This window comes from Nocardia shimofusensis NBRC 100134, assembly GCF_001613125.1.
Taxonomy (GTDB): domain Bacteria; phylum Actinomycetota; class Actinomycetes; order Mycobacteriales; family Mycobacteriaceae; genus Nocardia; species Nocardia shimofusensis.
Map to the genome: position 1 here is coordinate 1 of NZ_BDBT01000027.1, position 56,528 is coordinate 56,528.

Consider the following 56,528-nt stretch of genomic DNA (forward strand, 5'->3'; position numbering starts at 1 on the left):
TTCGTCATGTTGCGATGAACCAGTGAAAGGGAAGCCGATGACCGACGATGCGGCGTTGAACTTGTTGTGGCGGTATGAAAGCGCGTTCAACGCCAACGATGCCGACGCCATGAACGCGCTGTTCTGGGAGGACAGCACCTTCGTCAACTTCAGCGGCGGTCTGGTGACCGGCCGGGATGAACTACTCGCCAAACAGCGGTTCGTGTTCGCTCCGGGCGGCCCCCTTCACGAGGTCGGCGTCCGGTACGAGCACGAGGCGTCGATCGAGCTGGCCCCCACGATTGTGCAGGTGGTGGCTCGGCAGCGCACCCGAGACGGCGTCGACCCGGCTGACGATCCGATGCACGGCCTGATCATCCTGACCGCTGAGTCCCGCGGCGACGAATGGCGGATCCGCACGGGGCAGAACACACCCGTGAGCACCAGATAGTCGACCTATGGGCCCTGGGGGCCGTCCGAGAGGAAGACGTACGTAGCGTCCCAGATGTGCCAGGCGTGCCGGTCCGACTCACCGTGTCATAGCGCTGTTGTCGGCCTCTTGCCAGTTCGCGACAATCGGCGGTCGCGCGCCCTCACTCGTATTCGATGCCGACCTCGGGGGTGCACGCCAGCGACTGGCAGGTGAGTACGTACCCGTCGGCCAGATCCTCGTCGGTGAGCGCGTCGTTGACTCGCATGTGGACCCGACCGCCGGTCAGCAGCGCCATGCAGGTGCCACAGTTACCCGCTTCGCACGACGACGGCGGGACGAGTCCGGCACGGCGGGCGGCCTCGAGGACGGTCTCGTCGGGCCGGATATCGGCGGTGACGGTCCTGCCGTCGAGGGAGATCGTGACCGAGGCGGTCTCGGTCATCGGTTCCGGGCGCACTGCGGATTCGGTCATGTCGCTCTCCTCGAAAAGGGCAGTCGTGGCCGTCAGCGGCCGGTCCAGCGTGGGGCGCGTTTGGCGGCGAAGGCACGTGGGCCTTCCTGGGCGTCGTCGCTCTCGTAGCAGTGGGTCGAGGCGTGGCGGGCCGCTTGCAGCGCCGCCGAGCGCCCCATCTCGGTGGCGAGCATGACGGTCTGACGTGCCGCCGCTACCGAAAGTGGCGCGCCGGCAATGATTCTGCCCGCCAGCTCCAGCGCTGTCGACAGCAGCTGCTCCGGTTCGGCGAGACGGTTCACCAGACCTATCTCGTAGGCGCGTTGTGCGTCGATGGGGTCGCCGGTGAGCAGGATCTCCATCATGACGCGCTGCGGGATCATGTGGATCAGCGGTGCGGCCCACGGGGAACTGCGGCCGACCTTCACCTCGGTGACGGCGAATGTCGCGGTGGTGGAGGCGACGCACAGGTCGCAAGCCTGGGCGATCATCCAGCCACCGGCGAATGCCGCGCCATTCACCGCGGCGATGGTCGGCTTGGTGAGTTCGACGGTATCGTACGGCAGGGGGAACATGTCCCGCGGCGGGACCGTCATCCCGGTGCCGACCATCTCCTGCAAATCGCCGCCCGCGCAGAACGCCTTGCCCGCGCCCGTCAGGACCGCGACGCGCAGGGCGGGGTCGCGCTCGAATCGTTCCCAGGCGGCGAACAGCCCCGCACGCACCTCCTTGTCCAGGCAGTTGCGCCGTTGCGGCCGATTCAAGGTGATGACTGCGATGGCGTCCGAGCGCGCGTCGAAAAGCACTGCGTCCCCGTCCGACTGCGCCGCGTGGTAGCTCATCAGAATCCCCTCTTCTCGATCATGTCTGCTGCGCGCTCCAGTTCCTCGCGGAAGTCCGGGTGGGCGATGGCGACCAGGCGGCGCGCCCGTTCGGCCAGACTGCGGCCGGCGAGTTCGGCGGCGCCGTATTCGGTGACGATCACGTCGACGTCGCTGCGAGCGGTGGTCACCGGGCCCGACAGCGCGGCGGTGATCCGGCTGACCGTGCCGCCCTTGGCGGTGGCGGGCAGCGCGATGACCGCGTGCCCGCCAGGCGAACGCGCCCCGGCACGAACGAAGTCCACCTGCCCGCCGGTGCCGCCGACGTAGGCGGATCCGCTCTGCTCGGCGTTCACCTGGCCGGTGAGATCGACCTCCATGGCGGAGTTGATCGTCACGAGGCGGTCCAGCCGGGCGAGGACGGCCGGGGCGTGGGTGTAGGCGGTGGTGCGCATGGATACGAGCGGATTGCGTTCGGCGAAGCGGTAGAGACGGTCGGTGCCGATGAGCGCGCCGGTGACCGAGACGCCTCGGTCGATCGGCTTGCGCGCGTTGGTGATCACGCCCGCCTCGACCAGGTCGACCAGGCCGTCGCCGATCATGCCGGAGTGGACGCCGAGGTCGGCGCGGTCGTGCAGCAGGCGCAGCACCGCGTCGGGCACGGCGCCGACACCGGTCTGCAGTACCGCGCCGTCGTCGATGTAGGCCGCGACATGGCGGGCGATCGCCTCGTCGAGCGGTCCGATCGACGCGGGCGGCACCTGAACGGGCGGGCGCGAAACGGCCACGGCCACATCGATCTCCGAGGAGTGCACGCGCTCGCCACAGGTGCGCGGCACCTGGTCGTTGACCTCCGCCACCACTACCCGCGCCGCCGCGATCGCCGCCCGCACGTGGTCGCTGATCAGGCCGAGACTGTGGGTACCGTCGGGGTCTGCCGGAGCGACCTGGACGAAGGCGACGTCACAGCCCAGGATTCCCTCCTCGATCATCGGCCCGACCCGGCTGACGTGACAGGGAACCACTCGCAGCCGGTGCTCGCGGGTCAGCGCCCGTAGCGATCCGATCGCCCCCATGCTCACCGGTGTGAAAGCGTCGGCGGCCGAGGGGGTCAGCAGTCCGGAGAAGCTTGTCGCGATGAACAGCGACAGACCGTCGATCTCGGTGCCCTGCGCGATGAGCGCCTCGATCAGGGTCGTCGGCTCGCCGCACGCCTGTCCGGCGACGATGCGATCACCCGGCCGCAGAATCGCGCGCAGATCGACATCGGGAAGGGGAAGCGCCGCGGTCATCGGGTCCGCCCGTTCGTCCCGGCCGAGCGAGCCCCCGAGCGTTCATCGGCGTCGGCCGCGGGGGCCTCGTTCTCCGCTGCCGGCACACTTCTCGACGGCAGTGGGCCTTCGTCTCCAGCGCGGGCTCCGGATTGCGTGGACACGCGCAGCCCGCTCAGCACCTCCTCGGTGTCGGCGCCGAGACGGGGCGCGGGTCCGCCCACCCGGCCCGGTGTCCGGGAGAACCAGGTCGGCGGGCCGGGGAACCGCACCGGCCCGTTCGGCGAATCGACGGTCTGGAAGAACCCGGTGGCATTCAGGTGCGGGTTGTCGAACAGCTCGTCCAGCGAGCGCACCGGCGCAGCCGGGATCTCCAGGGCGCGCAGCAGTTCCAGCCACTCGCCGGTGGTGCGCTGCAGGAAGGTGTCGGCGAGGTGGGCGTAGACGGTGTCGATGCGGGCGGCGCGCTGGGCGAGGGTGGCGAATTCCGGTCCGGCCCACGGCGGGCGCAGGGCCTCGACGAAGGTGTTCCAGTGCTTGTCGTTGTAGACCAGCGCGGCGAGGTGGCCGTCGGCGGTGCGGTAGGGCTTGCGGTTCGGGGTGATCGCGCGCGGATACCCGGCGGGACCGAGCGGCGGATCGAACAGCGCGCCGTTGGCGTGTTCGACGAGCATGAACGCGGCCATCGTCTCGAACATGGCGACTTCGACCTCCTGACCTTCGCCGGTGCGTTCCCGATGGAACAGCGCCATCGTGGTCGCGTACAGCGCGGTCATCCCGGCGACCTTGTCGGCGATGATGGTTCCGGCGAAACCCGGTGAGCCGGTGAGCCGCTCCTGCACGAACGGGATGCCGCACTCGGCCTGCACGGTGTCGTCGTAGGCCGGGAGATCGGCGTCGGGGCCGGTGCGGCCGTAGCCGTAGCAGTTGGTGTAGACGATCGATGGATTGAGCGCGGCGACGGCGTCGTAACCGAAGCCGAGGCGCTCGATGGCGGCGGCTCGCATGGAGTGCACGAACACGTCCGCGTCGGCGACGAGCGTGCGGAGCGCGGCGGCGCCTTCCTCGGTGCGCAGGTCCAGTACCACGCTGCGCTTACCCCGGTTGACATTGACGAACACGCCGCTCATCCCCGGTTCGGGGCCGACCGAGATGTAGCGGGTGTCGTCGCCGCGGGGAGGCTCGATCTTGATCACCTCCGCCCCCATGTCGGCCATGATCTGCGTGCAGTAGGGGCCCATGACCATCGCCGTGAGATCGATGACCCGGATTCCGGAAAGCGGTCCTGCCGTAGTCGGCGCGTTGTCGTTCATCGCGTCCCTCATTTCTCAGCAGTCGCGACGCTATCTGATGAATCTTTACAAGGATAGGGCCGACAGTGTTATCTAGGAACGGTGGACAGATTCACCGGCATTCGCCCGATCGCCCATGTGCTGCGCGGCGCGCGGCCGGATTCCCCCGCGCTGATCGCCGCCTCCGGCACGTGGACCTACGCCGAACTCGACGAGCAGGCCGACCGCGCCGCGGGCGCGTTGTGGTCGCTGGGGGTGCGGCCGGGCGACCGGGTCGCCGCCTGCCTGCACAACGATCTGGCCATCGTCGCCGCCTTCCACGGCGCACAGCGGATCGGCGCGATCTGGGCCGGGATCGGGGAAGCACTCGCCCCGGCCGAACAGCAACGCCTGCACGATCTGTGCGCGCCCGCCGTTCTGCTCGCCGGCCACCGGTGGCGCGCGGACCCGGCGAGCAGCGTCGGCTCCGATCGCTGGGCGGCCCTGCTCGCCACGGCCGAGCCCGCACCCGATGTGGAACACGACATCGACGCACCCGCCGCAATCGCCTTCACCAGCGGCACTTCCGGGAATCCGAAGGCCGTCGTGCACAGCCAGCGCAACATGCTCCTCCCCGGCGCCGCGCTCGTCGCGACCCGCGGCTGGGACACGGCATTGCGCAAGGGCGACAGCTTCCCGCTGACGATCCTGAACCTGATGATCCTGTCCACCCTGACCACCGCCCAGGCAGGCGGAACCGCCGTCATCATGGACCGCCGCGATGTCGACGGCGTGGCCGAGTGGATCGCCGAGCATCGCGTCACGGTCTGGAACGGCGCTCCGGCGCAGGTGTACGACCTGGCCCGACGGCCGGACGCCGACCTCACCTCGCTGCGCGAAGTCTGGAGCGGCGGCAGCGACACCCCCGACGCGGTGCGCGAAGCCTTCGCCGCCACGCACGGATCGGTCCCGCGCGCCACCTACGGACTCACCGAAGCCCCCACCGTCGTCGCGATCGACCCACCCGGCGACGAATGGTCACCCGGCGGCAGCGGCCGGGTACTCCCCCAGTTCGACGTGGCCGCCTACGACGACGAGGGCAGGCGACTACCGCCGGGCGCCCTCGGCGAACTGCGGCTCGCCGCCGCGCAGGAAGGCCCATGGGCCCGACTGTGGCGACCGGCCCTCGGCTACTGGTCCGATGGAGCGATCGTCCCGCCCGAGCCCGGCCCTTTCGCGACCGGCGATATCGGCACCGTCGACGAACAGGGCCGATTGTCGGTGCTCGACCGCAAGAAGATGGTCATCATCAGGGGTGGCGCGAACGTCTATCCCCTGGAGGTGGAAAGAGTGCTGGCAACTCATCCTGACGTGACCGAGGTGGCGGTCTGCCCGGTTCCCGACGACCGGCTCGGCCAGCGGGTCGCCGCGCTCGTCGTGAGCGGCCGTCCCACGGTCGATTTCGACGCACTGGCGCAATGGTGCCGCCGGGAGCTGGCGAGCTACAAGGTGCCGGAGATCTGGGCCGAGGTGAACGCCCTGCCGACGAACGCCATGGGCAAGGTGGAGCGCGCTCGACTGCCCGACCTAGTCACCGAGCGGGAGAGCGGCCGATGAGCGCCGAGCACGCCGACGCCCGGCGAAGGCCCGATGCGAGCGGCGGACGCACGAACGCCCTACGCCTGTTCGACCTGACCGACCGGATCGCCGTCGTCACCGGCGCCTCCTCCGGCCTGGGCGCGGCCGTCGCGGAAGCACTGGCCGGCCTCGGCGCGCGAGTGGCCCTGATCGCCCGCCGCGCCGACCGCCTCGAAGAACTGGCGAAAGGTCTGGACGGATTGGCTGTGGTCCGCGACCTCGGCGATCCCGGCCAAGCGGCCTCCGGCATCGAGGAAGTCGCCGAGCACCTCGGCCCACCGGAGATTCTGATCAATGCGGCGGGCAACCGGTTCACCACCGAACGCGCCGAATCCGAGCCGCTGGAAGCCGTCCAGAACACCCTCGCCCTGAACCTCATGGCGCCGATCCTGTTGTCCCAGGCCGTGTTCCCGCACATGGTTGCCGCCGGACGCGGGTCGATCGTGAACGTCTCCTCGATCAGCGGCCGCGTCGGCGTGCCGGGTATTCCGCAGGCCTCCTATGCCGCGAGCAAGGCCGGACTCTCGGGACTCACGACGGAGCTGGCCGTGCAGTGGGCCCGGCATTCGATCCGGGTGAACACCGTCGCCCCCGGCTTCTTCCGCAGCGAGATCACCGACGATCTCTACGACAGCGAGCGCGGCGCCGCCTACCTGCGCCGCAATATCCCCCTGCCCGTCGAGGGCACCGCCGAGGACATGGTCGGCGCGATCGCCTGGCTCGCCGGGGATGCCGCCCGCTACGTGACCGGCCAGACCGTCGTCGTGGACGGCGGCTGGACCGCGCGCTGAACGGGGCGGCCCGCGCCCCGTTGACAGCACCCACCAGTAATGAAAGCATTATTTCAATTTCGGAGAATTACATTCTCAAACACGGAACACTGACTTGCGGACCGTGGCGAGACCCCGGACCGTGGTCCGGCTCCGAGCTGAGGTTCCGGCACCGCCGGAGGAAGGACTATCCCCGATGTTCTCGGCACTACTGCTCGACAAGAGCGATTCCGGCCTCGAGGTCGCGGTGACCGGTCTCGACGACAGCGCGCTGCCCGAAGGCGATGTCACCGTCGACGTGCGTTACTCGACGCTCAACTACAAGGACGCGCTGGCGATCACCGGGAAGTCACCGGTGGTCAGGAAGTTCCCGATGGTCCCCGGCATCGACTTCGCCGGTGTGGTCGCCGAGAGCTCGCACCCGAACTGGTCGGCGGGCGATCACGTGGTGCTCAACGGCTGGGGCGTCGGCGAGACCCATTGGGGCGGCTTGTCCCAGCGCGCCCGCGTCGACGGCGACTGGCTGATCCCACTGCCGTCCGCGTTCACCGAACGCCAGGCGATGGCCATCGGCACCGCCGGCTACACCGCGAGCCTGTGTGTGGAGGCGCTGACCGGTCACGGCCTGGTCCCCGATCAGGGCGAGATCCTGGTGACCGGCGCGACCGGCGGCGTGGGCAGCGTGGCGATCGCACTGCTCGCGACCGCCGGATTCACCGTCGCGGCGGCCACCGGCAAGACCGCCGAGGGCGACTACCTGCGCGAGCTGGGCGCGAGCACGATCATCGACCGCGCGGAGCTGGCCGAACGCGGCAAGCCGTTGCAGAAGGAGCAATTCGCCGGCGTCGTCGACACCGCGGGCAGCCACACCCTGGTCAATGCCGCTGCCCGCACCCGTTACGGGGGCGCGGTCGCGGCGTGCGGTCTCGCGCAGGGCATGGACCTGCCCGGCACCGTCGCCCCGTTCATCCTGCGCGGCGTCACCCTCTACGGCATCGACAGCGTCATGGCGCCGGTGCCCCGGCGGCTGGCGGCCTGGGACCGGCTGGCCCGCGACCTCGATCCGCACGCGCTCGAGGCCATCGCCGAGGAGATTCCGCTCGCCGAGGCCGTCGCGGCGGCGGACCGGTTCATCGAGGGCACGGTGCGTGGACGCATCGTCGTCGACGTCAATCGCTGAGCAGGAGCGCATCATGGCTACGAGAAAGAAGACACCCACCCCCGAGCCCGAACTCGATCTCAGCGATGTCGAGCACCGGGTCGGCAAGCCGGTGGGCGGCGGCCAGCTGTGGGATCCGTGCAGCACCTCCGACATCCGGCGCTGGGTGATGGCGATGGACTACCCGAATCCGCTGCACTGGGATCAGGAGTTCGCCCGCGAATCCCGCTACGGCGGTCTGATCGCGCCGCAGTCGATCGCGGTAGCGCTGGACTACGGGCACGGCGCCCAGCCTGCCTGCGTCGGGCACATCCCGGGCAGCCATCTGATCTTCGGCGGCGAGGAGTGGTGGTTCTACGGCACTCCGGTCCGGCCCGGCGACACGCTGTTCCAGGAACGGCGCTTCCACGACTACAAGGTCGTGCAGACGAAGTTCGCCGGGCCGACCATGTTCTCCCGCGGCGACACCACCCACCGCAATCAACACGGCGCGTTGGTGGCCCGCGAGCGATCCACGGCCATCCGGTATCTCGCCGCCGAGGCGACCAAGCGCGGCATGTACGACAACCAGCTCGGCGAGATCCGCACCTGGAGCAACGACGAACTGCTCGAGATCGAGCAGTTGCGCCACGAGTGGCTGCTGTCGAACCGGCTGGGCGTCTCACCGCATTTCGACGAGGTGAAGGTCGGCGACAAGCTGCCGCGCCGGGTGCTCGGCCCGCACTCCATCGCCACCTTCACCACCGAGTACCGCGCCTTCCTGTTCAACATCTGGGGCACCTTTCACTGGACTGCGCCGGAAGGACTCGACGATCCCTGGATCAACCAGGACCCCGGCTGGACCGAAGGATTCGAGTTCGACGAGGAAGGCGCGCGCATCGACCCGCGCAAGCGCGACGGCCTCTACGTCGGGCCGTCCCGTGGGCACATCGACGCGGGCAAGGCCGGGGAGGTCGGCATGGCCCGCGCCTACGGCTACGGCGCGACCATGGGCGCCTGGTGCACCGACTATCTCGCCTTCTGGGCGGGCAACGACGGCATGGTGCGCCACACCAAGGCCGACTTCCGCGGCCCGGCCTTCGAAGGCGATGTCACCTACTTCGACGCCGAGATCATCGGCAAGGAACCGGATTCGACGTGGGGCGTGCCGCTGGTGCAGGTCCACCTGCGACTGACCAACCAGGATTCGACGGTGCTGGTCGACTGCACCGCCGAACTCGAACTGCCGCACTGAGGCGGGCAAGGAAGAGGATCGACCATGGCCACCCCCACCGATCTCGCCGGGGCGCCGGCGATCGCCTCCGGACCACCGCTGGCGGAGGAACCCGGCCTGGGCGCGCTCACCCTGCCCGGCTTCCTGCGCGAGGTGACCGACGCCTTCGGCGAGCGCACCGCGCTGCTCGCCCACGAGGAATCCGGCACGGTCTCGTGGACCTATCGGGACCTGTGGGACCGCTCGCTCGAGGTGGCTCGCGCGCTGCGCGCCGCCGGGGTGGGCAAGGATTCCCGTGTCGGGGTGCTGATGACGAACCGGCCGGAGTGGCTGTCGGCGGTGTTCGGCACCGCGCTGGCCGGGGGCGTCGCCGTCACGCTGAGCACGTTCTCCACCCGCGCCGAACTCCACGATCTGCTGACGATTTCGGGCGTCTCGGTATTGCTGTTCGAACGTCACGTGGCGCGAACAGATTTCGCCGAAACACTGCTCGAGCTCGAACCCACGATCGGCACCGTCGAGCCGGGGGCGTTGCGATCGACGACCTACCCGTTCCTTCGCCGGATCGCGGTGGTCGGTGAGCCGCGTGCGGGAACCGCAATCGAAAGCTGGGACGACTTGCTCGCCGGTGGAGCCGACGAGCCGGTGGCCGGAATCGAGGCGAGCGCGGCGGCGGTGCGGCCCAGTGACACCGCCGTACTGTTCTTCTCCTCGGGAACCACGAGCAAGCCCAAGGGCATTCGCAGCGCGCACCGGGGCGTCACCGTGCAGATGTGGCGATTCCGCCGGATGTTCGGCTTCGGCCCCGACGACACCGTGCGCTGCTGGACTGCCAACGGTTTCTTCTGGTCCGGCAATTTCGGCCAGGCCCTCGGCGCGACGCTGGCCGCCGGCGGCACCCTGATCCTGCAACGCACCTTCGATGCCGCGGAAGCCGTCGCGCTCTTCGAATCCGAGCGGGTCACCTTCCCGGTGGCCTGGCCGCACCAGTGGGCCCAGCTCGCCGACGCCCCCCACTGGGCCGACGCCGATCTCGGCGCCCTGCGCTTCGTCGATGCCGACACCCCCGCCGCCGCCCATCCGACGGTGGACACCAACTGGACCCAGCCCGGCCGCGCCTACGGCAACACCGAGACCTTCACCATCTCCACCTGCTACCCGGCCTGCACCCCTGACGACGTCCACGCGGGAAGCAGCGGTATCCCGTTGCCCGGCAATACGATCAAGATCGCCGACCCGCTCACCGGAGCCGTGCTCACCCGCGGCGAGGCGGGCGAGATCTGTGTCAAAGGCCCGACCCTCATGCTCGGCTACGAGGGCATCCCCCTCGACGAGACCCTCGACGCCGACGGCTACTTCCCCACCGGCGACAGCGGCTACCTCGACGAGACCGGCAGGCTGTACTGGAAAGGCCGCCTCACCGACCTCATCAAGACCGGCGGCGCGAACGTCTCCCCGCTCGAGGTCGACGCAGAACTCGCCCGCCACCCCGGCGTGAAGGTCGGCCGCACCGTCGGCGTCCCGCACGACACCCTCGGCGAAGCAGTGGTCTCCTGCGTGATCCCGCACTCCGGCGCCGACCTCGACGCCGACACCGTGCGCACCTTCCTCCGCGAGCGGTTGGCCGCCTACAAAGTCCCCCGCCACGTGCTGTTCTTCACCGAGGACGACCTGGCCCTCACCGGCAGCGCCAAGATCAAATCCGCCGACCTCCGCCGGCTCGCCGCCGAACGACTGGACATCACCTGACAGATCCTCACAGCAACCCGACAGTCCCCACAGCCACCGGGCACAGTCCCCACAGCCACCGGCACGGTCACCGGCCGCCTCCGGCACGACAACGACGTCGTGGCCGGGCCCGCCTCCGGCGAGCGTCGCGCGCGAGGAGTTCTGTTCTCCGACAACGAAGTCGGAGAACAGAACTCCTCGCGCTACGGTGCCGGTGACTTCAATCGGACGCGGCGTGTGCGTCGATCGGCGCCAAGGCCCCGACGAGAGCCGCGATACAAACGTCGCGAAGCTGGTCGCGGGTGCAGAAGCGCCGATCCAGCCAGTCGACCGTGAGCACCCGGACGAAGGTCAGCCAGCCGATGAGCACCGAGGACGCGAGTGCGCGGCGGCGGCCGGTGAAGCCGGAGACGTCGAGCATGCGGTCACGCAGCTCGCCCAGTTCGCCCCAGATGATCGCCTGGACGGTGGGATCGCCCGCGAGCTGCCGGTTGGCCGCGATCACCGAGTGCGCATTGGCCTCGAAATAGCCGAGATGAGTGTCCAGCCCCGCGGCCAGCTGTTCGGCGAGAGGCCGCTCCGGGTCCAGGACGATGGCGCCGAGCAGCTGTTCGGTCGCTCGCCGGAATACCTCGGCGAACAGTTCTCGCTTGGTGGGAAAGTGACGGTACAGCAGTGCCCGGGAGACTCCGGCTGCCGCCGCCACATCCTCCATCAGGACGTGATCGTAGGCCCGTTCGGCGAACAGGCGCTCCCCGGCGTCCAGCAGGAGTCTGCGGCGCACTTCCGGGGCGAGCCGACGACGGGTGCTCATGCCGCCCAGCTTAGTTGACGCGCGTCTACTAAGCGCCGTATGGTCTTGGTAGACATACGTCTACCAAGCTGAAGTGGCTCGAATCATGCTGCGCGCGGGGATCGCCGGACAAGGAGCTCACATGGAGAAAACGCTGCGGTCGCTCTGCTGGGTCATGGGCGTCGCCTGCCTTCTCATCGGAATCGCTCACATCGTCGTCGGCCCGGCGGCGGTCCCGGATACCGGTTCCCTCACCGCCACCGATGACAGCCAGAACCGCTTTTTCGGTGCGATCTTCGCGGGCTACGGACTCGCCTGGATCTGGGCGGCGCGGCAGTCGCCGATAGCCGGGGAGGCGGTCCGATGGCTTGCCGGGATCTTCTTCGTGGGCGGCATCGCCCGCCTGGTCTCGATAGCCGCGCACGGATGGCCGCATGGGTTCGTCATCGTCCTGACCGTCCTCGAACTGGCGCTCCCACCTGTCTACTTCTGGTTGGCCCGAGGCACCGAGGAGAGCCGAGCGGCATCGGTGACGTCCGCTGCTCGACAGATCCGGTAGCGACAGACGGCCGCTACCGGTAGCGGGCCGCGATGAACTTGCGGTGTGCGGCAGGCAGCCCGAACAAGGTCCGGCTGAGCGTCGCCCGTTTGAGATGCACGTGCAGGCCGCTCTCCCAGGTGTAGCCGTAGCCGCCGTGTAGTTGGAGTCCGGCTCCGGCGACCTCGACGGCGACTTCGGTCGCGTAGGCCTTCGCCCGGGCCACCGCCAGTTCGGCCGCGGCCAGCGTGGACACCGAGTCCTCGGTGTCCACCGTGGCGATGCCGGCGAGGGCTGAGACCGCCGCGTCGGCCAGCCGGCGCGCGACGGTGACCTGTACCAGCATGTCGGCGCACGTGTGCTTCACGGCTTGGAAGGAACCGACCGGCCTGCCGAATTGCGCACGCAAACCGACGTATTCGACGGTGGCGTCCAGTACCGCCGCACTCGTGCCGAGCGCATCGCGGGCTACCGCAAGCGCAGCCCTGGCGCGCAACATGCGCAGCATTCTCGACCCGGAGGAGCGTGGCTGCCAGACCGCCCGCACCGCCGCTCCGGAAGCGGCGACTCGGCCGATCGAGCGCGTGGCGTCCACCAGCGGGATCGCTTCGACGGTCAGCCCAGCGCTGTCCGGGTCCAGTACGGCGAGCACGATCCGTCCGCCGTCGTCTCTGGCGGGAACCAGCAGGAGATCGGCTTCGGGTGCGTCGAGCACGAAGCTCGCGCTGCCGTCCAGCACATGACCGAGTGGGCCGGAGGTGAGCCGGAACCCGGGGTCGGACAGCCGCACTCCCGGGTCGGCCGCGTTCGGCCAGGCCACACGATCGGCATCGAGCACCAGCACCGGGACCTCCGTGCCCGCCACCGTCTCGCGGAACATGCTGTCGCGCAACGGATGCCGCCGCACCGCGGCCAGAGCGGGCACAGTCAGCGCAAGCACCCCCGGCAGCGGGGTCCGCGCTGCGGCACGGCCCACCTCGTCCAGCACCACCGCCACTTCGGCGATCGTCGCCGCCGCGCCGTCGAACTCCTCGGGAGCTTCGAGCCCCGGCCACCCGGCTCTGCTGATCGCCGACCACGGCACCGTCTCGTTGCCGGCTGTGCCCAGCAGATCGCGCGCCACGGAACGCAATTCGTCGTGGAATTCGCCGAAAGCCTCGCCGTCGGTCTCGCCGGGGTTGCCGATCACGGCTCGCTCACCACCACCACCACTGCGGTCACCACTGTGCCCGCCCATCACCGCGCCGCCGGTTCCCTGGGCAACCCCAGTCCGCGCTCACCGATGATGGTGCGCTGGATCTCGCTGGTGCCGCCGGGAATCGTCCACTCCCAGGAGCCGATGAAATCGAGCACCCATGCCCCGGATTCCCAGCCGCTGGAGCGGGGTTTGGTCAGGACGGTGTGCGCGGCCGGGCCGGCGAGTTCGGCGCCGAAGTCGGTCGTGCGTTGCAGCAATTCGCTGTAGAAGAGCTTGACGATCGAGGCGTCGGCGGGGCCTACCGCGCCTGCCTCGTGGCGTTCGACCAGGTCGCGGCAGAGGGCTCGCAGGCCGGTGATCTCGATGTCGAGCCGGGCGAGCCGGTCAGCGACCACGGGGTCGTCGAGCGCGCGTCCGGCCGGACTCTGCCGGGAGGCGAGTTCGACCAGCCGGCGGAAGCCGGCGTTGCCGAGGCGTTCGGCGAGCTCGAGCATGGTGAGGCCGCGTTCGGCGCCGAGGGTCTGCTGGGCCACCTGCCAGCCCGCGTTCGGGGCGCCGATCAGGTTCGCGGCGGGGATACGCACCTCGTCGAGAAAGATTTCGCAGAAGTGGGATTCGCCGGTGGCCTGCCGGATCGGGCGGACCTCGAGGCCGGGGCTGCGCATGTCGAGCAGGAAGTAGGAGATGCCGCGCCGGGGCGGGGCATTCGGGTCGGTGCGGGCGAGCAGCAGGCACCAGTCGGCGTAGTGCGCGCCGCTGACCCACACCTTCTGCCCGGTGACGACCCAGTCGTCACCGTCGAAGCGGGCCGCGGTGCGCAGCGAGGCGAGATCCGAGCCCGCGCCGGGCTCGGAGAAGCCCTGCGCCCAGATCTCGCCGTCGAGGATCGCGGGCAGGTGCTTGCGGCGCTGGTCCTCGGTGCCCGCGGCGAGCAGGGTGGCGGCCGCGTGATGGACGCCGACGAAGGCCAGGACGAGGCGGGGCGCGTCGTGTGCGGCGAGTTCCTGGTAGAGGACGATCTGCCGGTCGAGGGGCATCCCGCCGCCCCATGCGGCGGGCCAGTGCGGCACCGCGAAGCCCGCGGCGCGCAGCCGCTGGAACCAGTCCCGCTGAAAGCGCACGAATTCGGCGTCGGAGGCGTCGGTCTGGGTGACGCGCCAGTCGGCGGGGATGTTCTCGCGGCACCAGCGGCGCACCTGCTCGCGGAAATCGTGCAGTTCCCCGGCGGCGCGGCCGGCGGTCACGCTGTCACCGGAGTCGGTGCGGCCGACACGGGCGCCGTCACGAGCGCCGCCGCAAAGCCAGCAGACGGTCACGATGCTCGTCGGTGCCCATCGACACCACCTCGGCGGCGAAACCGGCTTGCATGGGCCCCGCCAGAGCTTGCGAAAGATACATGTTCACCACCCTTTTCGTGCCGCGCAGCGCCTCGGCGGGCTGCGCGGCGAGCCGGTGCGCGAGTGCCACCGCCTCGATCAGCAACTCTTCCGCGGCGACCACCCGGCTGGCCAGCCCCACCTGCACCGCGGTGGCGGCGTCGATGCGGTCACCGGTGTAGAGGAATTCACGGGTACGCAGGATCGGGGTGAGCAGCGGCCAGAACGCCGCGCCGCCGTCTCCGGCGACCAGCCCGACCGCCACATGCGGGTCGGCCAGGTACGCGCGCTCGGACATCAACACGATGTCGCAGAGCACCGCGATGCTCGCGCCCAGTCCCATCGCGGCGCCGTTGACCGCCGCGATCACCGGCAGCGGGAAGCGCAGGATCTCCTCGATGATCTGCGCGCCCTCCCGGATGCTCTCGTCGCGCGCCACCGGATCGTCCAGGAACGAGGTGATCCAGTCCAGGTCGCCCCCGGCGCTGAATGCCCGGCCCGCACCGGTCAGGACAACCACTTTCGCTCCGGTGTCGGCGGCCAGATACCGCCACACTTCGGCCAAGGCGCGGTGCAGATCGGCGTTCACCGCGTTGAGTTCCGCGGGGCGATCGATGAGCACCGTGCGGACCGGGCCGTCGGCGGTGACGGTCAACCCCGGCGGCAGATCGTATTCCAGCTCTTTCATCGCTCCCCCGGTTCCGAGAACAGGCCGGTCAGGCCGCGCGTGCCGATCCGGCGGGTGAGCCACTCCTCGGTGCCACTGCTTCCGACCGGGAGCCGGCGCAGCGGCAGGCTGTGTCGGGACAGCCACGACAGCGGGCTCTCGTCGCAGAACCCGAGCGCGCCGTGCAGTTGGTGGGCCACCCGGAAGACGATGTCGGCCGCTTCGAGCGCCGCCAGTCGCAGTGCCAGCGCGTCGGCCACGGCATCGGACCTCCCCGACTGGATGCTCCAGATCGCGTAGCGCGCCAGCATTTCCACGCCCTTGCGCTCCACCTCGGCGTCGGTCAACTGGAACTGCACCGCCTGGAATTCGGCCAGCGGCTTGCCGAACTGCTCACGCACCAGCACGTGGTCCTTGGCGAGTTCCACCGCGCGATCGAGCATGCCCAGCAGGGTCCAGCACTGGAGCGTGAGCACGAGCGCGAGGTCGGCATCGGGCGAAGCGTCTCGGGTGGCACCATCCGCGGTGCCGACCCCGCCGGTCTGTCCGACCGGGACCGAGTGAGGCGAGCCGTTCGAACGGCCGTCCGCACCGCCGAGGCTCTCGAACTCGACCCGCAGGGCGAACGCCCCGGTCCGGCCCGAAGCGAGCACTTCACGACGAGCCGAATCCCGCACGCGCACCAGCCCGCGCCCACCGTTCGGCGTCACCGCGACGAAGCGCAGATCGAGGCCGGCCAGCGCCGCGGCGGGTTCCGGCCCGGACACCACGATCAACCCGTCCGCACCGGAGCCGGAGAGCGCGGACCCGGTCGGCACGGCCCCGACCGGGTCCACGGGCCGGGCCAACCGCTCGGCCACGGGGTAGGGCGTCGCCCAATACCCGCAGGCCCGGCACAGCGCGGCCGCCGCCTCCAGTTCGAGCGGATCGTGGCGCGGCGCCAGATCCCACGCCCCGATCCGGTGCAGCACCGGTGACACCAGTTCGTGGCGGCAGTACGGGTCCAGTTCGGCCGCGCGGACGAGTTCGTCGCCACCGGCGGCGCCCAGCGCGCGCACTGCCTGAGACCCGAATTCGGTGGCCTCCGCCGCGAGTTCGATACCCATGACGTCCGGCTCCGTCGTCCCCGAACCGGCTCCACCTTCCGTCGGCACGGCCGCGGTACTCATGCCGCATCCCCCGTTCGTCGTGTGCCGCCGAGCAGTGCGCGCGCCAGCAGGATCTGCTGCATCTCGATGCTGCCGGAGGCCACGGTCGCGGCATTGGCATAACGCCAGTGGTCCTCGACCGCACGGCGGAACACCCGATGCCCGTCGTCGTCGGTGGACACCTGCCCGGCGAGCTCGGTGAGCAAGCTCGCGCTCTCCTGATCCAGTCGTGTCACGGCGATCCGGTAGGCGGCGACATCGCCGGGAGCGACGCGACCGGCGCGCTGGGCAGCCAGCACCTGGTAGGCGAGCAGCCGGGCCCGGCGCGCACGGGTCAGCATTCGCGCCCAGCGGCCGCGCAATTGCGCGGGCATTGTCGCCCAGCGCTCTCCGAGCATCTCCGGCACTGCCTGCAACAGCCGCTCGCAGCGGGCGTAGCGCGCGATGCCGACCCGTTCGAAGGCCAGCACCTCCTGCACCACCGACCAGCCGTCGTCGACTGTGCCGAGCACATCGGCCTCGGTGACGCGCACTCCGTCGAAGAACACTTCGTTGAGGTGGTGCGGCCCGAGCATCGACCGGATCGGGCGGACCACGATCCCCGGCGCGGACATGGGGAGCAGAAAGACCGTGAGCCCCTGCTGTTTCCGGCCCTCGCTGGAGGTGCGGGCGAGCAGGAAGCACCATTGCGCCATGGTGGCGTAGGAGGTCCAGATCTTCTGGCCGGTGATGCGCCACCCGTCGCCGTCACGGCGCGCTGCGGTGCGCAGGGAGGCCAGGTCGGAGCCGGAATCCGGTTCGCTGAAACCCTGACACCAGATCACCTCGCCGCGCGCGATCAGCGGCAGATGCAGGCGCTGCTGTTCGGCGGTGCCGTGGCGCATGATGGTCGGGCCGACCCAGTTCACGCCCATGTACTGCGCGCCGCGCGGCTCGTGGTGGGCCCACATCTCCTCGCGGACCACGGTCTGCTCCCATACCGAGGAACCGCGCCCGCCGAACTGCGGAGGCCAAGCCGCGCACAGCAGACCGCGTTCGGCCAGGGTCTGGCAGAAGTGTTGCGCCACGGCCAGATCCGCCGGGTCGTCGGTGAACGCACCCAGGAAGTCGGCGGGGACTTCCGCCGAGATCAGCCGCCGCAATTCCCCGCGTAACTCCGCGGCAGCGTCGCCCATCGTGAAGTCCATGTGGCGCACATTACTTCAATCCTCACAAGGATAACAATGTTTGTATGGTCATTGGCCGGTGACTAGACTGCCGCCATGACCGAGAGGCGGCGCGTGTGAAGACCGACGACAGGCGGCAGGCGTGACGAGCGCTCGCCGCGGCCGGGTGCCGCAGCGCCGCATCGCCGAAACCGTGGCCGCCGAACTGCGCGCCCGCATCCTGGCCGGCGACGACACCTACCGGCTGCCCACCCAGGACCAGCTGGTCCAGGACTTCGGGGTGAGCTATCCCTCGATCCGGGAGGCCCTGCGCATTCTGGAGACCGAGGGCCTGGTGACGGTCCGGCGCGGCAATGTCGGCGGCGCCGAAGTGCATCGACCCGACGAGTCCTCCGCGGCCTACCACCTGGGCCTGGCGCTGCAGGGCGCCCGCGTGACCCTCGGCGATCTCGCCGCGGGCCTGCGCATGCTCGAGCCGACGTGCGCGGCCGAGTGCGCCCGCCGTGACGATCGCGCCGAGGCCGTGATCCCCGCCCTCGTCGAAAGCATCGACCGCTCGGCCGAACTGCTCGACGACGGCGTCGCGTTCACCCACGCCGCCCGCGAATTCCACGACCTCATCGTCTCTTTCACGCCGAATCAAACCGTGCGCTACGTGGTGAGCACGCTGGTCGCGCTGTGGTCGGGGCAGGAAGAGGCGTGGGCGGAGGCGCTCACGCGGCGCGGGGAATACCCCTCGCGCGACGAGGCGAGCGAGGCCGTGCGCACCCATCGGCGGATCGTGCGCGAGATCGAGGCGGGCAAGGCCGAGGAGGCCGAGCGCCTGTATCGCGTCCACCTGGCCGCCACCCAGCAACTCGTGCTCGACCGTTTCGACGACGGCGTCGTCAACGCCTCTTCCGGGGGCGCACGCCCGGCGATCCAGAGCACCTCACACACCCGGCGCTGAGCCACCCGTCACGGCCTCATCCGCGACCGAGCCTCCCGGCGCCGAGTCACTCACCGCCCGTCGCGTCCCCCTGACACCCTCCGGGGCCGAACCGCGCGAACCACATGCCGCCATGCGGTAATGTCATTCTCGAAATTGCAATACGGCTTACCGCCACCAGCTGAGAGGTGGAGCGACAGGCCGGACGACGCCGGGCGCCCGAACCACGGGCGGTCCGGACACCGTTGCGGCACTTGACCGTCCACTCCCCCATGCTTCGGCGGCGATGCCGCGCACCCATCACGCGCGTCAATTTTTCAAGTATTGCTATCCTTGCGAGGATTGACGTAGCGTGACCGGCGACACACTCTGCCGATCGCATTGGGAGGCCCACCGTGACCGGAGGGGCGCGCTACTACAGCACCGCATCCATCACCCTCGCCGAGGGCGTGAGCATCGAGCGGCTCACGCCACCGAGCCGACTGTTCGGAGCCAACGGTCTACGCACCGGCCCCGACAATCGCATCTACGTGGCCCAGGTCGCGGGCAGCCAGATCAGCGCGCTCGACGTGACCACCGGCGACCTCGAGACCATCAGCGCCAAGGGCGGGGACATCATCGCGCCCGACGACATCGCTTTCGATCCGGCGGGCAATCTCATCGCCACCGAGTACATGGACGCACGGGTCAGCGTGCGCGGCACCGACGGCCGCAGCCGCGTGCTTCGTGACGACCTGCCCGGCGCGAACGGCATCACGGTCCACCACGGCCGGCTGTTCGTGAACGAATGCCGGATCGGCGGACGCCTCATGGAGCTGCCGCTCGACGGCAGCGCGCCGAAGGTGCTGCAGGACAACCTGCCCATGCCCAACGCCATGGAGGTCGGCCCGGACGGGCTTCTCTACTACCCGGTCATGGGCACCAACGACATCTGGCGCATCGACCCGAACGGCGGCGAACCCGAGCGCGTGGCCGGTGATCTCGGCGTGCCGGACTCGGTGAAGTTCGACAGGGACGGGTTCATCGTCTCGACCCAGGTGGCGTCCGGTCAGGTGCTGCGCATCGACCCGCGCACCGGCGACAAGCAGATCCTCGCCCAGCTCGATCCCGGCCTGGACAACTGCACGTTCGTCGACGGCAGGCTCTTCGTCTCCAGCTTCGACGGCGCGATCACCGAAATCCTCGGCGGCGGCGAGACGAAGGCGGTGCTGGAGGGCGGGCTGATGTGGCCGCTGGACTTGACCGTCGGCCCGGACGGCACGCTCTACGTCGCCGACGGCACCTTCTTCTACGCGCTGCGCGACGGCGAGCTCCAGGTGCTCGCCTCGCTGTTCAGTCTCAACACCCCGGGTTACGTGCGCGGCGTCACCGCGGTCGGGGCGAACGAATTCCTCGTCGCGACCTCCGACGGCACTATCGCCTACTACCGTCACGGCGAGGAACCCGACACCGAGATCGTGGCGCAGGGTTTCGACCAGCTCTACGGCATCGCCGCTGCCGCGGACCGCTCGATCGTGGCGGTCGAGCTCGGTCCGGGCCGGGTGCTGTCGATCCGGGGCGGGCGGACCGAGGTGCTGGCGTCGGGTCTGCACAGTCCGACCGGTGTCGCGTTCGGCCCCGACGGGCAGGTCCTGATCTCCGAGACCGGCGCGGGGCGGATCGTCTCCGTCGGCGCGGGCGGGGTCGACACCGTGGTGGACGGACTCGAGACGCCGCACGGAATCCTGGTGCGCGGCAACCAGCTGCTCATCGTGGATTCCGAGCTGAAGTCCCTCCTCTCCGTCGACCTGGTCACCAAAGCGCGCCAGACCCTGGCCTCCGAGCTGCCGGTGGGCGTGCCGGAAGGCGTGGTCGCCAAACCGCTGCGCGGCACGCCGCCGTTCTCCGGCCCGATGGGTCCGTTCGCGGGGATCGCCGCCGGGCCCGACGGCACCGTGTATGTCTCCGCCGACGCCGAGGGCAGTGTGCTCGCGGTCCGGATCGAGGGGTGAGCCCGGCATGAGCGACTACGACTTCGGCCTGGCCGGTCGGGTGGTCATCGTGGCGGGCGCGGGCGGCGGCGGCATCGGCACCGCGATCACCCGGCTCGCCGCGCGGGCGGGCGCCACGGTCGTCGCGGTGAGCCGGTCGAAGGAGAATCTCGCCACCCACGTCGAACCCCTCGCCGCGGAAGGGCTGCCGGTGATCCCGCTGTCGGCCGACGCGAGCACCGACGAGGGCATCGCCACGATCCTGGAGCAGGCGAAGAACGCGCCCGGTGAGCTCTACGGGCTGGTCAATGTCGCCGGCGGTGCCGCACCGTCGACCTGGATGCGCGCCACCCGGGTCACCCGCGCGGACTGGCGAGAACTGTTCGCCCGCAATCTCGAGACGATGTTCTTCCTCAGCCAGGCCGTGGCGGGCGAACTGCAGGAGGCAGGCCGGCCCGGCTCCATCGTGTCGCTCTCGTCGATCAGCGGAATGAACACCGCCCCGTTCCACATCGCCTACGGCACCGCCAAGGCCGCGATCGTCGCGGCGACCCGAAGCCTCGCCGTCGAGCTCGCTCCGGCCGGAATCCGGGTCAACGCGGTCGCCCCCGGCGTCACCGAGACCCCGGCCTCGGGCGCCTACGTCGACGCCGACCCCGAACGCGACCGCACCGCCATCGCCATGGGCAGGCGCGGACGCCCCGACGAGCAGGCGGGCCCGATCCTGTTCCTGCTCTCGGATCTGGCGAGCTACGTGACCGGCCAGACCCTGCTGGTCGACGGCGGTCTGAACCTCAAGTGGAGCCACCTGGCCGCCGACAACACCTCGCTGTTCTTGAAAGACGAGAACTTCCGCGCCGCCATCACCGCCTGACACCACCGCTTTCCAGGAGAGATGCCAGTCATGACCGAGACCGCCGATCACAGCACCGAGACCGCACCGCTGTCGACGCCGAAGCAGATCGGCGTCGAGGCCTACATCAGTCCCGAATACGCGCGCGCCGAGGCCGAGAAGCTGTGGTCGAAGGTGTGGCAGCAGGTCGGTCGAGTCGAGGAGATCCCCCGGGTCGGCGACTTCCTCACCTACGAGATCATGGACGAGTCGATCATCGTGGCGCGCACCGCCGAGAACACGCTGCGCGCCTACTACAACGTCTGCGCCCACCGCGGCCGCAGGCTGGTCGACATCGCGCCCGGCGAGCACGACGCGCGCGGCAGCCGCAAACAGTTCGTGTGCGGGTTCCACGGCTGGCGCTACGACATCGAGGGCAACAACACCTTCGTGCCCGAGCGCGAGGACTGGAACTGCAAGCTCACCGAGCGCAACGACGGGCTCGCCCCGGTGCGCGTCGATACCTGGGGCGGCTGGATCTGGATCAACCTCGACCCCGCGGCCGAGCCGCTGCGCGACTACCTGGAGCCCGCCGCCACCCTGCTCGAGCACTTCGAGCTGGAGAAGATGCGCTATCGGTGGCGGCGCTGGGTGGAGTTCGACTGCAACTGGAAGGTCGCCTTCGAAGCGTTCATGGAGACCTACCACGTGCCCTACACCCACCCGGAGTTCGCCAATTTCGGCAGCTTCCTCGGCTGGGCACGCACGCAGGGCAAGCACAGCAACATCGGCTACGACGCGCCCAAGGGCATGGAGGAGAACCAGGCCAAGCTGCGCGTCGGCGGCGGCGCGGACGCCCGCGTCTCCACCGCCACCCTGCAGAACTTCACCTGGGAGAACGCCAACACCAACACCACCCGCACGCTGGTCGACGTCGCCAACCGCCTGGTCGACGAACTGCCCGAGGGCACACCGAGCGACCAGGTGCTGCGCTACTGGCTCGACACCGCCCGCGCCGAGGATCAGGCGCGCGGGGTCGCGTGGCCGAAGGTGGATCCGGAGATCGTCGCCGAGAGCGGCACCGCCTGGCAGATCTTCCCGAACGTCCAGATCGGTCACGCCGTGAACAACATGCTCTGCTACCGGTTCCGGCCGCTGGGCGCCGATCCGGACAAGTGCATCTTCGAGGCCGCCGTCTTCGAACTGTTCCCCGAAGGCCAGGAGCCGGAGACCGAGTGGATCCACACCCCGGTCGGCGACCCCGGCTGGCGCACGGTGCTGCCGCAGGACTTCGACAATATGGCCGCCGTGCAGCAGGGCATGAAGTCACGCGGCTTCTCCGGCGCGAAGCCCAATCCCTATCGGGAGCGCAGCGTGGTCAACCTGCACCACAACCTCGCGCGCTACATGGGCACCGGCGAGCCCACCGATCTCCCCTGAACTCTCGTTTTCGAGCAAGGACCACCTGATGACCGACTGCGCCCCCACACAGACACCCGAGATCGACCTGCCCGCGCTGCGCGCGAAATACCTCGCCGAGCGCGATGTCCGCCTGCGCGAGGAGGGCCAAGGGCAGTACCTGGCGACCGACGACGGCTTCACCGATTTCTACGAGGGCGACCCGTACACGACGGTGGTGCCGCGCGAGGCGATCACCGACGAGATCGAGGTGGCGGTGCTCGGCGGCGGCTGGGCCGGCCTGCTCGCCGGCGCCCGGCTCGAGGAGGCGGGCGTCACCGATTTCCGGATCATCGAGCTGGCGGGCGATTTCGGCGGCGCCTGGTACTGGAACCGCTACCCCGGCATCCAGTGCGACACCGACAGCTACGCCTATCTGCCGCTGCTCGAGGAAACCGGCTATATGCCGAAGGAGAAATACGCCCGCGGCGACGAGTGCTTCGAGCACGCCCAGCGCATCGGCAAGCACTACAACCTCTACGAACGCGCCGTCTTCTCCACCCTGGTCAACGCCTTGACCTGGGACGAGGACGGCAAGCGCTGGCGGATCGGCACCAACCGCGGCGACGACATCCGCGCCAGGTGCGTCATCATGGCCCAGGGCCCGTTCAACAAGCCCAAGCTGCCCGGCATCCCCGGCATCACCGAGTTCGAGGGTCACACCTTCCACAGTGCGCGCTGGGATTACCACTACACCGGCGGCAGTATGAAGGGCGACCTGGACGGGCTGGCGGGCAAAAAGGTCGCGGTGATCGGCACCGGCGCCAGCGGCATCCAGATCATCCCGCACATCGCGCGCTCGGCCGAACACCTCTACGTCTTCCAGCGCACACCGTCGTATGTCTACGAACGCGGCGACGTGCCCACCGATCCGGAATGGGCCGCCACACGGCAACCCGGCTGGACGCGGGAACGCAAGCGCAACTTCCACACCGCCGCGTTCGAGGCGTTCGCGCCCGGCCAGGAGGATCTGATCTGCGACGGCTGGACCGAGGTCAGCCGCAATCTGGAAGCGCATCTGAGCGCCACCGGCGGCTGGGCGACGCTCACGCCGGAGAAGTTCATGGAACTGCGTGAGATCGAGGACTACAAGGCGATGGAGCGCGTGCGGCAGCGCGTCGACGCGATCGTGAAAGATCCCGCGACCGCCGCCGCGCTCAAGCCCTGGTACCGATTCCTGTGCAAGCGGCCGTGCTTCAACGACGACTACCTGCCGACGTTCAACCGCGACAATGTGACCCTGGTCGACGTCTCGAAAACCAAAGGCGTGGAACGCATCACCGCCAAGGGCATCGTCGCCGACGGGGTCGAGCACGAGGTCGACTGCATCATCTTCGCCAGCGGCTTCGAGATCACCACCGATCTGGACCGCCGCCTGGGCATCGCACCGTTCGCCGGCCGCGACGGGCGCTCGCTCTACGACCACTGGGCGCAGGGTTATCGCACCTTGCACGGCATGACCACGCACGGCTTCCCGAACGCCTTCTTCACCGGGTTCCTGCAGGGCGGTGTCACGGCCAGCACCACCGACATGTTCGATCAGCAGGCCCGCCACATCGCCTACGTCCTCGCGCGCGCGGCCGAAACCGGCGCCACCGTGGTCGAGCCCACCGCCGAAGCCGTCGAGCAGTGGTGCACGACCGTGCGCGAGACGGCGGTCGACAACACCGCATTCCAGCGCGAGTGCACCCCCGGCTACTACAACAACGAGGGCGAGCAGAAGATCCGCTCGCACCTGGGCGAGCCGTACTGGCCCGGCTTCTACGCCTTCGAGGATCTGTTGCAGGCCTGGCGCGACACCGGCGAACTGTCGGGACTGGAGCTGGGCTCGTGAGCGGCCGGGAGCGGCCGGAATCGCGAGTGCGCTCATGAGCGGCGGAGAGTCGTTGCGGGAACTACGTTTCGACGGACGCGTCGCGATCGTCACCGGGGGCGGCCGCGGCCTGGGGCGCGCCTATGCCCTGCTGCTGGCCGAGCGCGGCGCTTCGGTGGTGGTCAACGACCTGGGCAGCAGCATCCGGGGTGACACCGTGGAGGGCAGTCCGGCCCAGGACGTGGTCGCCGAGATCGAGGCGGCAGGCGGCACCGCGGCCGTGTCGACGGATTCCGTGGCCACCGCCGAGGGCGGGCAGGCGATCGTGCAGACCGCCCTCGACCGCTTCGGCCGTCTCGACATCCTCGTGCACAACGCGGGCAACGTCCGCTACGGCTCGCTGCGCGAGATGACCTACGCGGACTTCGACGCGGTGCTCGACGTGCACCTGCGCGGCGCCTTCCACGTGACGCGCCCCGCCTTCCCGGTCATGGCCGACGCGGGCTACGGCCGGGTGGTGCTCACCTCCTCGATCGGCGGCCTCTACGGCAACAAGGGCGTGGCGAACTACGCCGCCGCCAAAGCCGGCGTGATCGGCCTGTCGAACGTGGTGGCTCTCGAGGGCGCCGAGTGCGGCGTCCGCAGCAATGTCATCGTGCCCGCGGCGGTCACCCGGCTCGCCGGCGGGCTCGACACCTCGGCCTACCCCCCGATGGGCCCCGAGCTGACGGCCCCCGCCGTCGGCTGGCTCGCCCACGAATCCTGCTCCGTCTCCGGCGAAGTGCTGGTGGCGGTCGCGGGACGGATGGCGCGGGCCTATATCGCCGAGACGCCGGGGGTGTATCAGCCCTCGTGGACAGTCGAGCAGGTCGGCGATCGCATCGACGAGATCCGTGACACCGCGGATTCCTGGATCCTGCCCACCGCGACCGGTCACGTCGATCACCTCAGCAAGAGTTTCGCGCTAGTCACGGAGGCGGCCCAGCATGTCGGTCAAGGTCTTTGAACGTATTCTCCAGCTCTTCGAAGCCGAGGGCATCGACACGATTTTCGGCATCCCCGATCCGAACTTCGTGCACATGTTCCACCTGGCCGAGGAACGCGGCTGGAACGTCGTCGCGCCCCATCACGAGGAATCGGCCGGCTTCATGGCCGAAGCGGTGTCCCGGATGACCGGGCGCGCGGCGGTCTGCATCGGCACCCTCGGCCCCGGCGTCGCCAATCTCGCCGGCGCCATGATGTGCGCGAAGGTGGAGAACTCGCCGGTGATCTTCCTCGGCGGTCAGCGCGCCCGCATCACCGAGCAGCGAGTGCGCCGTGGCCGCATCCAGTTCGTCAAACAGGCCGAACTGTTCGAGCCGTCGGTGAAGTACAGCGCCAGCATCGAATACGCCGACCAGACCGACGAGATCATCCGGGAAGGGCTGCGCAAGGCGCTGTCGGGCACCCCCGGCCCGGTCTACATCGAGTACCCCTCGCACGTCATCCTCGAAGACCTCGACGTGCCCGCGCCGCTGCCGCCCGAGCGCTACCGCCTCGTCGGCCAGACCGCGGGCGCCGACAGGATCGCCGAGGCCGTCGAACTCATCCGCGCCGCGAAGCAGCCCGTGCTGCTGGCCGGGCACGGCGTGCACACCACCCGCTCGGGTGCGGCCGTGCGCGCGCTCGCCGAGGCGATGGCCTGCCCGGTCATCCAGACCTCCGGCGGCACCTCCTACATCGAGGGACTCGAGGACCGCACCTTCCCGTACGGGTTCTCCCCCGCCGCCGTCGAAGCCGTCGTCGCCTCGGATCTGTGCCTGGCCATCGGCACCGAACTCGGCGAGCCCGTGCACTACGGGCGCGGCAGGCACTGGATCGCCAACGAGGCGAACCGGAAATGGATTCTCGTCGAGCAGGATCCGGCCGCGATCGGCGTCAATCGCCCCATCGACGTCCCGCTCGTCGGCGACCTGCGCGCCGTGGTGCCGCAGCTGATCGAGGCGCTGAAGGACACCCCGCGCACCGCGACGCCGGAACTCGCGCGCTGGATCGAGCAGGACGCGGCCCGGTTGGCCGAACTCGCCGAAACCGCGCCGTCCGGGCGCTCGCCGGTGCATCCGGCCCGGCTGATCGTCGAGGCCACCAAGGTCTTTCCCCCCGACGGCATCATGGTCCGCGACGGCGGCGCCACCACCATCTTCGGCTGGACCTATTCGCAGGCCAAGCCGCACGACGTGATCTGGAACCAGAACTTCGGTCACCTCGGCACCGGCCTGCCGTATGCCGTGGGCGCGTCCGTCGCCGAGGGCCGCAAGCGCCCGGTCATGCTCGTCACCGGCGACTCGTCGTTCCAGTTCCAGATCGCCGAACTCGAGACCGCCGCCCGGCTGAACCTGCCGCTGGTGTGCGTGGTGGCCGTCGACTACGCCTGGGGCCTGGAAGTCGGTGTGTACAAACGCACCTTCGGTCAGGGTTCGCGCGAGACCGGCACGCACTGGAGCACCGAGACCCGCCTCGACAAGGTCGCCGAGGGGTTCGGCTGCTACGGCGAATACGTCGAGCGCGAGGAGGACATCGCGCCGGCCGTCAAACGCGCCTACGCCAGTGGCAAACCCGGCGTCATCCACGTGGCCGTCGACCCGAAGGCCAATTCCGAGGAAATGCCCTCCTACGACGAGTTCCGCACCTGGTACGCCGAAGGGACACAGTGATCATGCCCACCCTCTCCACCTTCTACATCGGCGGCAAGTGGATCGACCCCGCCACCTCCGCGACCTTCGAGGTCGTCAACCCCGCCACCGAGGAAATCCACGGCACGGTCGCCGCGGGCTCGGCCGCCGACATCGACCGCGCCGTCGCCGCCGCCCGGACGGCATTCCCCCACTGGTCGGTGTCTTCGGTCGGCGACCGGCTGACGCTGTTGCGCGCCGTCGCCGAGGAATACGACCGCCGCCGCGGTGATCTCGCCGCCGCTCTCACCGCCGAGATGGGCGCACCGGCCGCGCTGGCCGGCGGCTTCCAGGTCGATCTCGGCGCCGGGCATCTCACCACCGCCCTCGGCATCCTGGAGAACTTCCCGTTCGAGGAACAGCGCGGCGCGACCCTGGTGGTCAAGGAACCGATCGGCGTCTGCGGCCTGATCACCCCGTGGAATTGGCCGCTCAACCAGATCGCGGTGAAGGTCTTCCCCGCCCTGGCCACCGGCTGCACCGTGGTCCTCAAACCCTCCGAGCAGACCCCGTTCTCGGCACACATCTTCGCCGAGATCCTCGATGCCGCAGGCGTTCCCGCGGGCGTGTTCAACCTCGTCCAGGGTGACGGCCCCGGCGCGGGCGCCCCGCTGGCCGCGCACCCCGACGTGGACCTGATCTCGTTCACCGGTTCCACCCGGGCGGGCATCGAGATCGCGCGCGCCGCGGCACCCAGCGTCAAGCGGGTCACTCAGGAGCTCGGCGGTAAGAGCCCGAACATCGTGCTCGACGACGCCGGCCTGTCCGCCAATGTCGCCGGTGCGGTGGCGACCATCATGAACAACTCCGGCCAGACCTGTAGCGCCCTGTCGCGCATGCTGGTTCCCCGCAGCCGGATGGACGAGGCCGTCGAGGCCGCGCGCACCGCGGCCGCCGCGTTGACCGTCGGCGATCCCACCGGCGAAGTCGCGCTCGGCCCCGTGGTGTCCCGGGCACAGTTCGACAAGATCCAGTCGCTGATCCAGCGCGGCATCGACGAAGGCGCCACCCTGGTCACCGGCGGCACGGGCCGTCCGGACGGACTCGAGCGCGGCTGGTTCGTCAAGCCGACCGTCTTCGCGAACGTCACCAACGACATGACCATCGCCCGCGAAGAGATCTTCGGCCCCGTCCTGGCGATTCTCGCCTACGAGGACATCGACCACGCCGTCGAACTCGCCAACGACACCGAATACGGTCTCGCGGGCAACGTCGCGGGCGCCGACCTGGAACTGGCCCGCTCGGTGGCCCGCCGCATCCGCGCGGGCTGGGTCTCCATCAACGACGCCTTCGACTTCCAGTGCCCGTTCGGCGGCTATCGCAAGAGTGGAAACGGCAGGGAGTGGGGCGAATTCGGCTTCCACGACTATCTGGAGACGAAGGGCATCCTCGGATACCTGCCCGAGGCGGCGCAGGGCTGATCCGGCGACAGGGCGCTCGCGGCCGCGCGGCGACCGAGCGCCCCACAGCCGTCCGTGGTGTCGCTCGGCCTGCGAGCCGGATCGGACGAGTCAGCCGTTCGGCAGGATGACGGCGCGCCCGTCGATCGTCCCGGCGTGCAAGCGCTTGTAGGCCTCGGGCGCGTCGTCCATGGCGAAGGTCTCCACATGCACATCGAGCGCACCGGCCCGAGCCAGATCGAGCACCTCACGCAGTTCGGTACGAGAGCCCCAGTACGGCGCGGTCACGGTGACCTCGTACGGCGGTGAGCCGAAGCCGACCGGCACCGAGCCGCTGCCGACGCCCACCACCGTCAGATCGCCCTCCATCGCGACGCAGGCCGCGGCGGTGGCGGTCGTCGGCGGGGCGCCCACGAAGTCGAGTACCACTGTCGCGCCCCGGCCTCCGGTGAGATCCTTGACCTTTTCGGCCGCGTGTTCGTCGGAGGTCAGCACCTCGTGCGCGCCCACCGAACGCGCCAGTTCCAGCTTGCCCGCCATGGTGTCCAGCGCGATCACCCGCGCGGGACTGAGGGCCCGCAGAATCTGAATGGCCACGTGGCCGAGCCCGCCCGCGCCGATCACCACCGCGGTCGAGCCCGGCACGAGCTTGGGCAACGAGCGTTTGATCGCGTGATACGGGGTGAGGCCGGCGTCGGTGAGCGGCACCGCGCGAACCGGGTCGAGGCCGCGCAACGGCTCCAGGTGACGGACGTCGTCCACGATCATGTATTCGGCGATGGCGCCGGGTGAGCCCAGGCCGGGCGGGAAGATGCCCAGCTCCATCGTGCGCAGGCAGTAGTTCTCCCGGCCGCCGGCGCACGGCGGGCAGGTGCCGCATCCCCATGGTCCGTACACCGCGACGTCTTCTCCCACCGCGACTCCGGTGACGCCCGCGCCGAGGGCGGCGACTGTCCCCACACCTTCGTGGCCCAGGGTGAGCGGCAACGGGAACGGCAGCTCGGCCTCCGACCAGGACATCACCACGAAATCGGAGTGGCAGACGCCCGCCGCGGTCACCTTCAACAGCACCTGCCCCGGTCCTGGTTCCGGATCGGGCACCTCGACCAGTTCCGGCGATCCACCGATCGTCCGATACTGCAAAGCCTTCATCACGCACCTCCGGGTCGAGCTCGCTCGGTCGGATACAGCAGTCGGGCCGGCCGCGGCCGGTCGCTAGAGGCATACCTGTCCCGAGCGTACCGACCTCGATCGAATTCCGTTGCGATCGAACATCGCGGAGCCGTCGCGGGCAGCGCGCGATCGGGCGGTGCGCCGGTTCAGGCGAAGTGCTTGCGCAGGATTTCCTTGTGCGTCGGGCGAGCCGCCTCCAGCCGTTCCCGTCCCTCGGGGGTGAGCTTCAAGAAGTTGGCGCGGCGGTCGAAATCGCAGGCCGCGCGCTCCACCAGCCCGGCTTTCTCCAGCCGGGTCACGGTGCGCGAGAGCGCGCTCTGGCTCAGGTACATCGCGGTCTCGATGTCCTTCATCTTGACCTTCTCCGAGGACTCGTCGCCGCAGCGGCCTGCGAGGATCTGCAGCAGCTCGAACTCGCTGAGGCCGAGCTGGTGGCGCGCCTGGAGCACGTTCTCCAGCTCCGACGAGGTGCCGTGGTAGAGCCGGAGCGTTTCGGACCACTTCGCGCAGACATCTTTGTCGGTGTCGTGGTACATGACCCGAGGCTAGCATGTCAAGGCATTTTATGCGCACGCATTACATGCTGTGGCATTACATGCATTGACATTCAATGCGTGCGCATCTAAGTTCTTTCTGGTGACCACGACAACGGCACCCCAGAACCTTTCCGCTCCAACCCTTTCCGAACCGACCGCCGGCGGTTGGGGGCCCAAGCTGTGGGCCATCCTGTTCGTCGCCGGTCTGGCGATGTTCCTCGACGCCCTCGACGTCTCCATGGTCGGCGTCGCACTCCCCTCCATCGGCCACGACCTGGGCCTGGACACCTCCGCGCTGCAGTGGGTCGTCAACGGCTACATCCTCGGCTACGGCGGACTGCTGCTGCTGGGCGGACGAGCCGCCGACCTGCTCGGCCGACGGCAGGTCTTCCTCACCGCGCTGGTGGTCTTCGGCATCGCCTCCCTCGTCGGCGGACTCGTCGACGACGGCGCGCTGCTGATCGCCACCCGCATCGTGAAGGGCATCGCCGCCGCCTTCACCGCGCCCGCCGCGCTCTCGATCGTCACCACGACGTTCAAGGAAGGCCACGACCGCAACCGCGCCCTGTCGATCTTCACCATCTTCGGCGCCACCGGTTACGCCTCCGGCCTGATCGTGTCCGGCCTGCTCACCGGCATCGACTGGCGGCTGACCTTCTACATGCCGGTCGCGGTCGTCGCGATCGTGCTCGTCACCGCATGGTTCGTGGTGCCGCGCGCCGGCGAGGACGCAGCGAAGGAAGAGGGCGGCATCGATTTCACCGGCGCCGTCCTGCTGACCGGCGGCATGCTGTCGGCGGTCTACACGATCGTCACCGCGCCCGAGACCGGCTTCACCGCCACCGTCATCGCGACCACCATCCTCGCGGTCGGCCTGCTCGGCACGTTCTTCGTGGTGGAGAATCGCGTCGGCCACCCACTGGTGCGGCTGAGCATCTTCAAGGTGCGGTCGATCGTGCGGGCGAACCTGGCCGCCCTGGCCATCTTCGGCTCCTACCTCAGCTTCCAGACGATCGTCTCGCTGTATCTGCAGAACACGCTGGATTGGGAGCCGCTGCAGATGGCGTTGGCGATGGCGCCGGCAGGCATCATCGTGGCCGTCCTCTCGCCGATGGCGGGCAAGCTCATCGACCGCTTCGGCACGGCCCCGATGATCATCGCCGCCCTCGCCTCGTTCGTCGCGGGCTACCTCTGGTTCCTCGCCCGCGGCGGCAACCCGGACCCGAACTACGTGCTCGACTACCTCCCGGCCTTCCTGCTGCTGGGTCTCGGCTTCGCGCTCGGTTTCTCCTCGGTGATGGTCCAGGCGACCGAGGGCATCGCCGACCACGAACAGGGCCTGGCCTCCGGCCTCGTGCAGACCTCGCTGCAGATCGGCGGGGCGGTCGTGCTCGCCGTCACCACCGGCCTGATCAGCGGCGCCGCCACCGACGGCATCGCCGGCTACCGGCCAGGGCTCTACCTGGTCACCCTGGTCGCGGCGATCGGACTGGTCGCCTCGGCCTCGGCCCTGCTCGCCCGCAAGCAGGTGGTCGCCGAACTCGGCTGAACGGATCGACAGCCGATCGCACAGAGATGGGGTCGCCGAATCGGTGGCCCCATCGAGGTGTGCGCGCGGCCCGTACAGGGCGCGACCGCCGACGACCGCTCCTGCGACAGCGTCCGGCCGGAGTCGTCGGTCGATACCGGCTGCGACTCAGAACTCGACGTCCTCCACCCGCGCACCGATGCGGTCTTCGGCGAGGAACTCCGCCACGCGATGGGCGAACTTCTCCGCCCAGATACGTCCGACCGAGTACTTGTCGAAGCCGAGTCCGATGAACACCGCCCGGGTTTCGTTCTCCGCTTCGCGGTAGACGATGTGGATCGTCTGTCCGCCCGTCGCGTCGACGAGGTCGTACCAGGGCGCGGGATTGTCGTAGTCCTGCCGCCGCTGATCGCCGGGGGCGAGCCGTTCACTCGACCACCGTTCGCCCAGCCCCACCAGCATCGCGTACTTGAACTTCCGGTCCATCCAGGTGGGCTTCTCACGCACCGCCCGATGCACCGTCATCGCGATCCGAGACGTCGGCACGTCGGTGATCAGGACGGATCCGACGTTCTCGGCCATGCATCTTCCCCCACTGGGTCGTACTACCAGGATGAAGGGGTCAGGATAGAGGGCGAACGAGGCTTCGGACAGTTCACTTCCAGACGGACGAACCGGCCCGAGTGGCCAAGTGCGCCAACTCGACTCCGGCTGCGGCCGAGAGGAGTCGCCGACCTGCGGCGACATCGTGTCCGGCGCTCCCGCCGCACAGGCCGGGGAGCGACTACGAGACCCCCAGGTCCCTGGCGATGATCATCTTCATCACCTCGCTGGTGCCCGCGTAGATGCGGGCGACCCGCGCATCGGTGTAGAGCCGGGCGATCGGATACTCCATCATGTAGCCGTAGCCGCCGAACAGTTGCAGGCAGCGGTCGACGACTCGGGCCTGCATCTCGGTGCAGAAGAGTTTGACGCGGGCGGCGTCGGGGGCGGACAGGACGCCGTCGATCAGGTCGAGGACCGCGCGGTCGATCATGGTCTGGGCGGCTTCGACCTCGGCGGACATGGCGGCGAGTTCGAATTTGGTGTTCTGGAACGAGGAGACCGGGGTGCCGAATGCCTTGCGCTGCTTGGTGTAGTCGACGGTAGCGGTGACGGCGGCGCGGGCCTGGGCGACGGAGCCGACAGCGACGGTGAGGCGTTCCTGGGGAAGGTTGTGGCCAAGGTATCCGAAGGCCGCGCCCTCGTCGCCGAGGCGATTGGCCACCGGCACACGCACATCCGTGAAGGACAACTCCATGGTGTCCTGCACCTTGCAGCCCATCTTCTCGAGCATGCGGCCGCGTTCGAAGCCGGGCATGCCGTCCTCCACGACGAGCAGGGTGAGGCCGGCGCGGCGGTTGTCCGGGTCGGTGCCGGTGCGGGCGACGACGATGACCAGGTCGGCGAGCAGGCCACCGGTGATGAAGGTCTTGGCGCCGTTGAGGATGTAGTGGTCGCCGTCGCGGACGGCGGTGGTGCGGACACCGGCCAGGTCGGAGCCGGTGCCGGGTTCGGTCATGGCCACGGCGGTGAGCAGGCGGCCGGTGGCCAGACCGGGGAACCAGCGGTCGCGTTGCGCGGGGTCGGCGTATTCGAGGAAATACGGGAGGATGACGTCGAGCTGGGTGCGGACGGTGCCGAGGGTGACCAGGGCACGGGCGGCTTCCTCCTGGAGGATCACGTTGTAGCGGTAGTCGCGGATACCCGCTCCCCCGTGTTCCTCGGGTAGCGCGATGCCGAGCATGCCGAGATCGCCCATGGCGGCGAAGATCTCGCGCGGCATCTGTCCGGCTTTCTCCCACGCGGAGTAGTCGGGGACGATCTGTTTCTCGATGAAGTCCGCGACCAGTCGACGGAAGGCTTCGTGGTCGGGGGTGAACAGATCGCGGCGCACAGGATTCTCCGATCGGGCGGGCTCGGCTCCCGAGATCCGGCACGGCGGGCACACGAAGCCGCCGGGCCGGGCAAGCGCTCCGGAACGAGCTGTGTTGCGGTACTCGGGTTCAGAGGAGTTCGAGAACGGTGGCGTTGGCGGTGCCGCCGCCCTCGCACATGGTCTGCAGGCCGTAGCGAATGTCGTTGGCACGCATGTGGTGGATCATGCGGGTCATCAGGACCGCTCCGGACGCGCCGAGCGGGTGGCCGAGGGCGATCGCACCACCGAGCGGGTTGAGCAGGGCCGGGTCGGCGCCGGTCTCGGCGAGCCAGGCCAGCGGCACCGGGGCGAATGCCTCGTTCACCTCGAATACGCCGATGTCGCCGAGCGTCACACCCGCTTTGCGCAGCACTTTCTCCGTCGCCGGGATGGGGCCGGTGAGCATGAGCACCGGGTCGGCCCCGCTCACCGCCCCGGCGCGGTAGCGGGCCAACGGAGTCAAGCCGAGGTCGCGGGCCTTCTCCGGGGTGGTGAGCAGCAAGGCGGCAGCACCATCGGAAATCTGGGAGGAGTTGCCCGCGTGAATCACGCCGTCCTCGCGGAAGGCGGGTTTCAGACCGGCCAGCGTCTCGACGGTGGTGCCGCGCCGGATACCCTCATCGGCGGTGACGGCGCCGGTAGCCGTGTCGACGGTGGCAGTGGCACTTTCGGCAGCATCGGTGGCGGTGGCGGTGGCAGTGGCAGTGGCAGTGGCAGTGGCAGTGGCAGTGGCAGTGGCAGTGTTGATGGGCACGATCTCGGCAGCGAATGCCCCCGAATCCTGGGCAGCGGCCGCCAGTTCGTTTGAGCGCACGGCGTATTCGTCCAGACGCGTGCGGTCGAAGCCCCACTTCGCGGCGATGAGTTCGGCGGACAGGCCCTGGTCGAAGGAGAAACCGTCGTAGCGGGCCAGCGCTTTCGGCCCGTACGGCATCCCGCTCGCGCGCGCCGAACCCAGCGGCACCCGGCTCATCGTCTCCACGCCGCCCGCGACCACCACGTCCTGCTGACCGGAGAGCACGGCCTGGGCGGCGAAATCGATGGCCTGCTGGCTCGATCCGCACGCCCGGTTCACGGTGGTGCCGGGGATGCTCTCCGGCCAGCCCGCCGCGAGCACCGAGTATCGGCCGATATTGCTGGACTGGTCGCCGACCTGGGAGACGCAGCCCCAGATCACGTCGTCGACCACGGCCGGATCGAGACCGGTCCGGTCGGCCAGGGCGGTGAGCACGTGCGCGGACAGGTCGGCCGGGTGGACCCCGGCGAGCCCGCCGTTGCGCTTGCCGACGGCGGTGCGGACCGCCGCGACGATGACTACCTCGGGCATGGTTATCTCCCGTTCTCGGAGGTGGCGGGGCGGATCGGCGGCCGGTGCACCGTCCAGCGCCCGGTGAACCGCGGCTCGCGTCGTTCGGCGAAGGCGGCGTAGGCTTCCGGCGCGTCCGCGGTGGCCAGGTTGAGTCCCTGGGCGCGGGCTTCGGCGGCCAGCGCCCGATGCATCGTGGAATCGGAGCCCTCGTGCAGGAGCGCCTTGGTCTGGGCCAGCGCCACCGGTGGTCCGGCGGCCAGACGCGCGGCGAGTTCATCGGTGCAGCCGTCGATCTCCGCCGCCGGGACCACCCACGTGACCAGTCCGAGGTCGTGCGCTTGGACGGCATCGATCGTCTCGGCCAGCAAGGCCAGCCGTTTGGCCTGCTGCATGCCGACCAGTCGCGGCAGCAGCCAGGAGCCGCCGAGATCCATGGTCAGCCCGCGCTTGGTGAACACCTGCGAGAAGGTCGACTCCGGTGTGGCGAGGACCAGATCGCAGCCGAGCGCGAGATTCCAGCCCGCGCCGAACGCGGGCCCGGTCACCTTCGCGACCGTGGGCAGCGGCAATTCGTGCAACAGTGCGGCCACGTCGGTGAGCGGACGCATGCGGTGGACGGGGTGGGAGTTGTCGGGGACCGAGATGTCCGCGCCGGAGCAGAACGCGCCGCCCGCGCCGGTGAGGACCAGCGCCCGCACCGAGCGGTCGTCCGCCGCTGCACGCAGGGCCTCGGCCAGCGCGATCCAGAGTGCCCCGTCGATCGCGTTGCGGCGGTGCGGGCGATTCAGCGTCAGAGTTCGCACACCATCGTGGTCGGCGACGAGCAGACTCTGCCCATCGGCCGGCGCTCTGGGTGTTGTTGCGGGTGAATCGGTTCCGTCGGAGAACACGGTGCGCACCTCGCCTCCGGACACGGGAGGTCCACCCCCGCTGTCGGCGGGCCCGCCACTGCCGCTCATCGCGCGGACCCTTGCGGCGAGGGCGAGGCAACCGACGTCGGCGGCCGACCGCCGATGACCGATGCCGCGCGAAGCTTCTCGAGTTCGTCCGCGGTGCAACCGAACTCGGCCAGGACCGCCTCGGTGTGCTGCCCGAGTCCGGGCACCGGCCCCATGGGCGGCTGGTAGCCGCGGACCACGGCGGGCGGCAGCAGAGAGGGGATCGGCCCGGCAGGGGTGTCGATCTCGCGCCAGCGGTCACGTTCGACCAGCTGGGGGTGGGTCAGGACCTCGCTGGGGCGGTTGTAGCGGGAGTTGCCGATGCCCGCGGCGTCGGCGACGCGCTGGATCGCGGCCAGATCGTGGCGGGCGCACCAGGTCGCGATGACGGCGTCGAGGTCGGCGCGATGCCGGGTGCGGCCCGAGTTGGTGCGGAAACGCTCGTCCGCGGCGAGGTCGGGGCGATCCAGGATGTCGGTCGCCAGGCGCTGCCACTCCCGGTCGTTGGTGGTGCCGAGGACGACTGTCTGATCGTCCGCCGTGCGGTAGGCCCCGTAGGGGGCGACGGCGGGCGAGCTCATGCCCAGCGGCTGCTGATCGATGCCGGAGTGCCTGGCGTAGGTCAGGTGATAGCCCATCATCTCGGCCATCGTGTCGAACAGGCTCACCGCGATCTCGGCGCCTCGCCTGCCCTCGAGTTCCGTTCGGGAGCGCGAATCCTGCCGCTGTCCGGGCTTTCTCCCGGCGTCGCGACCGTAGAGCGCTGTCACGATGGCCAGCGCCGCGTACAGGCCGGTGGTCACGTCGGCCATCGGCGGACCGGGCTTGGCGGGGGCTTCGGCGGTCCCGGTCACCGCGCACACCCCGGACTCCGCCTGCACCAGCAGGTCGTAGGCGCGTTTGTGCGACAGCGGACCACCCCGTCCGAAGCCGTCGATCTCCACGGTGATCAGGTGCGGGTGGTCTCGTTCCAGCTCCGGCCCGGACAAGCCGAGGCGCGCGGTCGCCCCCGGCGCGAGATTCGACACCAGCACGTCGGCGTCGAGCAGCAACCGGTGCAGCAGCTCCGCGCCATCGGCCGATTTCACGTCCACCGCGACGGATTCCTTGCCGCGGTTCACCCACACGAAGTGCGCGGCCTGCCCGCGCACCACATCGTCGTAGTGCCGGGCGAAGTCGCCGCCGTCCGGGTGCTCGATCTTGATGACCCGTGCGCCGAAGTCGGCGAGCGTGCGGGTACACATCGGCGCCGACACCGCCTGTTCCAGGGCGATCACGGTGATGCCGGACAGCGGTCCGTTGCCGGGAGCGCGGCTCATCAGATCACCGTGCCACCGTCCACCGGCAGCACCTGCCCGGTGATGAACGAGGCCGCGTCGGAGGCCAGGAACACGAAGGCGCCCGCGACCTCTTCGGGCTCGGCCCAGCGGCGCAACAGGATTCGGCTGAGCATCTGCTCGGAGAAGCGCTCGTCGGTGCGAATGGTCTCGGTCATCGGCGTGGCGGCCAGCGGTGCCAGCGCGTTGACGAGGATGTTCTTGCGCGCCAATTCCTTGGCCAGCGATTTGGTGACCCCCAGGATCGCGGCCTTGGCGGCGGAGTAGTTCACCTGACCGAGCGTGCCGACCAGGCCCGCGGCCGAGGTGACATTGATGATCCGGCCGCGACCGTCGGTGGCCAGGAACGGCAGGGCGGCCTGCGAGCAGTTGATGGTGCCCATGACGTGGATGTCGAACAACTTCCGCACGGACTCGGCGGTGGTGTCGGCGAACATGGCGGGCGCGGTGACGCCGGCATTGTTGACCACGATGTGCACGGTGCCGCCGGTCAGCGCGGCCGCGCGTTCGGCGGCTTCCCCGGCCGCGGCCCGGTCGGTGACGTCGAAGGCGAAGCTCCGGGCGATGCCGCCGTCGCCGGTGATCTTCTCCGCGACGGCCGCGGCGGCCTCGCCGTCCCGGTCGGTGACCAGGACCGAGGCGCCTGCGGTGGCCAGTGCCCGCGCGACGGCCGAGCCGATGCCGCCTGCCGCGCCGGTGACGAGGGCCGAGCGGCCGGTGAGATCGAACAGGTCGTAAGCCATCAGTAGCTCCTCGGCAGTCCCAGGGTGTGTGAACCCAGGTAGTTCAGGATCATTTCCTGGCTGACGGGCGCGATCTTCATCACGCGCGCTTCCCGGAAGTAGCGGGCGACGTGGTACTCCTCGGCGTAACCCATGCCGCCGTGGGTTTGCAGCGCCCGGTCGGCGGCGGTGAAGCCGGCGTCCGCGCAGAGGTATTTGGCCGTATTGGCCTCACGCCCTGCGGATTTGCCGTTGTCGTAGCGCCAGGTGGCCTTGCGCAGGACGAGTTCGGCGGCGTCGAGGCGGGCGAGCGAATCCGCGAGCGGGAACTGGATGCCCTGGTTCGAGCCGATCGGGCGGTCGAACACGATGCGCTCGTTCGCGTACCGGACAGCGCGGTCGAGGGCAACCCGGCCCAGGCCCAGGGCTTCGGCGGCGATGAGCATGCGTTCCGGGTTGAGTCCGTCGAGCAGGTAGCGGAAGCCTTGTCCCTCCTCGCCGACCCGGTCCTCGACAGGAATGCGCAGATCGTCGATGAACAGCTCGTTGGAGGTGACCGCATTGCGGCCCATCTTGCGGATGGGGCGGATGTCGACGTGCGCGCGATCCAGATCGGTGAGGAACAGCGTCATGCCGTCGGTCTTCTTCTCGACCTCGTCATAGGTGCTGGTCCGGGTGAGCAGCAGGATCTTCTCCGACTCCATGGCCTTGGAGATCCACACCTTGCGGCCGTTGACGAGGTAGTGGTCGCCGTCGCGGCGCGCGAAAGTCGAAATGCGCGGCGTGTCCAGTCCCGCACCGGGTTCGGTGACGCCGAAGCAGACGTGCAGGTCACCGGTAGCGATGCGCGGCAGGGTGCGCCGCTTGAGTTCCTCGGAGCCGTACATGACGACCGGGTGCATGCCGAAGATCGACATGTGGATGGAACTGGCCGCGTTCATCCCGCCACCCGAGCGCGACACCTCCTCGGCCAGCAGCGTCGCCTCGGTGATGCCGAGGCCGTGCCCGCCGTATTCCTCGGGGATGGTGATGCCCAGCCAGCCGCCGCCGGCGATGGCTTCGTAGAACTCCGTGGGGAATTCGTGTGCCTGGTCCTTCTCCAACCAGTACTGGTCGTCGAATCTGCGGCACAGTTCGGCCACCGATGTACGGATCAGCTCCTGATCCTCGGTCAGCTCGAAATTCATCCGCCCTACCTCTTCCTCTGATTCCCGGCTGTGCGCACCGGGCGCGGGAGAGCGACACCCGGATCCGCTCCGGTGTCGTCGCCGCCTCTCGCGCCCGGCGCCTGTCCGGCCGGGCAACGGTGTCGAGTCGCGGCGCCGGCCGTCCCCGGTGTGGCCGTGCCACCGGGGGTCGATGGCCGCCGCTTCAGTCCGAAGCGGGCAGCGCCTTGGCCGCCTTCACGCTCAATTGCTCGTCACCGAGACGCAGTTCGCCCGCGCCGGAGTGGGTGCACAGCAGTTCCACGGTCTCGGCGTCGTCGACGTAGCGTTTGCCGATCAGCGTCGTCACGCCCTCGGCCGCGGGCTTGGCCGCCGGAGCCTGCGCCACCGGAACCATCGGCGCGCCGCCGCAGGTCAGTGGCGCGATCTCGCCGGCAGGTGCGCGCACGACGATCACTCTCGTCTCGCACACCGTGCTGGCGAACTGCTCTCCCGTGCGTAGTGATGTGGTCATACCCCGATCTCCTCTCCGGTGACCCGATCGGCGAGCCGATCGATGTCGTAGGACTGTCTGGCGAGCCAGAACCGCAGGAAGTTGGTCAGCGAGTAACGCAGGAACAGCGCCGCGCCCACCACCGCCAGCGCGATGCCCAGCAGTGCGAGCACGATGGCGTCGCGCTGGGCCAGCGGGTCGGTGGTGCCGTGCGACATGAAGTAGGCCAGCAGCGCCACCACCGGGCCCGCGATCATCAGCGCGATGCCGGTGCGCAGCCACAGCCCGGACCGTCCGGCCGCCGGGTCGGGGATCTTCATGGTCTGCAGTTCGCGGACGAAGCGGTCGGCGCGTGTCTCTGTCATGCGGGGCTCTGTCGTGCGGGGTTGCGTCATGTCGCGCTTCCTAGGTAGAGGGCTGCCAAATCGTTGCGGATCTCGTCGGGTCGGCCGCTGCGCACGACCCGGCCGCGCACCAGCACGGCGGCGTGGTCGGCGATGTCGAGCACGGCCGCGGCGAACTGCTCGACCACCAGCACGGCCACACCTTGGCGGGCGATGTCGGCGACCGCCTCGTAGAGTTCGGCGACCACCAGCGGAGCCAGGCCCATCGACAGTTCGTCGAGCAGCAGGACCGCGGGGTCGGTCGCCAGACCGCGGGCCAGTGCCAGCATCTGCTGTTCGCCGCCGGACATGGTGCCCGCGACCTGGCTCGCGCGTTTGCCGAGAATCGGGAAGCGGTCGAAGGCGATCGCCTCGATCTCGGCGCGGGAGCGACCGGTGAAGGTCATCATCCACAGGTTCTCGCGGACAGTGAGGTTGGCGAAGATGCCGCGCCCCTCCGGGATGAGACACACCCCGGCGCGGGCCAGATCGCGCGCGGCTACGCCGGTCACGTCCCGTCCGCCCAGTTCGAGCGCGCCGGAGGTCACCGGATGGGTCGCCGACACCACGCGCAGGGTCGTCGTCTTGCCCGCGCCGTTGGGGCCGAGCAGGGCCACCACCTGACCGGCGCCGACGTCCAGGTCGACGCCGTGCAGGACGGTGATCGCGCCGTAGGCCGCCTTCACCTCGCGCAAGCGCAGCAGCGGCGCGGCTGCCGTCGCATCGGGTGTCGCGGACACCTTCTCGGCGATGGTCTGCACTCTCATACTTCTCCCAGGTAGGCCGCGAGCACGGTCTCGTCGGTGCGGACCACCGACGGCGGGCCAGACGCGATGACCTTGCCCAGGTCGAGCACGAACACCTCGTCGCAGACGTTCATCACCAGGTCCATGTCGTGTTCGACGAGCAGGACCGCGGTGCCGTCGTGGGCCAGGGCGCGCAGCAGCTCGGCGAAACGCGCCGTCTCCGTGTGGTCCTGGCCGGCGGCGGGCTCGTCGAGCAGCAGCAGGCCGGGGCGCGCGGCGATCGCGCGGGCCACCTCCACCAGCCGGGCCAGGCCGGTGGGCAGGGCGTCGGTGCTGGAGTCGGCGACAGCGTGCAGGTCGAGGCGGTCGATGATGTCGGCGACGATCACCTCCGCGCGGCGGCGCTGGGGACCGAGTTCGGCGGCCACGCGCAGGTTGTCGCGCACGCTCAACCGGCCGAACAGCTCGAGTCGCTGGAACGTGCGGGCCAAGCCGCGTTTGGCGCGCTTGGTCGGGTTGAGCCGGGTCACGTCGCGGCCGTCGAGCACCACCCGGCCGGTGGTCGGCTTACGCAAGCCGCTCACCACGTCGAAAAGGGTGGACTTGCCCGCGCCGTTGGGGCCGATGAGTCCGGTCACCGCGCCGCGTTCGGCGTGCAGTCCGGCGCCGTCGAGCGCGCGGTTGCCGCCGAACACGACGGTGACGTCGTCAACGTGTAGCAGTGAGCCCACGATCGAGCACCTCCTCGTCCTCGGGACGCCACGGGGTGCGCACACCCAGCCACTCCACCGCCACCGGCTCGTCGGCGGAAACCTCCGTCCGATCCGGCTTCGCCCGCCGCGCGTGCCAGATCCGTCCGCCCACCGCGGCGACCACGACGCCGAGGCAGAACCCCCAGCCGTCGATCACCTCGAGCAGCCGCAACCCCCACAGCGCCAGGGTCACCACGATCAGCACGGGCGAGACGATCCGGTCCCGCAGCATCGGCAGCCAGCCCTCCCGCATCGAATGCAGCGCGCCGGTGCGCAGTACGCCGCCGCCGAAGGCGATACCGCCCGCGGCGGGCAACACCTGCGCCAGGTTGTGCAGCGAAGGCCACAGCGTCGGAATCACATTCAGCGGACCGGCGAACACCGCGCCGGTGAACATGCCCGCGCCCACCGAACCGACACCGGCGATGACGACGATCAGGAAGATCGGCAGACCGGCGACGAAGTTGAACTGTTCGGCGGTGACCGCCTGCAACTGCATGCCGTAGAGCGCGCCGCCCAGGCCGGCGATGGACGCGGACACCGCGAACACCAGCACCCGGCCCACCATCAGGTTGCCGCCGAGAGTCGCGTAGGCGGCCTCGCTGTCGCGCAATGCGATCAGGCGGCGGCCGAACCGGCTGCGCCGCAACCAGACCACGGCCAGACCGGCCAGCGCCAGGCACACCGAGGCGAACACCGTCACCTTCGCGGTGCTGTCGAGCCGCCACCCGAACAGGTCGGGGCCGACGAGCGAGACCGAGCCCTGCTCGAACAACGAGATCCGGATGCCCATGATCTCGAACGAGGGCAGGGTGAAGATCCAGCGATCGAGCACCACCGCGAACGCCGCCGTCGCCAGCGCCATGTACACGCCGGACAGGCGCAGGGCGGGTACCGCGATCACCACGCCCACCGCGCCCGCGATCAGCATGGCGGCCGGTATCGCCCACCATTCGCCGTTCGGCCCCAGATGACCGTAGGCGACCGCGCCGATTCCGGCGATACTCAACTGGCACAACGAGATCTGTCCCGCCAGGCCGACCAGCGGCACGAAGGACAACCCGATCACGCCCCAGGCGAACATGGCGCCGTAGGTGATCAGATCCGATTCGCTGAGCATGCTCGCCAGCATCAGGCCGAGCACCACGATCACCACCGCGAAGGCCAGCGAGCCGTTGCGCGTCGGCAGCGGCACCGGATTGACCTTGGTGTCGCGGCGACGCAGCCGCCCGTGCGGGAAGATCAGCAGCGCGAGGAACAGCAGCAGCGCGGGCGCGGCCAGCCGCAGGCCGGGCAGGTAGTCGTTCTGCGGGAGATAGCCGGTCAGGTAGCTCTCCAGGCAGCCGACCACGATCGCGCCGACGAACACCATCGGCAGGTTCTTCAACCGGCCGAAGATCGCGGCGGTGTAGGCGCTGACGATCAGCAGCGACAACTGCGCGGCATCCAGGGCGACCATCGGGGCGATGAGGATGCCGCCGATGGTGGCCAGCTCGATCCCCAGGATCCACGCCACTGTGTCGGCGCGACGCGGGTCGGCGCCGGTCAGCCCGACCAGCGCCTGGTCGTCGACCGTGGCCCGCATCTCCACGCCGGAACGCGTCCGGTACAACAGGACTCGCAGGCCGATGGCGACAGCCACGGCCACCGCCATGGTCAGCGCCTGGTGCCCGGTGATGGTCACCGGGCCCAGGTCGATCGGCTCGGATCCGGCGAAGAACTTCGGCAGCGCACGCGCCTCGTTGGGATCCCAGATCCAGCGCGCCATCACGATCAGGCCGCTGAGGATCGCCACCGTCATCACGAGTTTCTCGGCGTCGCCCATCGACTGGGTCGGCGCGAGCGCCTTGGCGAACAACACACCGAACAGCGGCGCGAAGACCAGCAGGACCACCACCAGCGCGGGCAGCACCGGCCAGCCCCAGCCGATGGTGAACTGCCAGTACACGAACGCCGAGACCATGCCTGCCGCACCGTGCGCGAAGTTGAACACACCGGTGGTCGTGTACGTCAGCACCAGACCGCTGCCGATCACGGCATAGATCGCGGCGGTGCTCAGGCCGACGATCCCGAAGGCGAGGAACTGCTCCATCAGCGCGTCCGCCCCGTCATTCCAGGTCGTCGATGGTCTTGCCGACGTCGGCGAGCGTCATGGGCTTGCCGACCTCGGTGGCGTAGCGGTACGGGGTCACCCCGCAGCGGAACACGCCGTCGGTGGCGCCGAAGTCCACGCCCCGCCAGCCCTCCGGGGTCGCCTTCTGCACGTTGAAGCAGCGCGGCTGCTCCGAGAGCGGCGTGGACAGATCCACCGGTGCGAGCAGGCCGCCGCCGGTCCACGCCGTCTCCTTGCGCGCGGTCTCCAGCACACACGAGCGGGTCAGCTGGTCGCCACAGGCGGTCGCGGACTTGGCGAACAGCACCCACGCCTGGATCGCCTTGAGCGCGGGGAAGGTGATCGCGGCGTCCGGGGCGTAGCGCTCGTAGAGGTCGAGCACCTGCTGCACGGCGGGCACCTGGTCGGCGGCGTCGAGCGGGGCGATGCCGCTGAGGTCGGCGTAGTTGTTCTGCGCGCCCAGCGAACTCTTGGCCAGCTCGATGAAGTCGGGGTTGTAGGCGTTGGCGTTGGCGTCGATCCAGTCGAGCTTGTAGTCCATGCCGGTGAGGACTTCCTCCAGCTTGGCCAGGCTACGGAAGTCGCCGAAGAAGATCAGCCCGCGCACGTTCTTGGATTTGATGGCCTGCGCGTAGGGAGTCCAGTCGGCGACGCCGGAGGCGGGGTAGAGCTCGTCGTAGACGATCTGCGCGCCCGCGGCCCGCAGCGACTCGACCATCTTCGGGCCCATCGCCTTGGTCACCGGCGAATCACCGTTGATGATGCCGATCGCCTGGGCCGAGCCCGGGTGTGCGGTCTCGATCAACCACTGCTGGAAACCCGCGTAGGGATTGACGTTCTCGGCCGCCGAGGCGCCGACCGCCAACTGCAGATCCGAGCCGATGTTGGCGATCTGCGCGACCTGACCGGGGAATTCCGGCAACAGGCACGACAGCCGGTCCTTCACCCCGAGCCCGTCCAGGGCCGATCCGCCGCCGACGAGGAAGAAGTCCTCACGGCAGGCCTCGAGCATGCGCTGGCGGACCTCGGTGAGCTTCGAGTCGCGGATCTTGTAGGTCAGGGTGCGCCCGTTGACGCCGCCCGCTTCGTTGCACCACGAGGTGAACACCTTGGCGGCGGCGTCGAACTCGGGGTTCTTGGTGAAGCCCATGTCGGAGAAGACACCGACCTGGATCTCGGTGCCGGTCACACCCTGCGCGGTCGCGTCCTTCGCCTCGCCCGGCCCGCAGATACCGGACAGGTCACCGAAGTCACCGGAGACCGTAGCCGCCGGCCCGCCCTCGCTTTCCGTGGAGCCGCCGTCACGGCCGCAGCCCGCCGCGACCAGCGCGACGGCCATCAGCGCGACGAGTATTCGCTGGGATCTCACCTGTTCCTCCTTCGCGGCTCGCGCCCGACGCCACCGCTGTACGGAAACTATCCTCTCAGAATCGGAGAATCAATAGTCCGAATTCGTAGAGCAATGTGTCCGCGGATCTGCGGCCGAAGGACACCGGGGAGTCCGCGCCCGACCGAACGCCCCGCATCCCCCCACGTCGACCCAGCGTTGACACCCGCCGCCGGTCATGAAAATCTATTGGTCGGTTTATGAGAATCCGATTCTCCTAGGAGGTGTCGATGCGGCTGCCACCGCTGCCCGCCGACGAATGGGACGACCGCAGTCGCCAGGCGCTGAAGGGGTTGCTCCCGCGTGATCGGCGCAATCCCGAGGGCGCGGGCCCGGCGATGTCGACCATGGTGCGTCATCCCGATCTCCTCGAGGCGTTCCTCGAATTCGGGGTGTACCTGCTGTTCAAATCCACGCTCCCGGCGCGGCTGCGCGAACTGGCGGTCCTACGGGTGGCCCACCGCGCGAACTGCGCCTACGAGTGGGAGCACCACCTCGAGATCGCCGAGAAGTCCGGGCTCACCCCCGCGGACGTCGCCGCCGCGCAGAGCGGCGCCTGCGCGGACCCGTTCGACCAGACGGTGCTCACCGCGGTCGACGAGCTCGCCGAGCACACCTGTCTGACCGATGCCACCTGGGCCGCGCTGAGAGATCACCTCGACGAGCGGCAGGCGATGGACTTCGTCTTCACCGTCGGCGGCTACACCACCCTGGCCATGGCCTTCAACACCTTCGGCGTGAAGCCCTAGTACGGCTTCGAGCACTAGCACGAAAGGCACTGTCTTGCCCCACTTCACCAAACCAGCCGCGGGTAGCTGGACGCAGAACTATCCCGAACTGGGCACCGATCCGGTCGACTACACCGACTCGATCGACCCCGCCTTCTACGAGGACGAACGCCAGGCGATCTTCCGCAAGAGCTGGCTCAATGTCGGCCGGGTGAACAAACTGCCCAAGACCGGCAGCTACTTCACCAAAGAGCTGGCCTGCGTGGGCACCTCGCTCATCATCGTCAAGGACAAGGCGGGCGTGGTCCGCGCCTTCCACAACATCTGCCGCCACCGGGGCAACAAGCTGGTGTGGGACGACTTCCCCAACGAGGAGACCGCGGGCACCTGCAGGCAGTTCACCTGCAAATACCACGCCTGGCGCTACGGCCTGGAAGGTGACCTGACCTACGTCCAGCAGGAGGGCGAGTTCTTCGACCTGGACAAGAACAAGTTCGGCCTCAAGCCGGTGCGCTGCGAGGTCTGGGAAGGCTTCATCTTCGTCAATCTCGACGAGAACGCCAAGCCGCTGACCGAGTACCTGGGTCCGATGATGAAGGGCCTCGAGGGCTACCCGTTCGACAAGATGAGCGAGGTCTACAGCTACAAGGCCGAGATCGGCTCGAACTGGAAGCTGTTCATCGACGCCTTCGCCGAGTTCTATCACGCGCCCGTGCTGCACCAGAAGCAGGCGGTCAAGGACGAGGCCGACAAGCTGGCCGGCTACGGCTTCGAGGCGCTGCACTACGAGATCGCCGCACCGCATTCGATGATCTCGTCCTGGGGCGGCATGGCGCCGCCGAAGGATCCCATGATGGTCAAGCCGATCGAGCGCGAACTGCGCAGCGGCCTGTTCGGCCCCTGGGACCGCCCCGGCATCGACGGCCTCGACACGCTGCCGCCCGGCCTCAACCCGGCAGGCCACAACGCCTGGGGCGTGGACGAATTCGAGATCTTCCCGAACTTCTCCCTGCTGTTTTGGGCGCCCGGCTGGTTCCTGACCTACCACTACTGGCCGACCGCCGTGGACCGCCACATCTTCGAGGCGAACCTGTATTTCGTGCCCGCGAGCAACGCCCGCGAGCGGCTCGCCCAGGAGCTGGCCGCGGTCACCTTCAAGGAGTACGCGCTGCAGGACGCGAACACCCTGGAGGCCACCCAGACCATGATCGCCACCCGCGAGGTCACCGACTTCCCGCTCAACGATCAGGAGATCCTGCTCCGCCACCTGCACAAGACCGCCCAGAAGATCGTCGAGGAGTACCGCGATGGCAACAACTGACCAGCACAAGCATTTGCCTGCCGAGTTCGCCGACCTCGAGCGGTTCGCCGACTGGATCCTGGCCACCGAGCCCGAGCGCTACGCCAAGCGGCTGGCCTCGACGATGGAGGAGATGCAGGACGTCTACGACACCGTCATGCCGCGCCTGCAGGCAGCGCTGGACTTCATCGACAGCAAGTACGACTGGAACGATCTGCCCGACGAGGGCCGCCATCTGTTCCATCTGCTCCAGTCGCTGGTGATGGTGTCCTTCCCGATCGAGGTCTGGAAGCAGGCGCGGGTGCCCGATTCCGGCGCGGCCCATCTGGACATCATCCGCGAGCCGGTGGTCTGAGCGATGCCTGCGCTGACGCTGCGGGCGGCCGGGCTGCTCGATGTCGACTCCGGCGAGATCGTGCGGCCGGGCATCCTGCGGGTCGACGGTGACCGCATCGTCGGCGTCGGCGGCCCGGTCGAGGGCGAGGTCGTCGAACTCGGCGAGGTGATCCTGCTGCCCGGCCTGATGGACATGGAGGTCAACCTGCTGATGGGCGGGCGCGGGGAGACCGGTCTGGCCTCCAGCGTGACCGACGATCCGGCACTGCGCGTGCTGCGCGCGGTCGGCAATGCCCGCCGCACGCTCCGGGCCGGATTCACCACCGTGCGCAACCTCGGCCTGTTCGTGAAGACCGGCGGTTATCTGCTGGACGTGGCGCTGGGCAAGGCCATCGACGCCGGATGGATCGAAGGTCCGCGCATCGTGCCCGCCGGTCATGCCATCACGCCCACCGGCGGTCACCTGGACCCGACCATGTTCTCCGCCTTCGCCCCCGACGTGCTGAAGCTGACCCTCGAGGAGGGCATCGCCAACGGCGTCGACGAGGTCCGCAAGGCGGTGCGGTACCAGATCAAGCACGGCGCGCAGCTGATCAAGATCTGCGTCTCCGGCGGCGTCATGTCGCTGACGGGAGCGCCCGGCGCGCAACACTATTCGGACGAGGAACTGCGCGCCATCGTCGACGAGGCGCACCGGCGCGGACTCAAGGTCGCCGCGCACACCCACGGTGCCGAAGCTGTCGCCCACGCCGTCGCGGCCGGCATCGACTGCATCGAGCACGGCTTCCTCATCGACGACGACGCCATCGACCTGATGGTCGCCAACGGCACCTGGTTGGTCCCGACCACCCGGCTGGCCGACGCGATGGACGTCTCCAGAGCCGATCCGGCCCTGCAGGCCAAGGCCGCCGTCATGTTCCCCAAGGCCCGCACCTCCGTGCTGGCCGCCTACAAGGCGGGCGTGAAGATCGCCGTCGGCACCGACGCTCCCGCCATCCCGCACGGCCGCAACGCCGACGAGCTCGTCGCGCTCGTCGAACGCGGTCTGCCGCCGCTGGACGTGGTGCGCGCGGCCACGATTCGCGGCGCCGAACTCATCGGCGTCGAGGACCGCGGCCGCCTCGCCGAAGGTCAGCTGGCCGATGTCATCGCCGTCCCCGGTGACCCGCTCGACGACATCACCGTGACCAGGGACGTGCGCTTCGTGATGAAAGGCGGAAAGATTTATGTCCAGAAGTGACGACCTGCTCGAGATCCAGCAGGTGCTGGCCCGCTACGCGGTGACCATCACCCAGGGCGATATCGAGGGGCTGATCGCCGTGTTCACCCCCGACGGCACCTACAGCGCCTTCGGCGACACCTACACCCTCGATGTCTTCCCCGACCTGGTCGCCGCCGCCCCCAAAGGTCTTTTCCTGACCGGCCTTCCGGTACTCGAGATCGACGGCGACACCGCCACCGGCACCCAACCGCTGTGCTTCGTCGAGCACAGCAGCCACGACATGCGCATCGGCTACTACACCGACACCCTCGAGCGCACCCCCGACGGTTGGCGCATCAAGACCCGCCGGATGACCTTCATCCGCCGCAACGGCGACCACGATTCGGGTATCCCGCACGCCTTCGAGCGCTCCCAGGGGTGAGGTCGTGACCGACATGGCGACCGATCTCCCGACTGTCGACATCGCCGGCTTCCGGTCGAGCCTGCGCGCGTGGCTCGACCAGCACGACCTGACCCCCGGCCCCGATCACTCGCTGGACGGACAGGTCGAGCAGCTGCTTCGGGTCAGGCGCGCCCTCTACGACGGCGACTGGATGCGCTACGGCTGGCCCGAGCAGGTCGGCGGTCTCGGCGGACCCGCTGCCCTGCGCGCCGTGCTCGGTGAGGAGATCGCCTCCCGCGACCTCGCCGAGCCCGGCATCTGGTCCATGGTCGAAGTCCTGACCCCGACCATGATCGCCTACGCCCGCCCCGAACTCGCCGCCACCATGGTCCCCCGGCTGCTCTCCGGCAGCGAACAGTGGTGCCAGGGCTTCTCCGAACCCGGCTCCGGCAGCGACCTGGCCTCGCTGCGCACGAAAGCCACTCGGGACGGCGAGAACTGGGTGATCTCCGGCCAGAAGGTGTGGACCAGTCTGGCCCAGTACGCCGCCCGCTGCGTCCTGCTCACCCGCACCGGCCCGGGCCATGACGGCATCACCGCCTTCTTCGTCGACATGGACTCCCCCGGCATCACCGTGCGCCCGCTGCGCACCATGCACGGCGTCGACGAGTTCGCCGAGGTGTTCTTCGACGACGTGGTCGTGCCCGGCCACCGCATGCTCGGCAACCCCGGCGACGGCTGGCGCCTGGCCATGGACCTGCTCCCCTACGAGCGCTCCACCTGCTTCTGGCACCGCATCGCCTACCTGTTCACCCGCTTCGATCAATTGCTCACCCAGATCCCCGGCGCCGCCGAGGCCACCGACACCGAACTCGGCGCGGCCTTCCTCGCCCTGCACACGGTCCGCTGCCGCTCGCACGCCACCCAACGCCGCCTCGCTGCCGGTGAACGGCTCGGTCCCGAGACCTCGGTCGACAAAGTGCTGCTCGCCGAAGCCGAACAACGCCTCTTCGACACCGCCCGCGACCTCCTGCCCGGCGTGATCGAACTCGACGACTCCCCCTGGCGCACCGAGTTCCTCTACTCCCGCGCCGCGACCATCTACGGCGGCACCGCCGAGATCCAGCGCAATATCATCGCCCGCCGCCTGCTCGACCTCGGCAAGGAGTGAATCCCATGCCCGACCCAGCCCAAGGCGCTCCCGCGCTCGACGGCGCCGAACTGCGACTGCTCACCGAAGTCCTCCGTGCGGCGATGAGCGCTACGACCGGCGTCGAACTCGACAGAGCGCTGGACGAACTCGGCTGGCTCGACATGCTCGCCGAAAGCCCGGCTCCCGCCATCCAGACCGTATTCCGGCTACTCGGCGAAACCGGATCGCACGCCTCGGTGCTCGTGGACGTACTGCGCGCCGCCGACCCCGGTCTCCCGGCCGATGTCGCGCTGCCGTTCGCGGGCGGGCGTCGGGTGATCTGGGAACGTTCCCGAACTCTCCGACCACACGGTGCGGCCTCGCCCCACCCCGGATCTTCCATCGACGAAGAGCTACCGCTGCGCATCATCGATCGCGAGGCGACCCGCGTCGAGTCACCCCATGACACGGCGGCCGCTGACGAGACGGCCGACAGTATCGCGTCGGTTCCCTTGGCAGCCGGCCGCAGAGCCCTCGGCTGGTGGCTGCTCGGCTCCGGGCACGCCATGCTCTCGCTGGCCCGCACACACGCGCTCGAACGGCTTCAATTCGGTCGCCCGCTCGCCTCGTTCCAAGCCGTGCGTCACCGCTTGGCCGAAACCCTGGTCGCCCTCGACGGCGCCGAGGCCGCACTCGCCCACGCCGACGGCGAATTCGGCGCGCTCCTGGCCAAGGCCGCCGCGGGCCGAGCGGCAACCACCGCGGCACGACACTGCCAGCAGGTCCTCGGCGGCATCGGCTTCACCGCAGAGCACGAGTTGCACCGGCATGTGCGGCGAGTCCTCGTCCTCGACGGATTGCTCGGCAGCACACGCGAACTCGTCCGCGAAGCAGGGACGGAAGTCCGACGGCGGGCGGAAGGGCCGCGCCTGGCGAATCTCTGACCTTCGACCGCCACCCGGCCGCGTTCGGTGAGCGCCCCGTGACGGCCGTCAGTGGGCGCCGAGCACGTCGAGAATCATCGGACGCGCGGCGGCGAGCGCCTGTTCCCAGTAGGGCCAGGTGTGGGTTCCGTCGACGATCTCGACACGAGCCGGGATGCCCAGCGCCGCGACTCGATCGCCGAAGATGCGCGCGGCGGCCCTGGCGATCAACTCCAGCCCCATCGCGTTCATCGTGTTGCCCACCCCGTACGGCACATCGGCGGGCCCGGGCAGGCCGGCGCCGGCCGACACGTACATCGGCAGACCGCGCAGCAGCTCGGCTTGCACCGTCGGATCGTTGCGACTCCAGGCAGGGTCGCCGGGCGGGCCCCACATGTCGTCCACGTTGAACCTGCCCTCGTCCCACAACGCCGCGCGGATCGCCTCGTTCCACATCGGGAAGGTCGGATTCAGGAATCCGGAGAAAGACCCGGCGAACTTGAACTGGTCGCGATGGTGCGCGGCCAGCGTCAGGGCCGCCCCACCGCCCATGGACGCGCCCACGATGGCGTTGTCGGTCCGCGAGACCCCGTATCCCGCGAGGAAGGCGGGCAACTCCTCGGTGAGGAAGGTTTCCCACTTGTACGTGGTGACCTGGCCGTTGGTACTGCTCGGCCGGTACCAGTCGGTATAGAAACTGGAGTGTCCGCCGACCGGGAACACCAGCGTGACATTGTCACCGGCGAACCGCTGCAGCACACCGGTATCGCTGATCCACTGACTGTGATCGTGCGGCGCACGGAGGCCGTCGAGCACATAGAGCGCCGAAGCGCCACCGCGCGCCGCCCACTGCACCTGGATTTTGATCGGCCCCATACCGGACGGCACAACGAGTTCCTCGTACCCACCGGCCGGGGCCTGTAATTTCGTGGCATCGACCGGCGCCGCATCGGCCACCGCCCCGCCGACCCAGGTCGTCAGCATCACCGCCGCGACAACCGCACCGGCCCTGCGAAACCTACCTCGCAGCGAGCCGATGCCCCGCTTGCACTTCCATCCCCTCACCAGGTTCGTATCGTGCATTCGCGCACGCTATCGAAGCGTCCCGGAATCCAGCGGCAGCACACGCCGGGGGCAGCGAGTCGGCGACGGATGCTCAGTTGTGTCAGCCGCGTCTGCGGGCATCTGCGTCAGCATCGCCTCCCGTGCCTGCTCCGGCGTCTGCTCCACGAACCGCACCGGCTCGCCGAGAGCCTCCCCCAGGATCCGCGCCCGCTCGCGCGGCGGTTCCGGCGCAGGCCCGGTCAGGACATAGGTCCGGCCGGTGTGGCAGTCCCGGCGCAAGGCGGCCGCCGCCACCGCCGCGATGTCTTCCGGATCGACGAAGGGCACGCCCACATCACCGAAGGGCGCGCTGACCGCCCGCTCGCTGCGCACCTGCTCGGCCCACCACAGCGCGTTCGACTGGAATCCGCCCGGCCGCAGCAATGTCCACGCCAGCCCCGACTCCTGCACCGCCACTTCGACGGCCTTGCCGAACTGCCCGTGGGATGCGCTGTCCGGCCTGGTCGCCACACCCTGCGACGACAGGAGCACGACCCTGGTCACCCCCTCGGCACGTGCGGCCGCGAGGATCGCGGGCACATCCGCCCCGAAGGCCCCCGGCCCGATGAGCAGGAACAACGTGGACGCTCCCTGCAAGACGGGCGCCGGCTCCGCGGCATTCGTCAGGTCGACGGGCGCGTGCCGCACCCCCTCCGGCAGCGTGCCGGACGCCCGGGCAAGCGCGAACGGCTGGCCGCCGCGGCCGCCGAAGTGTTCCATCGGCAGGGCGTGGAGAAGACCACCATCGCCGACATCGCGCGCGCCGCGGATGTGCCGGTGGGCAATGTGTACTACTACTTCAAAACCAAGGACGAGCTCGTCCGCGCGGCGATCGGCGCGCACGCCCGGACGCTCGACGAGATGATCGCCGAGCTGGACGGTCTCGAAGACCCGGCCGACCGGTTGCGCGCGATGGTGCGCGGCTGGACCGAAAATCGCTACACGGCGGCGGAATTCGGCTGTCCGACCGGAACCCTGGCCACCGAACTCGACAAGCGTGGTGACGGCCTCGACGGTGAACTGGCCGATGTCATGCGTGCGCTGGTGGACTGGTCCGAGCAACAGTTCGCGCAGATGGGCCGCTCCGATTCCCGCGAGCTGGCCGTCGCCCTGATCGCCGCCTACCAAGGAATCTCGCTGCTCACCAACACCTTCCGCGACCCGGAGCTGATGGAAATCGAGGGCCGTCGACTGGAGCGCTGGATCGACTCCATGTAGCGGCCTGCTTGCAGGTGAACGGGAAGAGACGAGGCCCGGGGCGGATTGTGTCCGCCCCGGGCCTCGGCTGTCGCCCCCCGCTCGATCAGCAGGCCGACGAGGTTCCGCCCTGCAGGGCCATCAGGGTGCAGAAGGTGGTGGCGGCGACCAGCCACTGGTCACCGGACTTGACCGCCTCGCCCGCCTGGTCGGCCAGCACCGGGTTGCCGCCCATGACCAGCGTGTAGGTGACCGCGGCGTTGGTGGCGTCGACCAGTTCGACCTTCGAGACCTCCACGCCCAGACCGGCCGACTGCGGGTTGGCGGCCTGCGCTTGCAGCACCGGCAGGAACGCCTCGCTCTGCTCCACCTTGGCGGCCCGCTCCTCGGGGGTCTTGGTGGAGTCGAAGAAGGTGGCGTAGGTGGCCTTGATCTCGTCGATCGCGGCCGGGTCGGCGGCCGCGGCGGCACTGGTGGTCGACGCGGCGGCCGAGGTGGTGGTCTCCTTCGCTTCGGTGCTCTCATCGTCGGAGCAGCCGGTCAGGGCGACCGACGCGGCGAGCGCGAGACCGAAACAAGCCGCGGCGGTGCGGCGCAGGGAGTAACGCATGAGGGGGTCCTCGATTCTGGAAGGGCTGTTGTTGCGGGGGTTACGGAAAGGGACGGCGCTACTCGATGGCGGCCTTCATCTCGTCGAGCTTCAGCAGAATCGGGTAGCCGTTGACACTGAGCGCATTGCCGTGACCGGTCTGGTGGACGTCGAACACCGACTGGATGGCGGCGTAGAAGCCCTGCACGTCGAGCGTCTGGTTGACCGCCCGTTTGGCCTGACGCAGGCCGAACGGCGGCATCTTCGCGATCTGGGCAGCCAGTTCCCTGGTCGCGGAGTCGAGGTCGGCCCTGGGCACGACTCTGTTGACCATGCCCACCCGCTCGGCTTCCTCGGCGGTGACCGGGCGGCCGGTGAACAGGATCTCCTTGGCCAGCCGCGCGCCGAGTTCCCAGGTGTGGCCGTGGTATTCGACACCGCCGATGCCCATCATCACCACCGGATCGGAGAACTTGGCGTCGTCTGCGGCGACGATCAGGTCGCACGGCCAGCACAGCAGCAGTCCGCCGGCGATGCACCGGCCCTGCACCGCGGCGACGGACGGTTTGGGCACATTGCGCCAGCGCAGCGAGTACTCCAGGTAGCGGCGGGTTTCCAGGCTGTAGATGGTGTCGAGGGTGATGCTGCTCGGGTCGGGCCAGGACTTGTCGTTGAGGTCGTGACCGGCCGAGAAATGCTTGCCCTCGGCGCGCAGCACGATCACCGACACCTCGTCGTCGGCCGCGGCGCGGCTCCAAGCGGCGTCGAGCTCGTCGAGCAGTTCGCCGTTCTGCGCGTTGGCGGCCTCGGGCCGGTCGAGAGTGATGGTGGCGATGCGTTCGCTCACCTCGTAGCGGATGTACATCGGTTCCTCAGCTCGGTCTGTCGGTGGCTCGGTTCGTCGGTGGTTCGGGGGATGCGGCTCGTCGCCGTCACGGCGACAGCTCTCATCCGCGTGGCAGGCCGAGCACGCGCTCGGCGATGATGTTGCGCTGGATCTCCGATGTGCCGCCCGCGATGGTTCCGGCGAAGGTACGGGCATAGCGCTCGAACCAGCCGCGCACGAAGTTGTCGTAGTTCAGCGGCTGCAACGGAGCGGTCAGCGCGGGATGGATCAACGCCTCCGCGCCCGCGGAGTCCAAGGCGTACTCGGCACCGCGCTGAACCGCTTCGGAGCCGAGCAGTTTGAGCACCGACAGCCCCGCCACGTCCTGCTCGCCACGCGCCGCGTCCGCCAGCGCCGCGGAGCCGAGCAGCCGCAACGAGAGGGTGTCCATCACCAAGCGCGCGTAGTTGTCGCGGTCGAGCGGGGTGATGGGCCGGAAGTCGGTGATCAGATCCTGCAGGCGGTCCGCGAAGCTCAACCACAGCAGGGTGCGTTCGTGTCCGAGTGAACCGTTGGCCACCTGCCAGCCGCCGTGCAGAGGGCCGACGAGATTCGCCGCGGGCACCCGCGCGTCCTCGAAGAAGACCTCGTTGAAGTCCAGGTCCGACGGATCACACAGCGAGGCGAACGGCCTGCGGGTCACCCCTGGCGTGTCGGTCGGGATGAGCAGGACACTGATGCCCTTGTGCTTCGGGGCGTCCGGATCGGTCCGTACGAAGGTGAGCAGCACGTCGGCGTCGTGCGCGCCGGACGTCCACACCTTCTGCCCGTTCACCACGAAGTGGTCGCCGTCGAGCACCGCGCGGGTGCGCAAGCCGGCCAGATCCGAGCCCGCGCCGGGTTCGCTCATCCCGAGCGCGGCGGTGATCTCGGCGCGCAGAATCCGCACCGCCCAGTCCCGCTTCTGTTCCTCGGTGCCGAACGAGAGCAGCGACGCCGCGATGATGCCCAGCCCTTGCGGATTGAAGCTGTGATACATCCGCCGCCGCGACAGTTCCTCGAGGTGGACGTACTGCTGCAGGATGGTCGCGTCGCGTCCGCCGAACTCCGGCGGATTGCCGGGCAGCAACCAGCCGTGGTCGAACTGGGTGCGCTGCCACTGCCGCGCCCACTCCGGCACATCGGCGCTGGAGACCGGGCGCTGCGCGAGCGCGGCGCTCTCGTCGGGGGCGTGCTCGGCGAGGAAGGCCACGAACTCGGCGCGGAATCCCTCGACCTCGGCCTCAAAAGTCAGTCGCACGGTACTCCTCGGCGATCAGGGCGCGATGGTGCGCGGCGCCACCGAGCAGCAGCTCGCCCGCCTTGGCCCGCTTGAGCGCGAACTGCAGGTCGTTCTCCCAGGTGAAGCTCATCGCGCCGAACAACTGCATGCCGTGCGCGAACACCAGCGACTGGCATTCGCCCGCCGCGGCTTTCGCCATGGAAGCGGCGAGGCGTCGGCGCGGATCGTCGGCGGC

55 protein-coding genes (1 of these 55 running past the window's edge) are annotated in these 56,528 nt (G+C 69.3%); 24 read left to right on the forward strand and 31 right to left on the reverse strand.

Going from position 1 to position 56,528, the window contains the following annotated elements:
- On the forward strand, positions 1–430 hold a 430-nt coding region (locus tag NS3_RS22200), incomplete at its 5' end, for a YybH family protein (RefSeq protein WP_218018276.1).
- Positions 431–572: 142 nt separating this feature from the next.
- Here NS3_RS22200 and NS3_RS22205 read toward each other — a convergent pair.
- Genes NS3_RS22205 through NS3_RS22220 form a run of 4 tightly spaced genes read right to left on the reverse strand, consistent with a single transcriptional unit; the run spans position 573 to position 4,268 of the window.
- Complete coding sequence (locus tag NS3_RS22205; RefSeq protein WP_067862874.1) at positions 573–884, reverse strand: 2Fe-2S iron-sulfur cluster-binding protein; 312 nt, start codon at positions 882–884, stop codon at positions 573–575.
- Between the two features lie 32 nt (positions 885–916).
- Positions 917–1,705 carry an enoyl-CoA hydratase/isomerase family protein gene (locus tag NS3_RS22210; protein WP_067862876.1) on the reverse strand — a complete coding sequence of 263 codons (789 nt, stop codon included), beginning with the start codon at positions 1,703–1,705 and terminating at the stop codon, positions 917–919.
- Complete coding sequence (locus NS3_RS22215; protein WP_067862877.1) at positions 1,705–2,976, reverse strand: acetyl-CoA hydrolase/transferase family protein; 1,272 nt, start codon at positions 2,974–2,976, stop codon at positions 1,705–1,707. The genes NS3_RS22210 and NS3_RS22215 overlap by 1 nt, the downstream gene beginning before the upstream one ends.
- Positions 2,973–4,268 (reverse strand): CaiB/BaiF CoA transferase family protein, encoded by a 1,296-nt coding sequence (locus NS3_RS22220; protein ID WP_084495831.1) that lies wholly within the window; start codon positions 4,266–4,268, stop codon positions 2,973–2,975. The genes NS3_RS22215 and NS3_RS22220 overlap by 4 nt, the downstream gene beginning before the upstream one ends.
- Positions 4,269–4,349: 81 nt before the next feature.
- On the opposite strand from NS3_RS22220, the gene NS3_RS22225 reads away from it, so the two are divergent.
- The 5 genes from NS3_RS22225 to NS3_RS22245 all read left to right on the forward strand — a co-directional run bounded on the left by NS3_RS22225 (position 4,350) and on the right by NS3_RS22245 (position 10,755).
- Complete coding sequence (locus NS3_RS22225; RefSeq protein ID WP_067862881.1) at positions 4,350–5,843, forward strand: class I adenylate-forming enzyme family protein; 1,494 nt, start codon at positions 4,350–4,352, stop codon at positions 5,841–5,843.
- Entirely contained in the window at positions 5,840–6,655 is an 816-nt protein-coding gene (locus NS3_RS22230; RefSeq protein ID WP_084495832.1) for an SDR family NAD(P)-dependent oxidoreductase, read from the forward strand. The genes NS3_RS22225 and NS3_RS22230 overlap by 4 nt, the downstream gene beginning before the upstream one ends.
- Positions 6,656–6,830: 175 nt before the next feature.
- Complete coding sequence (acuI, locus tag NS3_RS22235) at positions 6,831–7,814, forward strand: acrylyl-CoA reductase (NADPH) (RefSeq protein WP_067862883.1); 984 nt, start codon at positions 6,831–6,833, stop codon at positions 7,812–7,814.
- A gap of 13 nt (positions 7,815–7,827) precedes the next feature.
- Positions 7,828–9,027 carry a MaoC family dehydratase gene (locus tag NS3_RS22240; protein ID WP_067862885.1) on the forward strand — a complete coding sequence of 400 codons (1,200 nt, stop codon included), beginning with the start codon at positions 7,828–7,830 and terminating at the stop codon, positions 9,025–9,027.
- A 24-nt stretch (positions 9,028–9,051) separates the two neighbouring features.
- Positions 9,052–10,755, forward strand: coding sequence for a class I adenylate-forming enzyme family protein (locus tag NS3_RS22245; RefSeq protein WP_067862886.1), 1,704 nt, complete (start codon positions 9,052–9,054; stop codon positions 10,753–10,755).
- Between the two features lie 199 nt (positions 10,756–10,954).
- On the opposite strand, the gene NS3_RS22250 is transcribed toward NS3_RS22245, so the two are convergent.
- Positions 10,955–11,548, reverse strand: coding sequence for a TetR/AcrR family transcriptional regulator (locus NS3_RS22250; RefSeq protein WP_067862887.1), 594 nt, complete (start codon positions 11,546–11,548; stop codon positions 10,955–10,957).
- Between the two features lie 121 nt (positions 11,549–11,669).
- Here NS3_RS22250 and NS3_RS22255 point away from each other — a divergent pair, with 121 nt between their 5' ends.
- Positions 11,670–12,086 carry a DUF4345 domain-containing protein gene (locus NS3_RS22255; protein ID WP_067863100.1) on the forward strand — a complete coding sequence of 139 codons (417 nt, stop codon included), beginning with the start codon at positions 11,670–11,672 and terminating at the stop codon, positions 12,084–12,086.
- A 13-nt stretch (positions 12,087–12,099) separates the two neighbouring features.
- Here the strand turns inward: NS3_RS22255 and NS3_RS22260 are convergent, their stop codons facing one another.
- Genes NS3_RS22260 through NS3_RS22280 form a run of 5 tightly spaced genes read right to left on the reverse strand, consistent with a single transcriptional unit; the run spans position 12,100 to position 17,641 of the window.
- Positions 12,100–13,254 carry an acyl-CoA dehydrogenase family protein gene (locus NS3_RS22260; protein WP_245649747.1) on the reverse strand — a complete coding sequence of 385 codons (1,155 nt, stop codon included), beginning with the start codon at positions 13,252–13,254 and terminating at the stop codon, positions 12,100–12,102.
- Positions 13,255–13,301: 47 nt separating this feature from the next.
- A complete protein-coding gene (locus tag NS3_RS22265; RefSeq protein WP_067863106.1) occupies positions 13,302–14,507 on the reverse strand; it encodes an acyl-CoA dehydrogenase family protein in 1,206 nt (401 codons plus the stop codon).
- Between the two features lie 37 nt (positions 14,508–14,544).
- Positions 14,545–15,318 carry an enoyl-CoA hydratase/isomerase family protein gene (locus NS3_RS22270; protein ID WP_067863109.1) on the reverse strand — a complete coding sequence of 258 codons (774 nt, stop codon included), beginning with the start codon at positions 15,316–15,318 and terminating at the stop codon, positions 14,545–14,547.
- Between the two features lie 5 nt (positions 15,319–15,323).
- Complete coding sequence (locus NS3_RS22275; RefSeq protein WP_444980682.1) at positions 15,324–16,475, reverse strand: acyl-CoA dehydrogenase family protein; 1,152 nt, start codon at positions 16,473–16,475, stop codon at positions 15,324–15,326.
- A complete protein-coding gene (locus NS3_RS22280) occupies positions 16,472–17,641 on the reverse strand; it encodes an acyl-CoA dehydrogenase family protein (RefSeq protein WP_067862889.1) in 1,170 nt (389 codons plus the stop codon). The genes NS3_RS22275 and NS3_RS22280 overlap by 4 nt, the downstream gene beginning before the upstream one ends.
- Before the next feature lie 121 nt (positions 17,642–17,762).
- On the opposite strand from NS3_RS22280, the gene NS3_RS22285 reads away from it, so the two are divergent.
- The 8 genes from NS3_RS22285 to NS3_RS22320 all read left to right on the forward strand — a co-directional run bounded on the left by NS3_RS22285 (position 17,763) and on the right by NS3_RS22320 (position 28,753).
- Positions 17,763–18,569: a FadR/GntR family transcriptional regulator gene (locus NS3_RS22285; protein WP_067862890.1), complete on the forward strand. Its 807-nt coding sequence runs from the start codon at positions 17,763–17,765 to the stop codon at positions 18,567–18,569.
- Between the two features lie 374 nt (positions 18,570–18,943).
- Positions 18,944–20,539, forward strand: coding sequence for an SMP-30/gluconolactonase/LRE family protein (locus tag NS3_RS22290; protein WP_067862893.1), 1,596 nt, complete (start codon positions 18,944–18,946; stop codon positions 20,537–20,539).
- A 7-nt stretch (positions 20,540–20,546) separates the two neighbouring features.
- Complete coding sequence (locus tag NS3_RS22295; protein WP_067862894.1) at positions 20,547–21,392, forward strand: SDR family NAD(P)-dependent oxidoreductase; 846 nt, start codon at positions 20,547–20,549, stop codon at positions 21,390–21,392.
- Between the two features lie 30 nt (positions 21,393–21,422).
- A complete protein-coding gene (locus tag NS3_RS22300; protein ID WP_067862895.1) occupies positions 21,423–22,790 on the forward strand; it encodes an aromatic ring-hydroxylating oxygenase subunit alpha in 1,368 nt (455 codons plus the stop codon).
- A gap of 28 nt (positions 22,791–22,818) precedes the next feature.
- Positions 22,819–24,642, forward strand: a complete 1,824-nt coding sequence (locus NS3_RS22305) for a flavin-containing monooxygenase (RefSeq protein ID WP_067862898.1) — start codon at positions 22,819–22,821, stop codon at positions 24,640–24,642.
- Positions 24,643–24,694: 52 nt separating this feature from the next.
- Positions 24,695–25,627, forward strand: a complete 933-nt coding sequence (locus NS3_RS22310) for an SDR family NAD(P)-dependent oxidoreductase (RefSeq protein WP_067863112.1) — start codon at positions 24,695–24,697, stop codon at positions 25,625–25,627.
- Positions 25,608–27,314, forward strand: a complete 1,707-nt coding sequence (locus NS3_RS22315) for a thiamine pyrophosphate-binding protein (protein ID WP_067862904.1) — start codon at positions 25,608–25,610, stop codon at positions 27,312–27,314. The genes NS3_RS22310 and NS3_RS22315 overlap by 20 nt, the downstream gene beginning before the upstream one ends.
- Positions 27,315–27,316: 2 nt before the next feature.
- A complete protein-coding gene (locus tag NS3_RS22320) occupies positions 27,317–28,753 on the forward strand; it encodes an aldehyde dehydrogenase family protein (protein WP_067863115.1) in 1,437 nt (478 codons plus the stop codon).
- A gap of 90 nt (positions 28,754–28,843) precedes the next feature.
- Here the strand turns inward: NS3_RS22320 and NS3_RS22325 are convergent, their stop codons facing one another.
- Both NS3_RS22325 and NS3_RS22330 read right to left on the reverse strand, forming a co-directional pair.
- The gene (locus tag NS3_RS22325) at positions 28,844–29,884 is read right to left on the reverse strand and encodes an NAD(P)-dependent alcohol dehydrogenase (RefSeq protein WP_067862906.1); all 1,041 of its coding nucleotides are present in this window, start codon (positions 29,882–29,884) and stop codon (positions 28,844–28,846) included.
- Between the two features lie 167 nt (positions 29,885–30,051).
- On the reverse strand, positions 30,052–30,441 hold the full coding sequence (locus tag NS3_RS22330) for a MarR family winged helix-turn-helix transcriptional regulator (RefSeq protein WP_067862908.1): 390 nt from the start codon (positions 30,439–30,441) through the stop codon (positions 30,052–30,054).
- Positions 30,442–30,652: 211 nt separating this feature from the next.
- On the opposite strand from NS3_RS22330, the gene NS3_RS22335 reads away from it, so the two are divergent.
- Complete coding sequence (locus NS3_RS22335; RefSeq protein WP_157101481.1) at positions 30,653–31,990, forward strand: MFS transporter; 1,338 nt, start codon at positions 30,653–30,655, stop codon at positions 31,988–31,990.
- Between the two features lie 147 nt (positions 31,991–32,137).
- Here the strand turns inward: NS3_RS22335 and NS3_RS22340 are convergent, their stop codons facing one another.
- The 13 genes from NS3_RS22340 to NS3_RS22400 form a co-directional block, all read right to left on the reverse strand.
- A complete protein-coding gene (locus NS3_RS22340; protein WP_067862912.1) occupies positions 32,138–32,551 on the reverse strand; it encodes a hypothetical protein in 414 nt (137 codons plus the stop codon).
- A gap of 202 nt (positions 32,552–32,753) precedes the next feature.
- On the reverse strand, positions 32,754–33,905 hold the full coding sequence (locus NS3_RS22345) for an acyl-CoA dehydrogenase family protein (protein ID WP_067862914.1): 1,152 nt from the start codon (positions 33,903–33,905) through the stop codon (positions 32,754–32,756).
- A 109-nt stretch (positions 33,906–34,014) separates the two neighbouring features.
- Positions 34,015–35,253: a thiolase family protein gene (locus NS3_RS22350; RefSeq protein ID WP_067862915.1), complete on the reverse strand. Its 1,239-nt coding sequence runs from the start codon at positions 35,251–35,253 to the stop codon at positions 34,015–34,017.
- A gap of 2 nt (positions 35,254–35,255) precedes the next feature.
- Positions 35,256–36,038 (reverse strand): enoyl-CoA hydratase/isomerase family protein, encoded by a 783-nt coding sequence (locus NS3_RS22355; protein ID WP_245649748.1) that lies wholly within the window; start codon positions 36,036–36,038, stop codon positions 35,256–35,258.
- A 152-nt stretch (positions 36,039–36,190) separates the two neighbouring features.
- The gene (locus NS3_RS22360) at positions 36,191–37,492 is read right to left on the reverse strand and encodes a CaiB/BaiF CoA transferase family protein (protein WP_067862916.1); all 1,302 of its coding nucleotides are present in this window, start codon (positions 37,490–37,492) and stop codon (positions 36,191–36,193) included.
- Entirely contained in the window at positions 37,492–38,253 is a 762-nt protein-coding gene (locus NS3_RS22365) for an SDR family NAD(P)-dependent oxidoreductase (RefSeq protein WP_067862919.1), read from the reverse strand. Before NS3_RS22365 ends, NS3_RS22360 begins: the two co-directional genes overlap by 1 nt.
- Positions 38,253–39,419 carry an acyl-CoA dehydrogenase family protein gene (locus tag NS3_RS22370; protein WP_067862927.1) on the reverse strand — a complete coding sequence of 389 codons (1,167 nt, stop codon included), beginning with the start codon at positions 39,417–39,419 and terminating at the stop codon, positions 38,253–38,255. Before NS3_RS22370 ends, NS3_RS22365 begins: the two co-directional genes overlap by 1 nt.
- A gap of 184 nt (positions 39,420–39,603) precedes the next feature.
- Complete coding sequence (locus NS3_RS22375; protein ID WP_067862930.1) at positions 39,604–39,912, reverse strand: hypothetical protein; 309 nt, start codon at positions 39,910–39,912, stop codon at positions 39,604–39,606.
- Positions 39,909–40,256: a YidH family protein gene (locus NS3_RS22380; protein WP_067862933.1), complete on the reverse strand. Its 348-nt coding sequence runs from the start codon at positions 40,254–40,256 to the stop codon at positions 39,909–39,911. The genes NS3_RS22375 and NS3_RS22380 overlap by 4 nt, the downstream gene beginning before the upstream one ends.
- A gap of 26 nt (positions 40,257–40,282) precedes the next feature.
- The gene (locus NS3_RS22385) at positions 40,283–41,041 is read right to left on the reverse strand and encodes an ABC transporter ATP-binding protein (RefSeq protein ID WP_067862936.1); all 759 of its coding nucleotides are present in this window, start codon (positions 41,039–41,041) and stop codon (positions 40,283–40,285) included.
- Positions 41,038–41,751 (reverse strand): ABC transporter ATP-binding protein, encoded by a 714-nt coding sequence (locus NS3_RS22390; RefSeq protein ID WP_067862938.1) that lies wholly within the window; start codon positions 41,749–41,751, stop codon positions 41,038–41,040. Before NS3_RS22390 ends, NS3_RS22385 begins: the two co-directional genes overlap by 4 nt.
- On the reverse strand, positions 41,729–43,864 hold the full coding sequence (locus NS3_RS22395) for a branched-chain amino acid ABC transporter permease (protein WP_067862940.1): 2,136 nt from the start codon (positions 43,862–43,864) through the stop codon (positions 41,729–41,731). Before NS3_RS22395 ends, NS3_RS22390 begins: the two co-directional genes overlap by 23 nt.
- A gap of 16 nt (positions 43,865–43,880) precedes the next feature.
- Entirely contained in the window at positions 43,881–45,224 is a 1,344-nt protein-coding gene (locus tag NS3_RS22400) for an ABC transporter substrate-binding protein (RefSeq protein ID WP_067862947.1), read from the reverse strand.
- A 278-nt stretch (positions 45,225–45,502) separates the two neighbouring features.
- On the opposite strand from NS3_RS22400, the gene NS3_RS22405 reads away from it, so the two are divergent.
- From NS3_RS22405 to NS3_RS22435, 7 genes are read left to right on the forward strand one after another with little or no spacing between them, the layout of a single operon-like run.
- Positions 45,503–46,021 carry a carboxymuconolactone decarboxylase family protein gene (locus NS3_RS22405; protein ID WP_067863123.1) on the forward strand — a complete coding sequence of 173 codons (519 nt, stop codon included), beginning with the start codon at positions 45,503–45,505 and terminating at the stop codon, positions 46,019–46,021.
- Positions 46,022–46,055: 34 nt separating this feature from the next.
- A complete protein-coding gene (locus NS3_RS22410) occupies positions 46,056–47,321 on the forward strand; it encodes an aromatic ring-hydroxylating oxygenase subunit alpha (RefSeq protein WP_067862950.1) in 1,266 nt (421 codons plus the stop codon).
- The gene (locus NS3_RS22415; RefSeq protein ID WP_067862959.1) at positions 47,308–47,655 is read left to right on the forward strand and encodes a hypothetical protein; all 348 of its coding nucleotides are present in this window, start codon (positions 47,308–47,310) and stop codon (positions 47,653–47,655) included. The genes NS3_RS22410 and NS3_RS22415 overlap by 14 nt, the downstream gene beginning before the upstream one ends.
- A gap of 3 nt (positions 47,656–47,658) precedes the next feature.
- The gene (locus NS3_RS22420; protein ID WP_067862962.1) at positions 47,659–48,876 is read left to right on the forward strand and encodes a metal-dependent hydrolase family protein; all 1,218 of its coding nucleotides are present in this window, start codon (positions 47,659–47,661) and stop codon (positions 48,874–48,876) included.
- Positions 48,863–49,279, forward strand: coding sequence for a nuclear transport factor 2 family protein (locus tag NS3_RS22425; protein WP_067862965.1), 417 nt, complete (start codon positions 48,863–48,865; stop codon positions 49,277–49,279). The genes NS3_RS22420 and NS3_RS22425 overlap by 14 nt, the downstream gene beginning before the upstream one ends.
- A 13-nt stretch (positions 49,280–49,292) precedes the next feature.
- Complete coding sequence (locus NS3_RS22430) at positions 49,293–50,411, forward strand: acyl-CoA dehydrogenase family protein (RefSeq protein WP_067863125.1); 1,119 nt, start codon at positions 49,293–49,295, stop codon at positions 50,409–50,411.
- 5 nt (positions 50,412–50,416) lie between these two features.
- Positions 50,417–51,316 (forward strand): acyl-CoA dehydrogenase family protein, encoded by a 900-nt coding sequence (locus tag NS3_RS22435; RefSeq protein WP_067863128.1) that lies wholly within the window; start codon positions 50,417–50,419, stop codon positions 51,314–51,316.
- A 48-nt stretch (positions 51,317–51,364) separates the two neighbouring features.
- On the opposite strand, the gene NS3_RS22440 is transcribed toward NS3_RS22435, so the two are convergent.
- Entirely contained in the window at positions 51,365–52,378 is a 1,014-nt protein-coding gene (locus NS3_RS22440; protein WP_084495835.1) for an alpha/beta hydrolase, read from the reverse strand.
- Positions 52,379–52,387: 9 nt separating this feature from the next.
- Positions 52,388–53,119 (reverse strand): NAD(P)H-binding protein, encoded by a 732-nt coding sequence (locus NS3_RS30155; RefSeq protein WP_245649750.1) that lies wholly within the window; start codon positions 53,117–53,119, stop codon positions 52,388–52,390.
- On the opposite strand from NS3_RS30155, the gene NS3_RS30160 reads away from it, so the two are divergent.
- Entirely contained in the window at positions 53,039–53,617 is a 579-nt protein-coding gene (locus tag NS3_RS30160) for a TetR/AcrR family transcriptional regulator (protein ID WP_245649751.1), read from the forward strand. The two genes, NS3_RS30155 and NS3_RS30160, sit on opposite strands and share 81 nt — an antisense overlap.
- 85 nt (positions 53,618–53,702) lie before the next feature.
- Here NS3_RS30160 and NS3_RS22455 read toward each other — a convergent pair whose 3' ends face one another.
- The 4 genes from NS3_RS22455 to NS3_RS22470 all read right to left on the reverse strand — a co-directional run.
- Positions 53,703–54,206: an MTB12 C-terminal domain-containing protein gene (locus tag NS3_RS22455; RefSeq protein WP_067862970.1), complete on the reverse strand. Its 504-nt coding sequence runs from the start codon at positions 54,204–54,206 to the stop codon at positions 53,703–53,705.
- Positions 54,207–54,264: 58 nt separating this feature from the next.
- On the reverse strand, positions 54,265–55,050 hold the full coding sequence (locus NS3_RS22460) for an enoyl-CoA hydratase (protein WP_067862972.1): 786 nt from the start codon (positions 55,048–55,050) through the stop codon (positions 54,265–54,267).
- Positions 55,051–55,132: 82 nt separating this feature from the next.
- The gene (locus NS3_RS22465) at positions 55,133–56,311 is read right to left on the reverse strand and encodes an acyl-CoA dehydrogenase family protein (protein WP_067862975.1); all 1,179 of its coding nucleotides are present in this window, start codon (positions 56,309–56,311) and stop codon (positions 55,133–55,135) included.
- On the reverse strand, positions 56,295–56,528 hold the final stretch of the coding sequence (locus NS3_RS22470) for an acyl-CoA dehydrogenase family protein (protein WP_067862978.1). 765 nt of this gene lie beyond the right edge of the window; only the last 234 of its 999 coding nucleotides appear in the window; its start codon lies off the right edge, out of view; it ends in the stop codon at positions 56,295–56,297. The genes NS3_RS22465 and NS3_RS22470 overlap by 17 nt, the downstream gene beginning before the upstream one ends.

Bases quoted from the DNA above. Each gene is read 5' to 3' on its own strand.
- NS3_RS22295 (WP_067862894.1), top strand. From the start codon at position 20,547: ATGAGCGACTACGACTTCGGCCTGGCCGGTCGGGTGGTCATCGTGGCG.
- NS3_RS22415 (WP_067862959.1), top strand. From the start codon at position 47,308: ATGGCAACAACTGACCAGCACAAGCATTTGCCTGCCGAGTTCGCCGAC.
- NS3_RS22325 (WP_067862906.1), bottom strand. From the start codon at position 29,884: ATGAAGGCTTTGCAGTATCGGACGATCGGTGGATCGCCGGAACTGGTC.
- NS3_RS22205 (WP_067862874.1), bottom strand. From the start codon at position 884: ATGACCGAATCCGCAGTGCGCCCGGAACCGATGACCGAGACCGCCTCG.
- NS3_RS22420 (WP_067862962.1), top strand. From the start codon at position 47,659: ATGCCTGCGCTGACGCTGCGGGCGGCCGGGCTGCTCGATGTCGACTCC.
- NS3_RS22440 (WP_084495835.1), bottom strand. From the start codon at position 52,378: ATGCACGATACGAACCTGGTGAGGGGATGGAAGTGCAAGCGGGGCATC.
- NS3_RS22370 (WP_067862927.1), bottom strand. From the start codon at position 39,419: ATGAATTTCGAGCTGACCGAGGATCAGGAGCTGATCCGTACATCGGTG.
- NS3_RS22360 (WP_067862916.1), bottom strand. From the start codon at position 37,492: ATGAGCCGCGCTCCCGGCAACGGACCGCTGTCCGGCATCACCGTGATC.
- NS3_RS22380 (WP_067862933.1), bottom strand. From the start codon at position 40,256: ATGACAGAGACACGCGCCGACCGCTTCGTCCGCGAACTGCAGACCATG.
- acuI (WP_067862883.1), top strand. From the start codon at position 6,831: ATGTTCTCGGCACTACTGCTCGACAAGAGCGATTCCGGCCTCGAGGTC.
- NS3_RS22335 (WP_157101481.1), top strand. From the start codon at position 30,653: ATGTTCCTCGACGCCCTCGACGTCTCCATGGTCGGCGTCGCACTCCCC.
- NS3_RS22240 (WP_067862885.1), top strand. From the start codon at position 7,828: ATGGCTACGAGAAAGAAGACACCCACCCCCGAGCCCGAACTCGATCTC.
- NS3_RS22215 (WP_067862877.1), bottom strand. From the start codon at position 2,976: ATGACCGCGGCGCTTCCCCTTCCCGATGTCGATCTGCGCGCGATTCTG.
- NS3_RS22365 (WP_067862919.1), bottom strand. From the start codon at position 38,253: ATGGCTTACGACCTGTTCGATCTCACCGGCCGCTCGGCCCTCGTCACC.
- NS3_RS22385 (WP_067862936.1), bottom strand. From the start codon at position 41,041: ATGAGAGTGCAGACCATCGCCGAGAAGGTGTCCGCGACACCCGATGCG.
- NS3_RS22460 (WP_067862972.1), bottom strand. From the start codon at position 55,050: ATGTACATCCGCTACGAGGTGAGCGAACGCATCGCCACCATCACTCTC.
- NS3_RS22435 (WP_067863128.1), top strand. From the start codon at position 50,417: ATGCCCGACCCAGCCCAAGGCGCTCCCGCGCTCGACGGCGCCGAACTG.
- NS3_RS22375 (WP_067862930.1), bottom strand. From the start codon at position 39,912: ATGACCACATCACTACGCACGGGAGAGCAGTTCGCCAGCACGGTGTGC.
- NS3_RS22455 (WP_067862970.1), bottom strand. From the start codon at position 54,206: ATGCGTTACTCCCTGCGCCGCACCGCCGCGGCTTGTTTCGGTCTCGCG.
- NS3_RS22210 (WP_067862876.1), bottom strand. From the start codon at position 1,705: ATGAGCTACCACGCGGCGCAGTCGGACGGGGACGCAGTGCTTTTCGAC.
- NS3_RS30155 (WP_245649750.1), bottom strand. From the start codon at position 53,119: ATGGAACACTTCGGCGGCCGCGGCGGCCAGCCGTTCGCGCTTGCCCGG.
- NS3_RS22425 (WP_067862965.1), top strand. From the start codon at position 48,863: ATGTCCAGAAGTGACGACCTGCTCGAGATCCAGCAGGTGCTGGCCCGC.
- NS3_RS22395 (WP_067862940.1), bottom strand. From the start codon at position 43,864: ATGGAGCAGTTCCTCGCCTTCGGGATCGTCGGCCTGAGCACCGCCGCG.
- NS3_RS22430 (WP_067863125.1), top strand. From the start codon at position 49,293: ATGGCGACCGATCTCCCGACTGTCGACATCGCCGGCTTCCGGTCGAGC.
- NS3_RS22400 (WP_067862947.1), bottom strand. From the start codon at position 45,224: ATGGCCGTCGCGCTGGTCGCGGCGGGCTGCGGCCGTGACGGCGGCTCC.
- NS3_RS22255 (WP_067863100.1), top strand. From the start codon at position 11,670: ATGGAGAAAACGCTGCGGTCGCTCTGCTGGGTCATGGGCGTCGCCTGC.
- NS3_RS22340 (WP_067862912.1), bottom strand. From the start codon at position 32,551: ATGGCCGAGAACGTCGGATCCGTCCTGATCACCGACGTGCCGACGTCT.
- NS3_RS22280 (WP_067862889.1), bottom strand. From the start codon at position 17,641: ATGGACTTCACGATGGGCGACGCTGCCGCGGAGTTACGCGGGGAATTG.
- NS3_RS22320 (WP_067863115.1), top strand. From the start codon at position 27,317: ATGCCCACCCTCTCCACCTTCTACATCGGCGGCAAGTGGATCGACCCC.
- NS3_RS22315 (WP_067862904.1), top strand. From the start codon at position 25,608: ATGTCGGTCAAGGTCTTTGAACGTATTCTCCAGCTCTTCGAAGCCGAG.
- NS3_RS22305 (WP_067862898.1), top strand. From the start codon at position 22,819: ATGACCGACTGCGCCCCCACACAGACACCCGAGATCGACCTGCCCGCG.
- NS3_RS22405 (WP_067863123.1), top strand. From the start codon at position 45,503: ATGCGGCTGCCACCGCTGCCCGCCGACGAATGGGACGACCGCAGTCGC.
- NS3_RS22220 (WP_084495831.1), bottom strand. From the start codon at position 4,268: ATGAACGACAACGCGCCGACTACGGCAGGACCGCTTTCCGGAATCCGG.
- NS3_RS22275 (WP_444980682.1), bottom strand. From the start codon at position 16,475: ATGAGTACCGCGGCCGTGCCGACGGAAGGTGGAGCCGGTTCGGGGACG.
- NS3_RS22300 (WP_067862895.1), top strand. From the start codon at position 21,423: ATGACCGAGACCGCCGATCACAGCACCGAGACCGCACCGCTGTCGACG.
- NS3_RS22250 (WP_067862887.1), bottom strand. From the start codon at position 11,548: ATGAGCACCCGTCGTCGGCTCGCCCCGGAAGTGCGCCGCAGACTCCTG.
- NS3_RS22245 (WP_067862886.1), top strand. From the start codon at position 9,052: ATGGCCACCCCCACCGATCTCGCCGGGGCGCCGGCGATCGCCTCCGGA.
- NS3_RS22350 (WP_067862915.1), bottom strand. From the start codon at position 35,253: ATGCCCGAGGTAGTCATCGTCGCGGCGGTCCGCACCGCCGTCGGCAAG.
- NS3_RS22330 (WP_067862908.1), bottom strand. From the start codon at position 30,441: ATGTACCACGACACCGACAAAGATGTCTGCGCGAAGTGGTCCGAAACG.
- NS3_RS22230 (WP_084495832.1), top strand. From the start codon at position 5,840: ATGAGCGCCGAGCACGCCGACGCCCGGCGAAGGCCCGATGCGAGCGGC.